The organism is Sphaerisporangium sp. NBC_01403, assembly GCF_045040145.1.
Lineage (GTDB): Bacteria > Actinomycetota > Actinomycetes > Streptosporangiales > Streptosporangiaceae > Sphaerisporangium > Sphaerisporangium viridialbum.
The window spans coordinates 8,004,094-8,060,332 of record NZ_CP109534.1 but is presented as its reverse complement, the minus strand read 5'-3'; the positions used below and the strand labels follow the sequence as shown (position 1 = coordinate 8,060,332).

58 protein-coding genes, 1 tRNA gene and 1 pseudogene (2 of these 60 running past the window's edge) are annotated in these 56,239 nt (G+C 67.7%); 28 read left to right on the top strand and 32 right to left on the bottom strand.

The window, feature by feature from the left end:
* The 4 genes from OG589_RS36305 to OG589_RS36290 form a co-directional block, all read right to left on the bottom strand.
* Positions 1-1,397: the 5' portion of a hypothetical protein gene (locus tag OG589_RS36305; protein WP_405142833.1), read on the bottom strand. Its footprint begins 4 nt before the window's first position; only the first 1,397 of its 1,401 coding nucleotides appear in the window; it begins with the start codon at positions 1,395-1,397; the stop codon falls past the left edge of the window.
* A gap of 147 nt (positions 1,398-1,544) precedes the next feature.
* Complete coding sequence (locus OG589_RS36300; protein WP_405142831.1) at positions 1,545-2,084, bottom strand: hypothetical protein; 540 nt, start codon at positions 2,082-2,084, stop codon at positions 1,545-1,547.
* Positions 2,081-3,463: an ATP-binding protein gene (locus OG589_RS36295; RefSeq protein WP_405142829.1), complete on the bottom strand. Its 1,383-nt coding sequence runs from the start codon at positions 3,461-3,463 to the stop codon at positions 2,081-2,083. The genes OG589_RS36300 and OG589_RS36295 overlap by 4 nt, the downstream gene beginning before the upstream one ends.
* A 59-nt stretch (positions 3,464-3,522) precedes the next feature.
* Positions 3,523-4,206: a response regulator gene (locus OG589_RS36290; RefSeq protein ID WP_405142828.1), complete on the bottom strand. Its 684-nt coding sequence runs from the start codon at positions 4,204-4,206 to the stop codon at positions 3,523-3,525.
* Positions 4,207-4,392: 186 nt separating this feature from the next.
* On the opposite strand from OG589_RS36290, the gene OG589_RS36285 reads away from it, so the two are divergent.
* The 3 genes from OG589_RS36285 (at position 4,393) to OG589_RS36275 (ending at position 6,178) form a co-directional block, all read left to right on the top strand.
* Positions 4,393-4,683, top strand: a complete 291-nt coding sequence (locus tag OG589_RS36285) for a hypothetical protein (protein WP_405142827.1) — start codon at positions 4,393-4,395, stop codon at positions 4,681-4,683.
* A 1-nt stretch (position 4,684) separates the two neighbouring features.
* Complete coding sequence (locus OG589_RS36280; protein ID WP_405142826.1) at positions 4,685-5,329, top strand: class F sortase; 645 nt, start codon at positions 4,685-4,687, stop codon at positions 5,327-5,329.
* Between the two features lie 81 nt (positions 5,330-5,410).
* A complete protein-coding gene (locus tag OG589_RS36275; protein ID WP_405142825.1) occupies positions 5,411-6,178 on the top strand; it encodes an arylamine N-acetyltransferase in 768 nt (255 codons plus the stop codon).
* Positions 6,179-6,182: 4 nt separating this feature from the next.
* On the opposite strand, the gene OG589_RS36270 is transcribed toward OG589_RS36275, so the two are convergent.
* The 3 genes from OG589_RS36270 to OG589_RS36260 all read right to left on the bottom strand — a co-directional run bounded on the left by OG589_RS36270 (position 6,183) and on the right by OG589_RS36260 (position 9,214).
* Positions 6,183-7,106: a DUF72 domain-containing protein gene (locus OG589_RS36270; protein WP_405142823.1), complete on the bottom strand. Its 924-nt coding sequence runs from the start codon at positions 7,104-7,106 to the stop codon at positions 6,183-6,185.
* Between the two features lie 12 nt (positions 7,107-7,118).
* Positions 7,119-7,946, bottom strand: a complete 828-nt coding sequence (locus tag OG589_RS36265; RefSeq protein WP_405142822.1) for an MBL fold metallo-hydrolase — start codon at positions 7,944-7,946, stop codon at positions 7,119-7,121.
* A 95-nt stretch (positions 7,947-8,041) separates the two neighbouring features.
* Positions 8,042-9,214, bottom strand: coding sequence for a 4-hydroxybenzoate 3-monooxygenase (locus tag OG589_RS36260; protein ID WP_405142820.1), 1,173 nt, complete (start codon positions 9,212-9,214; stop codon positions 8,042-8,044).
* Between the two features lie 103 nt (positions 9,215-9,317).
* Between OG589_RS36260 and OG589_RS36255 the strand changes: the two genes are divergently transcribed.
* On the top strand, positions 9,318-10,073 hold the full coding sequence (locus OG589_RS36255) for an IclR family transcriptional regulator (RefSeq protein WP_405142818.1): 756 nt from the start codon (positions 9,318-9,320) through the stop codon (positions 10,071-10,073).
* A gap of 12 nt (positions 10,074-10,085) precedes the next feature.
* On the opposite strand, the gene OG589_RS36250 is transcribed toward OG589_RS36255, so the two are convergent.
* Entirely contained in the window at positions 10,086-11,063 is a 978-nt protein-coding gene (locus tag OG589_RS36250) for an acetylxylan esterase (protein ID WP_405142817.1), read from the bottom strand.
* Positions 11,064-11,244: 181 nt separating this feature from the next.
* Between OG589_RS36250 and OG589_RS36245 the strand changes: the two genes are divergently transcribed.
* Positions 11,245-11,637, top strand: a complete 393-nt coding sequence (locus OG589_RS36245) for a DUF3224 domain-containing protein (protein ID WP_405142816.1) — start codon at positions 11,245-11,247, stop codon at positions 11,635-11,637.
* Between the two features lie 205 nt (positions 11,638-11,842).
* Here the strand turns inward: OG589_RS36245 and OG589_RS36240 are convergent, their stop codons facing one another.
* Complete coding sequence (locus tag OG589_RS36240; protein WP_405142814.1) at positions 11,843-12,211, bottom strand: hypothetical protein; 369 nt, start codon at positions 12,209-12,211, stop codon at positions 11,843-11,845.
* A gap of 254 nt (positions 12,212-12,465) precedes the next feature.
* Positions 12,466-13,443 (bottom strand): helix-turn-helix transcriptional regulator, encoded by a 978-nt coding sequence (locus tag OG589_RS36235; protein ID WP_405142812.1) that lies wholly within the window; start codon positions 13,441-13,443, stop codon positions 12,466-12,468.
* 41 nt (positions 13,444-13,484) lie between these two features.
* On the opposite strand from OG589_RS36235, the gene OG589_RS36230 reads away from it, so the two are divergent.
* The 4 genes from OG589_RS36230 (at position 13,485) to OG589_RS36215 (ending at position 15,231) form a co-directional block, all read left to right on the top strand.
* Positions 13,485-13,961: a hypothetical protein gene (locus OG589_RS36230; protein WP_405142810.1), complete on the top strand. Its 477-nt coding sequence runs from the start codon at positions 13,485-13,487 to the stop codon at positions 13,959-13,961.
* Positions 13,962-14,238: 277 nt separating this feature from the next.
* Complete coding sequence (locus tag OG589_RS36225) at positions 14,239-14,358, top strand: DLW-39 family protein (protein WP_211264163.1); 120 nt, start codon at positions 14,239-14,241, stop codon at positions 14,356-14,358.
* 59 nt (positions 14,359-14,417) lie between these two features.
* A complete protein-coding gene (locus OG589_RS36220; RefSeq protein ID WP_405142809.1) occupies positions 14,418-15,143 on the top strand; it encodes an HAD family hydrolase in 726 nt (241 codons plus the stop codon).
* Between the two features lie 15 nt (positions 15,144-15,158).
* Positions 15,159-15,231 (top strand) — tRNA-Ala (locus OG589_RS36215).
* A 52-nt stretch (positions 15,232-15,283) separates the two neighbouring features.
* Here the strand turns inward: OG589_RS36215 and OG589_RS36210 are convergent.
* The 6 genes from OG589_RS36210 to OG589_RS36185 all read right to left on the bottom strand — a co-directional run bounded on the left by OG589_RS36210 (position 15,284) and on the right by OG589_RS36185 (position 20,461).
* Positions 15,284-15,583, bottom strand: coding sequence for a hypothetical protein (locus OG589_RS36210; protein WP_405152259.1), 300 nt, complete (start codon positions 15,581-15,583; stop codon positions 15,284-15,286).
* Positions 15,583-17,025 carry an FtsK/SpoIIIE domain-containing protein gene (locus OG589_RS36205; RefSeq protein ID WP_405142808.1) on the bottom strand — a complete coding sequence of 481 codons (1,443 nt, stop codon included), beginning with the start codon at positions 17,023-17,025 and terminating at the stop codon, positions 15,583-15,585. Before OG589_RS36205 ends, OG589_RS36210 begins: the two co-directional genes overlap by 1 nt.
* 84 nt (positions 17,026-17,109) lie before the next feature.
* Positions 17,110-17,271 carry a hypothetical protein gene (locus OG589_RS36200; protein ID WP_405142807.1) on the bottom strand — a complete coding sequence of 54 codons (162 nt, stop codon included), beginning with the start codon at positions 17,269-17,271 and terminating at the stop codon, positions 17,110-17,112.
* A gap of 152 nt (positions 17,272-17,423) precedes the next feature.
* Positions 17,424-17,849 (bottom strand): plasmid replication, integration and excision activator, encoded by a 426-nt coding sequence (locus tag OG589_RS36195; protein ID WP_405142806.1) that lies wholly within the window; start codon positions 17,847-17,849, stop codon positions 17,424-17,426.
* A 107-nt stretch (positions 17,850-17,956) separates the two neighbouring features.
* The gene (locus OG589_RS36190) at positions 17,957-18,688 is read right to left on the bottom strand and encodes a GntR family transcriptional regulator (protein ID WP_405142805.1); all 732 of its coding nucleotides are present in this window, start codon (positions 18,686-18,688) and stop codon (positions 17,957-17,959) included.
* A gap of 987 nt (positions 18,689-19,675) precedes the next feature.
* On the bottom strand, positions 19,676-20,461 hold the full coding sequence (locus tag OG589_RS36185; protein WP_405142804.1) for a GntR family transcriptional regulator: 786 nt from the start codon (positions 20,459-20,461) through the stop codon (positions 19,676-19,678).
* Positions 20,462-20,535: 74 nt separating this feature from the next.
* Between OG589_RS36185 and OG589_RS36180 the strand changes: the two genes are divergently transcribed.
* Positions 20,536-20,964 carry an NUDIX hydrolase gene (locus tag OG589_RS36180; protein WP_405142802.1) on the top strand — a complete coding sequence of 143 codons (429 nt, stop codon included), beginning with the start codon at positions 20,536-20,538 and terminating at the stop codon, positions 20,962-20,964.
* 514 nt (positions 20,965-21,478) lie between these two features.
* Here OG589_RS36180 and OG589_RS36175 read toward each other — a convergent pair.
* The 4 genes and pseudogenes from OG589_RS36175 to OG589_RS36160 form a co-directional block, all read right to left on the bottom strand.
* Positions 21,479-21,979: a GNAT family N-acetyltransferase gene (locus OG589_RS36175; protein ID WP_405142800.1), complete on the bottom strand. Its 501-nt coding sequence runs from the start codon at positions 21,977-21,979 to the stop codon at positions 21,479-21,481.
* 901 nt (positions 21,980-22,880) lie between these two features.
* Entirely contained in the window at positions 22,881-23,837 is a 957-nt protein-coding gene (locus OG589_RS36170) for a tyrosine-type recombinase/integrase (protein ID WP_405152199.1), read from the bottom strand.
* A 1,417-nt stretch (positions 23,838-25,254) separates the two neighbouring features.
* On the bottom strand, positions 25,255-25,617 hold the full coding sequence (locus OG589_RS36165) for a hypothetical protein (protein WP_405152198.1): 363 nt from the start codon (positions 25,615-25,617) through the stop codon (positions 25,255-25,257).
* 89 nt (positions 25,618-25,706) lie between these two features.
* Positions 25,707-25,955: pseudogene (locus OG589_RS36160) on the bottom strand (tyrosine-type recombinase/integrase); the annotation flags it as partial.
* 87 nt (positions 25,956-26,042) lie between these two features.
* Between OG589_RS36160 and OG589_RS36155 the strand changes: the two are divergent.
* Positions 26,043-26,219 carry a hypothetical protein gene (locus tag OG589_RS36155; RefSeq protein WP_405142798.1) on the top strand — a complete coding sequence of 59 codons (177 nt, stop codon included), beginning with the start codon at positions 26,043-26,045 and terminating at the stop codon, positions 26,217-26,219.
* A gap of 15 nt (positions 26,220-26,234) precedes the next feature.
* Here OG589_RS36155 and OG589_RS36150 read toward each other — a convergent pair whose 3' ends face one another.
* The gene (locus tag OG589_RS36150; protein WP_405142796.1) at positions 26,235-26,702 is read right to left on the bottom strand and encodes a nuclear transport factor 2 family protein; all 468 of its coding nucleotides are present in this window, start codon (positions 26,700-26,702) and stop codon (positions 26,235-26,237) included.
* 713 nt (positions 26,703-27,415) lie between these two features.
* Positions 27,416-28,399, bottom strand: coding sequence for an aldo/keto reductase (locus tag OG589_RS36145; RefSeq protein WP_405142795.1), 984 nt, complete (start codon positions 28,397-28,399; stop codon positions 27,416-27,418).
* A 100-nt stretch (positions 28,400-28,499) separates the two neighbouring features.
* Here OG589_RS36145 and OG589_RS36140 point away from each other — a divergent pair, with 100 nt between their 5' ends.
* Both OG589_RS36140 and OG589_RS36135 read left to right on the top strand, forming a co-directional pair.
* Positions 28,500-29,093, top strand: coding sequence for a TetR family transcriptional regulator (locus tag OG589_RS36140; RefSeq protein ID WP_405142794.1), 594 nt, complete (start codon positions 28,500-28,502; stop codon positions 29,091-29,093).
* Between the two features lie 153 nt (positions 29,094-29,246).
* Positions 29,247-29,615: a hypothetical protein gene (locus OG589_RS36135; protein WP_405142793.1), complete on the top strand. Its 369-nt coding sequence runs from the start codon at positions 29,247-29,249 to the stop codon at positions 29,613-29,615.
* Between the two features lie 137 nt (positions 29,616-29,752).
* Here OG589_RS36135 and OG589_RS36130 read toward each other — a convergent pair whose 3' ends face one another.
* The gene (locus tag OG589_RS36130; RefSeq protein WP_405142792.1) at positions 29,753-30,571 is read right to left on the bottom strand and encodes a S1 family peptidase; all 819 of its coding nucleotides are present in this window, start codon (positions 30,569-30,571) and stop codon (positions 29,753-29,755) included.
* 454 nt (positions 30,572-31,025) lie between these two features.
* Between OG589_RS36130 and OG589_RS36125 the strand changes: the two genes are divergently transcribed.
* From OG589_RS36125 to OG589_RS36100, 6 genes are all read left to right on the top strand, one after another.
* Positions 31,026-31,559 carry a hypothetical protein gene (locus tag OG589_RS36125; RefSeq protein ID WP_405142791.1) on the top strand — a complete coding sequence of 178 codons (534 nt, stop codon included), beginning with the start codon at positions 31,026-31,028 and terminating at the stop codon, positions 31,557-31,559.
* Between the two features lie 28 nt (positions 31,560-31,587).
* Positions 31,588-32,604 carry a hypothetical protein gene (locus OG589_RS36120; protein WP_405142790.1) on the top strand — a complete coding sequence of 339 codons (1,017 nt, stop codon included), beginning with the start codon at positions 31,588-31,590 and terminating at the stop codon, positions 32,602-32,604.
* A 22-nt stretch (positions 32,605-32,626) separates the two neighbouring features.
* Positions 32,627-33,961, top strand: a complete 1,335-nt coding sequence (locus OG589_RS36115) for a Dyp-type peroxidase (protein WP_405142789.1) — start codon at positions 32,627-32,629, stop codon at positions 33,959-33,961.
* A gap of 46 nt (positions 33,962-34,007) precedes the next feature.
* Positions 34,008-34,880 (top strand): bile acid:sodium symporter family protein, encoded by an 873-nt coding sequence (locus OG589_RS36110; RefSeq protein WP_405142788.1) that lies wholly within the window; start codon positions 34,008-34,010, stop codon positions 34,878-34,880.
* A gap of 599 nt (positions 34,881-35,479) precedes the next feature.
* Positions 35,480-36,532: a sensor histidine kinase gene (locus OG589_RS36105; protein ID WP_405142786.1), complete on the top strand. Its 1,053-nt coding sequence runs from the start codon at positions 35,480-35,482 to the stop codon at positions 36,530-36,532.
* The gene (locus OG589_RS36100) at positions 36,529-37,185 is read left to right on the top strand and encodes a response regulator (RefSeq protein WP_405142785.1); all 657 of its coding nucleotides are present in this window, start codon (positions 36,529-36,531) and stop codon (positions 37,183-37,185) included. Before OG589_RS36105 ends, OG589_RS36100 begins: the two co-directional genes overlap by 4 nt.
* Here the strand turns inward: OG589_RS36100 and OG589_RS36095 are convergent.
* A complete protein-coding gene (locus OG589_RS36095; RefSeq protein WP_405142784.1) occupies positions 37,182-37,853 on the bottom strand; it encodes a DUF2306 domain-containing protein in 672 nt (223 codons plus the stop codon). The genes OG589_RS36100 and OG589_RS36095 overlap by 4 nt on opposite strands.
* 169 nt (positions 37,854-38,022) lie before the next feature.
* Between OG589_RS36095 and OG589_RS36090 the strand changes: the two genes are divergently transcribed.
* On the top strand, positions 38,023-39,009 hold the full coding sequence (locus OG589_RS36090) for an NAD(P)-dependent alcohol dehydrogenase (protein WP_405142783.1): 987 nt from the start codon (positions 38,023-38,025) through the stop codon (positions 39,007-39,009).
* A 685-nt stretch (positions 39,010-39,694) separates the two neighbouring features.
* Here the strand turns inward: OG589_RS36090 and OG589_RS36085 are convergent.
* Positions 39,695-40,048 (bottom strand): VOC family protein, encoded by a 354-nt coding sequence (locus OG589_RS36085; RefSeq protein ID WP_405142781.1) that lies wholly within the window; start codon positions 40,046-40,048, stop codon positions 39,695-39,697.
* Positions 40,049-40,148: 100 nt separating this feature from the next.
* On the bottom strand, positions 40,149-40,373 hold the full coding sequence (locus tag OG589_RS36080; RefSeq protein WP_405142779.1) for a tyrosine-type recombinase/integrase: 225 nt from the start codon (positions 40,371-40,373) through the stop codon (positions 40,149-40,151).
* Positions 40,374-40,627: 254 nt separating this feature from the next.
* On the opposite strand from OG589_RS36080, the gene OG589_RS36075 reads away from it, so the two are divergent.
* The 4 genes from OG589_RS36075 (at position 40,628) to OG589_RS36060 (ending at position 46,312) form a co-directional block, all read left to right on the top strand.
* Complete coding sequence (locus tag OG589_RS36075; protein WP_405142777.1) at positions 40,628-41,455, top strand: cyanophycinase; 828 nt, start codon at positions 40,628-40,630, stop codon at positions 41,453-41,455.
* A gap of 44 nt (positions 41,456-41,499) precedes the next feature.
* A complete protein-coding gene (cphA, locus tag OG589_RS36070) occupies positions 41,500-44,229 on the top strand; it encodes a cyanophycin synthetase (RefSeq protein ID WP_405142776.1) in 2,730 nt (909 codons plus the stop codon).
* A gap of 89 nt (positions 44,230-44,318) precedes the next feature.
* Positions 44,319-44,987: a trimeric intracellular cation channel family protein gene (locus tag OG589_RS36065; RefSeq protein ID WP_405142775.1), complete on the top strand. Its 669-nt coding sequence runs from the start codon at positions 44,319-44,321 to the stop codon at positions 44,985-44,987.
* Between the two features lie 44 nt (positions 44,988-45,031).
* Entirely contained in the window at positions 45,032-46,312 is a 1,281-nt protein-coding gene (locus OG589_RS36060; protein WP_405142774.1) for an amidohydrolase, read from the top strand.
* Positions 46,313-46,879: 567 nt separating this feature from the next.
* On the opposite strand, the gene OG589_RS36055 is transcribed toward OG589_RS36060, so the two are convergent.
* Positions 46,880-47,515: a hypothetical protein gene (locus OG589_RS36055; RefSeq protein ID WP_405142773.1), complete on the bottom strand. Its 636-nt coding sequence runs from the start codon at positions 47,513-47,515 to the stop codon at positions 46,880-46,882.
* Positions 47,516-47,696: 181 nt separating this feature from the next.
* Here OG589_RS36055 and OG589_RS36050 point away from each other — a divergent pair, with 181 nt between their 5' ends.
* A complete protein-coding gene (locus OG589_RS36050) occupies positions 47,697-47,963 on the top strand; it encodes a cellulose binding domain-containing protein (RefSeq protein WP_405152197.1) in 267 nt (88 codons plus the stop codon).
* A 65-nt stretch (positions 47,964-48,028) separates the two neighbouring features.
* Here the strand turns inward: OG589_RS36050 and OG589_RS36045 are convergent, their stop codons facing one another.
* The 5 genes from OG589_RS36045 to OG589_RS36025 form a co-directional block, all read right to left on the bottom strand.
* Positions 48,029-48,517, bottom strand: a complete 489-nt coding sequence (locus OG589_RS36045; protein WP_405142772.1) for a VOC family protein — start codon at positions 48,515-48,517, stop codon at positions 48,029-48,031.
* A 16-nt stretch (positions 48,518-48,533) separates the two neighbouring features.
* Positions 48,534-48,875, bottom strand: a complete 342-nt coding sequence (locus tag OG589_RS36040; protein ID WP_405142771.1) for a zinc-binding dehydrogenase — start codon at positions 48,873-48,875, stop codon at positions 48,534-48,536.
* 163 nt (positions 48,876-49,038) lie between these two features.
* Complete coding sequence (locus OG589_RS36035; protein ID WP_405142769.1) at positions 49,039-50,529, bottom strand: MFS transporter; 1,491 nt, start codon at positions 50,527-50,529, stop codon at positions 49,039-49,041.
* A 51-nt stretch (positions 50,530-50,580) separates the two neighbouring features.
* Positions 50,581-51,489: a class I SAM-dependent methyltransferase gene (locus OG589_RS36030; RefSeq protein ID WP_405142767.1), complete on the bottom strand. Its 909-nt coding sequence runs from the start codon at positions 51,487-51,489 to the stop codon at positions 50,581-50,583.
* Between the two features lie 107 nt (positions 51,490-51,596).
* Entirely contained in the window at positions 51,597-52,454 is an 858-nt protein-coding gene (locus tag OG589_RS36025) for an alpha/beta fold hydrolase (protein WP_405142765.1), read from the bottom strand.
* 552 nt (positions 52,455-53,006) lie between these two features.
* Between OG589_RS36025 and OG589_RS36020 the strand changes: the two genes are divergently transcribed.
* From OG589_RS36020 to OG589_RS36010, 3 genes are all read left to right on the top strand, one after another.
* Positions 53,007-54,536 carry an alpha-L-arabinofuranosidase B gene (locus OG589_RS36020; RefSeq protein ID WP_405142763.1) on the top strand — a complete coding sequence of 510 codons (1,530 nt, stop codon included), beginning with the start codon at positions 53,007-53,009 and terminating at the stop codon, positions 54,534-54,536.
* A gap of 513 nt (positions 54,537-55,049) precedes the next feature.
* Complete coding sequence (locus OG589_RS36015; protein ID WP_405142762.1) at positions 55,050-55,850, top strand: aminoglycoside phosphotransferase family protein; 801 nt, start codon at positions 55,050-55,052, stop codon at positions 55,848-55,850.
* A gap of 129 nt (positions 55,851-55,979) precedes the next feature.
* Positions 55,980-56,239 carry the start of an NAD(P)H-binding protein gene (locus OG589_RS36010; RefSeq protein ID WP_405142761.1) on the top strand. Its footprint extends 562 nt past the window's final position, so 260 of the gene's 822 nt are visible here — the first part of the coding sequence; its start codon is at positions 55,980-55,982; the stop codon falls past the right edge of the window.

The following is a 56,239-nucleotide window of genomic DNA, read 5'->3' as shown; positions in this document are numbered from 1 at the left end:
TTGTAGACGACGGGCTTGTTCGACTTGCCGGGGAAGACCATGATCAGTAGTTGTACGGTGCCGTCTGGGGCATGGAGGTACTGGGTGACGCGCTCGCGGCCTCGCAGGTGGACCCGGACCCGGTAGGACCCCGGGCCGGCGGAGGTGAGACCGGGTAGACGGTCTCCCGAACCGTCGACGAGGCTCAGAGAACCGCTCGGACTGTCGTAGCCCACTTCGACCACCTCCTCCCAGCCCCTGATCTCCATCGGCGGGCGCCTGGTGTAGGACTCGACGGTCACACAGGCGTGCCCGATCTCGTCGGCCGCCCAGATCGTCAGGGCCCCCCGCTCGCTCCCGACCAGGTCCTTCACCATGTCAGGGACGGTGCCCTCGTATCCTTCCTCCCATCCGTTGATCGACCGGAACTCCGTCCACATGGTGGCTCGCCGCTGCCGTACCGGTCTGATCTTCGGCCGATGCCTCGGATGCGCGGCGCAGGACTTCTCCTTCTTGGCGACGTACGCGGTCTCTTCGTCTTCCATCCGCTGGGCCTCCACCTTCTGCGCCTGGGCCACCTCGGGGCACAGGCTTGCCAGCGCCCCCGTCAAGGACGCCTGCGGCGCTTCCCGTACGGCTCGCGCGTTGACATCACCCCCGTGCTGTACGGCCAGGCCGCACAAGTGGCGTCCCTGGGCCAGCACCTCCCGGTCAGGAACGTCAGTCCACCCAGCCACGCCCCCTTCGTCGTAGAAGGAATGGCCGCGGACCGTGCACAGGAAGTTCTTCTCCGCTTTGCTCAGCCCCCTCGCTGTGCCGTTACCGAATCCGGCGCAGTCGAGCTCATACTCGCCGCTCACCCTGCCGGGAGGGGCGGACTCCGCTGCGAGCAGGAAGGTTGCCATGACCGTCAGGACAGCGACCGTCGTGCGGCTGAGGGGTCCTCGTCGCACGAACACCCGCCGGGGAGAGCGTGCGGCGAGCAGCACCAAGAGCGGGGGCGCCTGGAAGTAGAGGTCCATGGCTACGCGCCGGCTCACCATGTCCGGCGGTCCCGGCCAGTCCATGCATTGCGGGCTGAGTGCCGAGTCGAGGTCGACCAGTAGGAGGTCATGGAGCTGGAGGAGAAGTAGTGCCGCTGCGGCGGAGCGGGCGATGATCCTGCCGAGCCCGTCACGCCCGCTCCGGATGCTCAGATACCAGCCTGCGAAGCCCAAGACGATCAGCGGTGCTCCGCCGTACCAGAAGAGGGGGATGTCGACGAGCACATCTTCCGGATATCTGATCAGGTCGTAGAGCCAGTTGCTCGGACACGGGTACCAGAACACTGAGGCGTAGCTCTGGGTGCCGTCGTTCCCGGTCAGGAGCGATTCGATCCAGTAGTAGAAGTCGGGGCCCAGCGCGGTGAGCAAAGCCATCGCCCAGAGAACCCATGATCGTCGAGCCACGACAGCGAAGACTATCTATAACGACATATATGACTGCGAACCCGTACGCCATGGAATCGCACGCGTCGGGCAAGACCGCCATCGTCAGGGGCGTGAGCAAGGGAATCGGGCCGGCGGTCACTCCGAGCCGCGGGGGAACTGCGAGCAGCGGAAGGAGCCGAGGCTCCGGGCGCCTGACTGCGTGATGACCACCGTGATCGCGTCCGGGTCGATGTCCGTACGTGCGGCCAGGGCGCTCGCCGCCGTACACGTGAGCTGCCCGATCCACAGGATCGACCGCGTGGCCATCGGCGTGGCCATCGGCGTGGCCACCGGCTCGGCCACCGGCTTGGGGACGGGCAGGGAGATGCGCACCTTCGCCTGGCCGGCGGTGACCTTGGTCGGCGTGTGGACAGGTTGCAGCTCGCTGACGATGCCTCGTTTACGCTCCGCGTCGGTGGGCCCGTCGAGCAGCAGGTCGAGCGTCTCCTTGAGCGGGGGCCACGGGATGGGACGGGTCACGACCCGCAGATGGGAGCCCGACACGAAATACAGCCGGGTGCTGGGACGGAAGCCGATCGCCGGCTCGCCCCCGTCCGTGACGTCCGTCGGAGTGATGCCGCACCCCGCCAGCAGGAGCACCGCCATCGCCGCCAGTGCCCGGCGCGTTCCGGTCATGTGCCCTCCTCCCCGCCACGAGGCAGGGACAGCGTGAACACCGCTCCGCCGCCCGGCCGGTTGGCCACCTCGATGACGCCGCCGTGCAGGCGGGCGTTCTCGTCGGCGATGGCCAGGCCGAGCCCGCTGCCCTCCGATCTCACCCGCGCCGTGTCCGCCTTGTAGAAACGGTCGAAGACGTGGGGGAGGATCCGCGGGTCCAGCCCTTCGCCTCTGTCCTCGACCTCGACGACGACGCTCTCTCCTGGATCCCTGAGTCGCACCGTGACCGGAGGAGCTCCGTGGTCGAGCGCGTTTCCCACGAGGTTGGCGACGATCACGTCGAAGCGGCGGGGGTCGAGCCTCACCCGGATACCCTGTGGCAGGTCCAGGTCGACCCGGTCGGTCCAGCCACGGGTGCGCAGGCAGGCGCGGACGGCGTCCGCCGCGTCGACGTCGTTGAGGATCAGCGTGGCCGCGCCCGCGTCGAACCGTGAGATCTCCATGAGGTCCTCGACGAGCCGCACCAGCCGTCCGACCTCGAGGTTCATCAGGCGGGCCGCCTTCGCGAGATCGCTTTCGAGGCGACCGGCCTCCTCCTCGAACATGTCCGCCATCACCAGGATGGAGGCCAGGGGAGTGCGGAGCTCGTGGGACACGTCGGCGACGAACCTGCGGGCCTTGACCTCCATGCCGCGCAGTTCCGAGACGTTCGTCTCCAGGGCGGCGGCCGTGGCGTTGAAGGTGTTCACCAGCCGGGCCAGCTCGTCGCTGCCGCTCGCCGCCAGGCGCGTGTCCAGCTCGCCCGTGCCGAGCCTGCGCGCGGCCCGGTCGAGATCGCGTACGGGGCGCAGCACCCCGCGCGCGGCGACCAGGGCGAGCACCACGGCCAGTACCACAACGGGGATCACACCGTGTCGCGCCGCGGTGACCAGCGCCGCCTCGTCCCCCTCCTCCTTGGTGAGCGGCGTCACCAGGTAGACCTCCACGCCGGACGGAGCCGACTTCTTACCCAGCATCACCGGCGTGCCGACCACCAGGTACGGCGTGCCGGACCTGATCACCCGCTGGTAGAAGAGCCGGTTCCGCTCGGCGACGGTGCGGCGCATCTGTGGGGTGACGGCGCCGGTGTCGTCCCGGGAGGCGATCAGTCCCGAGTCGCGGTAGGCCGCGGCGCCGGTCGCCTCCAGGAACGACGGCGCCACCCGGTTGGCCAGCTGTTGCAGGGCCGCGCGGTCGGGCGGATGCTGCATGTTCTCGGTGAGGGTCGCCACGCGCAGCCGGAAGTCGTTGACGACCGACCATTCAGTGCGCGTGAGCATGAGGTCGCGCGCCTGACGGTAGATCAGCCCGGCGGCGGTGAGCGCGCTGAGCCCGGCGAGGAGAACGAAGACGATCACCAGGCGGGCGCGTAGGCCCCGTACCCATATCGGGAGGCGGAGCCGCCGGGGCACCGGGTTCACAGAGGCCCGAACCGGTACCCGAACCCGCGTACGGTCTGCACGTAACGAGGCCTGGCGGGGACGTCTTCGATCTTCGTGCGCAACCGCTGCACGCACGCGTCGACCAGGCGTGAGTCGCCGAGGAAGTCCAGCTCCCACACCGATTCCAGCAACTGCTGGCGGCTGAACACCTGGCTGTACGCCGCGGACAGCTCCAGCAGGAGCCGTAGCTCCATCGGCGGTAGCGTGAGCGGGATCCCGGCCTTGGACACGGTGAGCGAGCCACGATCGATGACCAGGTCGCCGTGGGTCTCCTGGACGGTGACCGCTGAGGCCGCGGGGCCGACGCGGCGCAGGACCGCGCGGATCCTGGCTTCCAGCACGCGCGGGCGCACCGGCTTGACGACGTAGTCGTCGGCCCCCGCCTCAAGCCCGCTCACCACATCGAGATCATCGCCACGGGCTGTGAGCATGACGATGGGGGTTGGGCCGCCCGCCCGGATCCGGCGGCACACCTCGAACCCGTCGAGTCCTGGAAGCATCAGATCGAGCACGACGATGTCGGCCGGAGCCTCCAGCAGCCGCTTCAGGCCGTCCTCGCCGGTGCGGGCCACGTCGACGTCGTGCCCGTGCCGGCCGAGTGAGAGGCGAAGGCCCTCCCGTACGGACGGGTCATCCTCGATCACCATCACTCTGGCCACCGCTCAATTATCCGGCGGAGTCCGACGGCTTACCCGCAATTGGGACAACCATTACAAGCTCATGACATTCCGGTCATGGTCAGCGGACATTCCGCTGCCAGCATCGAGCCCGTTCCCGACCAGTGACGTCTGTGTCCGGTGCGTGTCGGCGGAGCAGTTCCGACCCGTCACCGCTGAGGAGGATGTATGCGATTCGCCCGTACCGCCCTGACCGCGGCCGCTTTCAGCGTCGCCATGCTGACCGCGGCCGGACCCGCCATGGCCGATGACAGCCCCCAGGCCACTCCGAAACCCGTGCCGAGCGAGCGGGCCGCCAGCCCGACTCCCGTGCCGAGCAGGGAGATCCCGAGGGGTGCTCCGGAGACCGGCGGCGGCCCCGGCGCGAACCCCCTGCTTCCGCTCGGTGGAGCCCTTCTCGCCGCGGGGGCCGGGACGGGCGTGCTGGTGCTGCGCCGTCGTGCGAGCGACCAAGCCTGACATGCCGGGAGTAAGACGAGGTGGCCGCCATGCCCTGGGCGTGGCGGCCGCCGCCGCGGTCCTGGCGGGGACCGTACTGGTCGGCCGCGGCCTGCTGCCCCCGGAAGGCCCCCCGTCCCCGGAAGGCCCGCCGTCCTCGGAAGGCCCGCCGCCGCGTCCAGCCTCCATCCCCTCTCACGCCATCGATCCCGTTCTCGTACGGTCCGAACCCGAGCGCCTGGACATACCGAAGATCGGCGTCCACGTGTCCCTCGGCAGGCTCGGCCTCAAGCCGGACGGAACGGTGCAGATCCCGCCGGTCGAGCACCCCGAGCAGGCGGGCTGGTACGAGAACGGGGCCACTCCCGGGGAGCGCGGGGCGGCGGTGATCCTCGGCCACGTCGACGGAGGAGGCCGGAAGGGCGTCTTCTACGACCTCGGACGCCTGCGCGCCGGCAACCCCATGTCCGTGACCCGCATGGACGGCACGGTGGCCCGGTTCGTGGTGGAGTCGGTCGAACTGGTCGCCAAGAACAGGTTCCCCAGCCGGCGCGTGTACGGCCCGCTCGACCACGCGGGCCTCCGCCTGGTGACCTGCGGCGGCACCTTCGACCAGCGGACCGGCCACTACACGAGCAACGTGATCGTCTACGCCCGGCTGACCTGAACCGACCCGCGTGATTGTCGGTGCTCTACGGCAGTATGGCCGGGTGGGACAGTTGCCGGCGCGGTCGATGTGGGGAGTCGCATGAGGGACTCAGAGGTGACGGCCTATCTGGCCCGGATCGGCGCGGCGCGGCCGGAGCGTCCCGACTTCGAGGCGCTGCGGCGGTTGCAGCGCGCGCATCTGCTCGCGGTGCCGTTCGAGAACCTCAGCATCCACCTGGGCGAGCCGATCGTGCTCGACGAGCGGGCGCTCGTCGAGAAGGTCGTCGAGCGCCGCAGGGGCGGGTTCTGCTACGAACTCAACGGCGCGTTCGGCGCGCTGCTCAGTGCGCTCGGTTACGAGGTGACGCTGCTGTCCGCCCGGGTCTTCGACGGCGATCGGGCGGGGCCGCCGTTCGACCATCTCGCCCTGCGGGTCGACCTGGACGAGCCGTGGCTGGTCGACGTCGGTTTCGGGAAGTTCAGCCTGCACCCGCTGCGCCTGGACGTGTGGGACGACCAGCACGATCCCGGCGGAGTGTTCCGGATCACCGAGAACGGCCCGCACGGGGACGTCGACGTCATGCTGGACGGCAGGCCCGAGTACCGGCTGGACCCTCGGCCGTACGAGCTGGGCGACTTCGTCCCGACCTGCTGGTGGCAGCAGACCTCGCCGCTGTCCCACTTCACCCGGTCGCTGACGTGTTCGCTGACCACCGAGTCCGGCCGGGTCACCCTGAGCGGCACCAAGCTGATCAACACCGTCGGCGGCGAGCGCCGCGAGTTCGTACTGGACGGCGACGCCGACGTCCTCGACGCTTATCGCACCTACTTCGGCATCACCCTCGACCGGGTGCCCACCGTGGCCTGAGCGCTCAGGCATCGTCCGGCTGCGCGGGCGGTGGCCGCACCGGGCAGGCGGGCATGGTCCTGAGCAGGTCGGCGAGCTGGCGGGCGTTGGTCTGGGCGTAGTCGCGGTAGCAGTTGTTCATCAGCACATGCGTGCTGGTGGTCTCCCCGGCGAGCTCGCACAGCTTCGGCGTCCATTGCTTCAGCTCCTCCGGGGAGTAGAGGTAACCGAACCGCTGGTAGATGTCCCGGCTCGTCCACTTGTCGCTGCGGCCGTGGAACCGCACGATCGCAAGGTCGGACGTGGCCGCGACGACCGGAGGGATCGAGCACGGGTACCCCTGGGGCATGTCGAGGCAGACGTACGGGATGGCGTACGAGCGCAGGAAATCGAGGGTCTCGGCCTGGTTCTCCTCGGTCATCCACGTACGGTTCCGGAACTCGACCGAGATCCTCAGCGGCTCGCAGCGTCGCTTGCACTCAAGGATGTAGTGCTTGTTGCGCTTGCTGATCGGGAACCAGCGCGGGAACTGGAACAGCACCGCCCCGAACCTGTCCGCCTCCCAGAGGGGCATCAGCGCGGACACGAAGCGCTCCCACACCTGTTCGACCACGGCCGGATCCAGGTCCCGCACGTAGAGGTTCTTCTTGCCGGGCGCCATCTCGACCCGCAGGTCCTTCGGCAGCGCGGCGGGACGGGTCGGATGGCAGGTCAGCAGCGAGAACGCCTTCACGTCGAAGGTGAAGCCCTGAGGTGTCCGGTACGCCCACAGCCGCGCCGTCTCCTCGGCGGGCGTCGCGTAGTAGGTCGAATCGACCTCCACGAGCGGGAAGACGCGCGCGTAGTACCGCAGCCGCTCCTCGGGAGTCGTGACGTCCGGCGGGTACCAGCCGGACCGCAGGAGGGTCTTGTCCGTCCACGACGCCGTGCCGACCAGGATCTCCCCCATCGGTGGCCGCCGTTATCGGGCTCCGTGTCCCGTCCGGCGGCCGAGGATGTGGTAGGTCTCGCCGCGCGTGATGTACCTGACCTGGCCGGACAGCCCCAGGCGGTTGACGTGGTGGCGGAAGTCGTCCAGCCCAGAGGAGAACGCCTCGTAGTCGTCGTAGTGGACGGGCAGGGTGTAGTTCGGGTTGATCAGCTCCACCCAGTGGGCGCCCTGCATGCCGTCCATGGTCACCAGGAGCGCCCCGAGCAGCTTCGTGCCGCCCAGGTGGACGATCGCGAGGTCGATCTCCGGGAACCGCTTGGGGATCGCCGCCAGGCATTCGTCGAGCAGCGTGTCCCCGCTGATGTGGAGACGAAGGTTCACCTCGCCGTCGTGGCCGAACTCCAGCATGCTTCCCATGACGGGAGGCAGCAGCTTCTCGGCGATCCCCGGCGCGTGGCGGCCCGGCAGGGAGGTGATCTTCAGCGTGCTGTCCCCGCGGCGCAGGCGCCGGTCCTGCCAGGTCTCCAGGCTGACCGCGTTGTTGAACCCCTGCCGCCTGAGCCGCTCGGCGGCGTGCGGGGTGGTGATGATCGGCAGGCTCGGGTCCAGCCCCTCGCGCGCCACCCGATCCCAGTGGTCGCCGTGCATGTGGGACAGCACGACGGCGTCGATGTCCGGAAGCTGGCTGATCTCCATCGCCGGGTTGGTGCGACGGCGGGTGCTGATGCCCCAGCCGAGGTAGGCACGCTGGCCGCGATGGAGGAAGTTAGGATCCGTCAGCAGGGTGAAGCCATGAGAGCGAATCAGCGTGGTGGCGTTTCCGATGAAGAAGACACTCGCTTCTGCTGCGTCGGGCATCTCAATCCCCCCGTCTCCTGTTATTTCAGGTTAAGCACACGGGAGTTCACCGCCTCGGCTCGGGGGCGGCCCAGGGCCCGACCTGCGTAAAGGGTTCATTCCGCCGGCCCGTACGGCAGGCCCACGTAGTTCTCCGCCAGCGTCGTCGCCGCGGCCTCCGAGGACGTCACATAGTCAAGGTAGGAGAGCTGCAGCCGGTGACCGTACGCGTCGTCCGACTCCAAGGTGTGCAGAAGGGTCGTCATCCACCAGGAGAAGTGCTGCGCCCGCCACACCCGCTTCAGGCACGCCTCCGAGTAGCCGTCCAGCAGCTCGCCCGACCCGGTCTCGTACCAATGGGCGAGCGCCCTGGTCAGCAGGCGCACGTCCGCCACCGCCAGGTTGAGGCCCTTGGCCCCCGTCGGAGGCACGATGTGGGCGGCGTCCCCGGCCAGGTACAGCCGGCCGTACTGCATGGGCTCGGCCACGAAGCTCCGCATGGGCGTGACTCCCCTGTCGATGATCTCCCCCGTGGCGAGGACGAAGCCGGGGACCGTCTCCAGCCGCGCCTTCAGCTCCGCCCAGATGCGGTCGTCCGGCCAGTCCGCGAGGTCCTCGCCGGCCGCGACCTGCAGGTAGAACCTGCTGATCTCGGGGGAGCGCATGCTGTGCAGGGCGAACCCGCGCTCCGTCCGCGCGTAGATCAGCTCCTCGGCCGACGGCCTGACCCGGGCCAGGATGCCGAGCCACGCGAACGGGTACTCACGCTCGTACTCCGTGAGCACCCCCGCGGGGATCGACGGCCGCGACACGCCGTGGAAGCCGTCGCAGCCCGCGATGAAGTCGCAGTCGAGCCGCTCGCCGCCGAAGGTGATGTACGGCCGCTCGGTGCCGATCGCGTGCAGGGCCACGTCGTCCACCTCGAAGCGGAGATCTCCGCCGTCTGCGAGACGGGCGGCGATCAGGTCCTTGACGACCTCCTGCTGGCCGTAGACCGTTATGGCCCGTCCAGGGACGAGCTTCTCGAAGGCGATGCGGTGCCCGGTGCCGCCGTATCTCAGCTCGATCCCCTGGTGGGGAAGGCCCTCCCGCAGCAGCCTGTCCCCCACGGCCGCCCCGACGAGGGTGTCGACCGTCCCCTGCTCCAGCACGCCGGCCCGTACGCGGCGCTCGGCGTGGTCGCGGCTGCGCAGCTCCAGCACCACCGAGTCGATGCCCCGCAGGTGCAGCAGATGGGACAACAGGAGGCCTGCCGGACCTGCCCCGACGATTCCAACCTGAGTTCGCATAGGAGGAGGATCCTGCGGCAAGGACCCTCTGTACGAGCTTCGCCTTCCACTGAGCGGAAGTCGAGGCACAATATCCACAGCATGTGGACAAGGAGGAGGTGTGGTGGCCGGCGGCTCTCGCGATCCCGGGCGATCAGTGACATCCCGGGTGCTGGCCATCCTCGGCGCCTTCGACACCGATCACCCACGGCTGACCCTGACCGACATCTCCCGCCGCAGCGGCGTCGCGCTCACCACGGCCCACCGGCTGGTGCGCGAGCTCGCGGCCTCGCGGGCGCTGAGCCGCGACGGCGACGGCCGCTTCCACATCGGCCTGCGAATCTGGGAGCTCGGCCAGCTCGCCCCCCGCCGCCTGCTGGAGGTCGCGCATCCTTGGCTGCAGGAGCTGTTCGGCGGCACGGGGGAGAACGTCCACCTGGCCGTCCGCGACGGGCTTGAGGTGCTTTACGTGGACAAGGTGTACGGGCGGCGGGCCGTGCCGATCGTCTCCCGCACAGGCGGCCGGCTGCCGATGCACCCCACCGGGGTGGGCAAGGTGCTCCTGGCGTACGAGACCGAGTGGTTCATCACCTCCTACCTCGCGAGGAAGCTGGAGAGGCCGACCCGGCACACCGTCACCGAGCCGGGAAGGCTCGCGCGCGAGCTCGCGTCCGTACGCGCCCAGGGCTACGCGTTCACCTACGAGGAGATGACGCTCGGGTCGTGCTCGGCCGCCGCGCCGATCATCGTGGACGGCCTGCCGATCGCCGCCCTCGGCGTCGTCCTGTCCTCCCGGCGGGCGCGGGAGCTGCCCCGGCTCGTCGAGCCACTGCTCGCCTGCGCCCAGCAGATCGCCCGCGCGTACGGCCGCACCTCTTGATCTTCGGGAAGATCAGTCGACCGAGAACAGCTCGCGCAGGTGGCGGAGCTGGATCTGGCGCTGGCGGCTCCCGCCGCCCTCATGGCCGTTCCAGGGCCACACCGTGATCTCCTTGGGCCCAGCCCAGTGGTTGTGGGCGGCGAAGACGGTCGACGGCGGGCAGATCCAGTCCATCAGCGCGACCGAGTACAGCGCGGGCACCCGGCCCCGGGCGGCGAAGTTCAGCCCGTCGAAGTACGACAGCGTGCGGAACACCCGCTCCTCGCTGTCGCGCTGGGTGGACAGGAAACGCACGATCTCCTGGTAGGGGTCGCGGTCGGTGATCTCTACTGCCCTGCGGAAGTGCGTCAGGAACGGCACGTCGATCAGCGCGGCCTTGACGTTCGGGTGCAGGGCCGCCGCGGCCTGGGCGATGCCGCCGCCCTGGCTGGCTCCGGAGACCGCGATCCTGTCGGCGTCCACCGCCGGGTGGGCCGCCGCCGCGTCCACCGCGCGGACGGCGTCGGTGAAGACCCGCCGGTAGTAGTACTGCTCGGGGTCGGTGATCCCCCGGGTCATCATGCCCGGCGCCTGGGCGAAGTCGCCGCCGTTCGGGTCGCCGGTGCCACCGGGGCTCCCCGGGTTGGCCCCGCCCTGGCCTCGGGTGTCGACGACGAGCGTCGCGAATCCGGCGGACGGCCAGACCAGGTGGTCGATCGGGACCCCCCGGCCCATGCCGTAGCCGATGTACTGCACCACGCACGGCAGCCCGGTGGCACCCGCGGGGGCCAGCATCCAGGCCCGGATGGGATGCCCTCCCCACCCGGCGAAGGTCGTGTCCTGGACCTGGACCCCGGTCAGCGCGGCGTCGTGGGCGGCGAACTCCGGCGCGACGTCATGGCCGGCCGCCTCGTCGAGGGTCTGCTTCCAGAACGCGTCGAAATCCGCTGGTTCGTCGCGCTCTGGGCGGTAGTCGCGGAGGCTTGCCAGCGGAAGATCGAACAGGGTCATTGACTTCTCCACGCGTGTCGAGGTCACCGGTTTGCTGGACGCGCCGTTCGGTGCGTGCGGGTGCGCCGCGAATCGCATGCTATCGACGGGCTTCCTCCCGGTCGATGGGCGTTCATACCTGACAGGAGACGTCAGCCTTGGGGAGCAGGATGGCACGCGTACACCACCAAGGGAGGCTGCTGTGCCACGCGCGAACGGCGATTTCGACATCGACAGCTGGGAACCGGAGACGTTCGACGAGCGCGAGGGCGCGACGCTCGCCCGCGTACACGTGACCAAGACGTTCCACGGCGACCTGGAAGGCACCAGCACGACCGACATCATCACCGCGATGGCGCAGGTCGAGGACTCTGCGGCGTACGTGGGGTTCGAGCGCTTCACCGGTAGCGTCCAGGGGCGGAAGGGAAGCTTCGTGCTCCACCACACCGCTTCGGGCTCCGGCGGCGAACGCTCGCTGAGCTGGACCATCCTGCCCGACTCCGGCACCGGTGAGCTGGTGGGGATCCACGGCGGGGGACAGATCGTCCCCGAGGACGGCAAGCACTTCTTCCACCTGGACTACGAGCTGGATTGAGCGCTGGACTGGGCGCTGGACTGCGAGCTGGACTGGGCGTGTCAACGTACGGCCGGCTCTGGTCGGGTCGCCAGTCCCACCAGAGCCGGCCGTCCAGCCCGCCCCGACCGCCGGCGCGCGACTCTCCGCCAGCGCGCGCGCCGACCGTCAGGCTCGATCCGTGTGCGGGTTCACGTCAGAAACGCCGCGGGGTACGTCGCCTGCGTCAGCTCGCGTCGGCGCAGATCACGTACACGCTGATCCCGACCGTGGCGTAGTTGTTCTGCCGGCCGAGGCCGACCCAGCCGCCGGCGTCGTCGGTCGGGAAGGAACCGACCAGGATGGCGTCGTTGCCCTGGGCCTCGGCGCCACCGCCGATCGCCCGCTTGCCGCTCGGGCACCGGATCGTGCGCCGGGCGAAGTTGGCGACGTTGGCGTTGGGCAGCTTGAGGACCTGGTAACCGCGGAAGTCCGCGGCGGCACCGGGACCTGCCGGCGTGGAGTCCGCGTACGACGCCGGCACCGCCACCGCCGCCACACCCGCGCCGCTGACCACTGCGGTCAGCGCGAGAGCCGTAAGCCACTTGGCTTGCATCTGTTCTCCTTGGATAGTCCCCCGTCCACCCGAGGCGAGCCCCCGGGCGGGTTCCCGGCAGTCGTTCTACCGGAGCGGGAATTGCTCACTTCGTCACACACAGTAATCATCCACAACTCTGAGTGTCCATTCTGTGGCGCGCGGCCGTGTCGTAGCGCTTAGGAGAGACCCGCCCAAGCCTTTCGGTCATGTCCCCATCTGGGCATGGGCGGTCAGGAGCCCAGGTACAGCCCGGCGAGGCTGGGCATGGCCGGTCAGGAGCGCAGGTACAGCCCGGCGAGCTCGCGTGCCGTCGCCTCCAGGCGTTCGCGCAGCTCGTACGGCTTGAGCACCTCGACCAGCGCGCCCAGTTTCATGAACTCGGTCTGGGCGTGGTCGAGGGACTCGATCGGGACCACGGCCGTCACCCAGCCGTCCTCGTCCGGGGCGGTGGAGGTCTCATGCACGGCGTCCATCACGGCGGTGCTCATCAGCTCGCCCATGCGCCGCAGGCCGGGCGGCGACAGCCGTACGGTCGCCTCGCCCTGGTAGAGCCGGGTGCGGAACTCCGCCAGGAAGGACCGCCAGTAGGCGGCGAGGTCGAAGTCCGCGGGCCGTTCGAAGGTCCTGTCCAGCACGGTCAGATTGAGCACCTGGTGCACGCGGTACGTGCGCACGTGCTCGCCGCCGCGCGCGACGAGGTACCACTTCCCGCCCTTGAGCACGACGGCGTACGGCTCCAGGATCCGCGTGACCTCCGTCGGCTCCTTCCACCGGCGGTAGCACACCTGGATCACGCGCTCGTTCCACACCGCGTCGGCGATCGGGGCGAGATGTGGTGACTGGTCGCCGTCGTAGTACCAGCCGTGGGCGTCGAGGTGGAACCGCTCCTGGATGCGGGCCGCGCGCTCGCGCAACTCGGCCGGGAGCGCCGCCTGGAGCTTGAGCTGGGCCGCGGTCACCACCGCCCCGAGACCGAGCTCGGCCGCGGGCCCCGGCATCCCGGCCAGGAACAGCGCCTCGGCCTCGTCGCTGGTCAGCCCGGTCAGGCGGGTGCGGTAGCCGTTCAGCAGCTGGTAACCGCCCGCCGGACCCGCGTCGCCGTACAGGGGAACGCCCGCCGCGTGCAGGGACTCGACGTCGCGGTAGATGGTCCGCACGGAGACCTCAAGGGTCTCCGCGAGCTGGCGCGCGGTCAGCCGCCCCCGGGTTTGCAGGAGAAGAAGGATGGACAGCAGCCGACTCGCGCGCATATCGCTGACAATACGTGTCAGTGTCCGCATTTTACGGTCCAATGGTGGCTTTCACCGAAAAGTATCTGCGGATACCCGGCCTGATCGAGACGGCCGGAAGGCAGATCAAGCGCTATCACGTCAGCACCCTCGACGCCGAGATCGAGGAGACCATCCAGCGAGCGGCCTACGCGTTCCTGCCCCGGCTGCTGCCCGAGCTCGACGAGACCCCGCCGGTCGCGTTCACCGTCCTGCACCGAGCGAAGGAGGCCGCGTACCTCAACGCCTACACCTGGGTGTGGGACAACGTGCTGGAGTGCCACACGGCCGCTGCCGGCGTGCCGTTCCTGGGCTGTGACGACACCGACCCGGCCAACTTCAAGGAGCTCGCCAAGCCGTGGATCGGGTGTGTCTGGGAGCTTCCACCCCTCGAACACGAACGAGCGGCCTGGGTTCGCCACATGCTCGCACCCGACACTCCTCGCCTTTCCTCCTATCTCACCGACGTGCCGGCCGAGGGCATGGTGGGCGGCGGATGACGGGGGCCGTGTCCGCTCTCGGACGAAACCGCCGTGGTGAGGCGTCCGGTCTCCATACTGAGTAATGCCTGATCAGACCGTTGGTCGGCTCTTACCTGAAGGGCTGAGACTCGTAACGGATGTCGCAAAGAGACTTCCGTATCGGAAGATTGTGGACAACCGCTTCTCGCGCGACCGGGGGAGGAAGCCGATCCCTTGCTAGGCTGCAAGCATCTGTTACGAACCCGGCGTTGTCTCATCCCCGGCTGATGAGACCGTTGAGAAGTGGGGTTACACCGTGAAGAAGCTGCTCGTTCTCGCGCTCGTTGCCCTCGGGGGGCTACTGGTCTGGCGCAAGGTGCAGGCTGACCGCGCCGAGCTCGATCTGTGGACTGAGGCGACCGGCAGCGAGAACTGACCACCTGGGCTGCCGATGCGGGTGCGTGAATGGTTCCGGATCAAGGCGGAGGTGATGGCATGACCAGCGCCTCACCCATCAAACTTGCCTGCCTCGATCTGGCCGGCACCACACTCGGTGACATCGCCATGGTGGAGCGGGCGTTCGCCGAGGCGATCGCGACGCAGGGCATAGTCCCCGGGACCGGGGCATATGCGCGGGCCATGGTGCACGTGCATCGGTCCCGGGGTTGTCCCAAGATCGACGTCTTCCGGGGCATCTTCCCCGGCAACGAGGCCCAGGCGCAGGCGGCCAACCTCACGTTCGAGCGCTCCTACGAGGGTGCGATCGAGCGGTCCGGCCTCGTCCCCGTGCCCGGCACCGTAGAGGCCCTCGAGAAGTTACGGGCCGCCGGGGTGAAGATCTGCGTGATCACCGGCTTCAGCCGCGCGACCCTCGGCCGGGTGCTCAGCGCCGTCGGCTGGATGGACAAGATCGACCTCGCCCTCTGCCCCGAGGACGCCGGGCGTGGGCGCCCCTGGCCCGACATGGTGCTCACCGCGGTGCTCCGGCTCCGCATCGACGACGTCCGTGAGGTCGCGGTGGCGGGCGACTCCGAGAGCGACATGCTGTGCGGGAGCCGCGCGGGCGCCTCCATCGTGGCCGGCGTGCTGACCGGCGTCCACAGCCACGAACGCCTCATCCGCGGCGGCGCGACACAGATCATCGACTCCATCGCAGACTTCCCCAGCCTCATCCTCGACAGCGAGCCGAGCCGGGCAGCAGTAGCCACTTCCTCCCGGTAGGCTGTCCTCCAGCAAGGGGCCTTAGCTCAGTTGGCAGAGCGCCTGCTTTGCAAGCAGGATGTCAGGAGTTCGAATCTCCTAGGCTCCACCGACAAGAAAACCCAGGTCAGGGATGGCTTTCCCTGCCTGGGTTTCTCGCTTTAATCGGTCTCTTTTCGCTTCCGTGCCCGTTGCGTGCCCGATGCCTTCGTGAGCTGGTCTCTGGCGAGGCTGTCGAGCTTGTCAGCGACCTGACGCTGACGCTCGTTGGAGCCGTGTTCGGGCTTGTGCGCCTTGCCCCGGCACTGGCCCGGCATCATGCCCGCTTTGGCGCCCTTGGGCTGGACGCCGTAGCGCAGCCAGTTCGGGCACGTCGGCGAGCATGGTTCGTAGCGCAGCGCCTCGACCATCCGGGCGGCGTGGTCACGGCGCGCGGGAGTGCCCTGAATGATGACCTTCATCAGGCCACCTCCTCAGGCAGGGGCAGGGTGTCAGCGGTGAACGCGGCGACCATGTCGCGGATGTCGGCATCGGAGACGTAGCCAGCCCGCGCCCGGATCGGATCGGGAGAGGTCTCCAACCGGGCGTAGGCGATGCCCGCGCCGAGGTCAGGCCGAGGGGAGATGAGATCAGCCAACGCGCCGCGATCACGGGCGCCGTCGCCGAGCACCATGTCCACCTGTTCCGACTCATCGAGCCGGAGCGCGATCTTGTCGGGGAACAGGTTGCGGATGGTCAGCACGTCCTTGCGCGGGTCCTGGAGTGCGGCAAGAACGCCGACGCCAACCGCACGCCCTTGCGTGGTGAGCGTCGCCAGGGCTGCCGAGATACGGAGCTTGAGGCCCTTGTCCGACTGGTAGGCGGTCAGGAACGCCACCTCGTCGACCACGACGAGGATGAACGGATCATCGACGGTCGGTGTGTGGTTCCGCTGGACTCCTGCGAACCGGTCCGCCCGCTCCTGCATGATGCTCACAGCCGCTTCGAGGAGATCGGCGCAGGTGCTCGGCTCAGCGGCGTATCGATCGCCGAACAGCGCGCGGCCGAAGGACAGTTCCATGCGCTTGGGGTCCAGCGCCCACACCTCGACCAGGCCTGCGCGCACCGCAGGAAGAAGGCCCCGGATCGTTGACCAGATGATCGAGCCTTTGCCCGCACCGGTCGCGCCGGCCACGAGAACGTGTGTGCCATGGACCTTGAGCCGCCACGGTGTGCCGTCCTCGCACTTTCCGATCTCGACCGGCCCCACCGAGACGACCTCAGGCACCGGTACGGCAGGCAGCGGCACGGCGAGCGGATCACGCCGAGGGAAGGCCAGCAGTAATCGGCCCGAACGGGCGACCGTGACGCGGCACGAGGTAGCGCCGAAGCCATGGGCCAGGTGCTCGATCCGATCCGACCAGTCCTTGACGGCCTGACCGCTAAGCATCTTCACTGTCACCAGGTCGGCCCACGATGTGCACGAGATGCGGACCAGGCGGGGCAGGTAGTCACGGCCCTTGAGGTGACGGCCTAGGCCAGAGATGATCATTACCGGTTGCCAGTGCCGCCGGTAGACCCAGATCAACCGCCACCAGGCCAGCAGTCGCCAGCCGACCAGCCGCAGGAACGACGCGCGATCGGCCAGCCGCCAGGAGACAAGGCTGACGAGCATCCAGACGACCAGGGCCACGGCCCAGCGCCAGCCGTACGACCAGCCGAGCGCGAAGGGGACGGCGACGACGGCCGAGGCGATCGGATGACGCCAGACCAACCGCATGGCACCAGCCAGCAGCCGCCACACGAAGATCACAATCGTGACGATCGCCGGAGTCGTGACGACGGCCGGGCGGAACACCACGGCGGTATCTGGAGTAGTGGAGACGAGATTTTTAGCCTCGTCACCAGGAAGCCTTTTGAACATTACGCTTGAGCCCTCTTCCTTGATTTGCAGTCCAGGGAGACCAGGGGGCCGCCGGAATGCCAGTTCCAGCGGCCCCGCTCGATTTCAGGCCGCGACGTCGCCGGCCTGGTCGGAGGAGTCGGCCGACTGTTCGGCGCGCAGCCGTTCGCAGTCGGCGAGGTAGAGAGCGGCGGCGTTGAAGATCGCCCGAGCCAAGGTCACGTCCTGCTCGGTGACCGGCCCGCCGCCCGTCGTCGTGAATGTCACCTGTGCCTCAGGGGTGGACAGGTGAAGGAATGGCCGAACGTCCCTCGCTCGCAACGACTGGACCAACACGTGAGACGTGTGAAAGTCGATGCCGAGTCGGGCGATGCCATCCTGAATGATCGTCGTGACGTAGGTGTACGGCTCGTGGGCGATCACGCCGCCACGTCCTTACCGGCCGGAACCTGCTTGGAGCCCGCACCGGTCCGAGGCGGACGCATCGCGGTCGCCCGGATCGACCAGGCCAGGCGCCCCGTGTTCTGGCCGACGTACGGCGTGACACTCATACCGTCGAACTCGACCGGCGTGAACGGTAAGCCGGACATCGAGGCGGGGGGAACCGGCTGAACCGGCGCCAGGATCTTGACGGAGACCGTCTTCTGCGCGGCCTTGACGGTCGGGTCGGCGTCCATGACCGCGACCTGCCAGACCAGCTCACCCGTGGTCTTGTCCTTGGCGTAGACGGTCCGGCCGTTGGAGGAGGCGTCGAAGTCCTTGACCTGCTCGACCTCTCCGACGATGTAGCAGCCGTGCGGGAAGACCTGCTCGAACCTGATGGGGATGGGACCTTGGATTGCCATGTCGCTCTCCCACTTGTCTTGTCGCTAACTCGTCTTGTCGAGTATATGCCTGCAAAACGGATACTTGACAATACGAGTTTCCGAGACGAGGTGTGATGTACATCACATCAGAGGGCGTATGCCTCTTCCAGTTCGTGCAGAGTCCCCGGCATGACGACCTCGACGAGTAGTGCCGGGCGGCCCGAGCCATCGAAGACGCGAGCCACAACGCTGAGAACGGCCGCGGATTTGCCCAGTTCGAGCAGCTTGGCTTCCGTGGTGGTCGGATGACGGGCGGTCAGTCGCTCCACCACGTGATCCAGCCGAAGGCCCTTCACCTGCTGGAGATGCTGGCGGACATCGACACTCAGGGGCGTGCTACGCCCGAGGTCGGTGCCTTCGGCCAGTTCAGCCGGACACCAGAAGGTCACCAGCTCGACGGGGTCGCCGTCTTCGTCGAAGAGCACTCGCCGCATCATCACCGGGGATCCTTCGGGCAGATCGAGCAGTGCGGTAACCGGCGCGGGCGCTGGATGCGCGCCCGTCTCCACCGGGGTTCCCCTGTCGGTGGCCTCGACGCGATCGAGCACCGCGCGTGCCGGCCGGGAGTTGTCCCGTTCAGAAATCGGCGGGGTTGCTTTGACGAAGGAGCCCTTGCCGTGCTCACGGTCGATCATGCCGCGCAGTTGAAGAACCTGGAGAGCGCGCACAACGGTGGGCCGGCTTACCCCGAACTCGCGGACAAGCTGTGTCTCGGACGGGAGCAGGGATCCAGGGGGATAGGTGCCGTCCGCGATTTTCCGCCGGATCGCCTGCACGATCTGGGCGTACTTCGGCGGAGCGAACTCTTCTGACGACATGACGACAACCTAACTGCTCGACTTGTCATGAGTGTAAGCGCATGATCGCTCTTTGTCAGCTACAAGGGGGTGCGCGACGGCATGGGATGGCGGACTCCCTCCACCCGGAGGAGGGACGTCAACCATGCCGCCGCGCAGCTCAGGGGCGACTAACGCGGGAGCAAACTCCGGACCTGGTCGGGAATCTCGCTGTGTCCCCATCGCGTGCCGCAGTCAGCGCACATCGCGCCCGAGGTCACGGGAAGCATGGGAAAGCCGAAGGTCCAGCGCACACGCTTGTGAGGACAGGCCGCAGGATGCAGCGGATAGGTCTCGGGCCAGAGCACGATGTCATTGCCACCCAGCATCAGACCGGCCAGCCGTTCGGGGGCGGCGAACTGGGTTCAAGCGGGCACAGCGCCTCATAGCGCATGACCACCCGCCGGGCAGCGGTCACCATGTCGGAACATGGCGCGAAGGCGTACCTCGTCCGACCCCGCCGCGACCGGCCCACAGCCCAGCGGAACCAACGGCCGTCACTCCAGACCACCAGCCCGGTACACACCGAGAGCAGGGCCATGCCGTACCCGGCATGTAGGTCAGCTTCGATTCCCCGCTGTGCCAGGTCGTCACGTAGGAGTCCGGCCGCCTGCTCCGGCGAGAGCTGTACGTCCGGAGGCCACACCCGGCGTTGGATCAGGTCCAGCTCTTTCACGGCCGGCCCCCGTCGCCAGAAGCCGCATCCCCGGTCCCCGCGCACATCGAGCAGTCATCCCGCGTGCGGAGCACGTCCGACCCAGCGTCCTCGTCTGTGCTGTGGATGAGTCCACGACGCTGGCTGACGTACTTCCAGCCCCGCCCCGCACAGGACGTGCACTGCTCGGTTGACATGAGACTCCGCCCGGTTGGATTCGCCGCCCGAAACCGATCTCTCCAATAGGCGTCTACTCGCCTAGAGGAGTGCTTTGCTCAGTCATTTATGACTCCTCTAGAGGAGTTCGTCAAGCCCTATCGCGCAGGCAGTTCGTACGACAGCACGTAGGCGTCACTCGACATCACCGTGTCACAGACCTCGACTGCCGTGCCGTCCGTCGTGTACGCAGTCCTCACCAGGTGGAACACCGGAATGCCAGGCGCGAGCTTGAGCGCCCGCATCTCATCCCGCAGCGGCATACGCGACTTGATCTCTTCCACGAAGTGATCCAGCCGGTGCCCCAACTCCTCCAGCCGCGCATAGATCCCGCCCGGTCCGCTGTCCGGCTCCGCGATCCGCGTGCCCCGAGCGATATCAGCAGGGATGTAGGAGACCGCAGTCTCCACCGGCTGCCCGTTGATCAGATACCGGCGAGACCGACGGATCACCGAGTCCGCTTCTGTAAGGCCCAGAAGCGCCGCCACGCTCGCCGAGGGCGCTTCCTCGGTGATCTTGATGGAGTCAACGGACGGCTTGCCGCCGGCACCTTCGGTCTCGGCTATGAAGGCCGCCTTGCCCTGCTCACGATGACGACGAGCGAAGCGATCCGAGGCCAGCCGCCGGACGGGAGGATGCGAGCGGACGAAGACGCCACGCCCATGCTCCGCGACCGTCAGCCCTTCGCCTTGAAGGACCTGGAGAGCGTTGCGGATGGTCATCCTCGCAACGCCGTAATGTTGCATGAGCTGAGCTTCCGAGGGCACTTTCTCACCTTCAGCCAAGATGCCTTGCTCGATCGCATCGCGGATGTGATCGGCGATCTGCCGGAATACCGCCCGATCGCTGGTCGGGTCCAGATCCGGCAAGGGCAGCTCGGCCACGACCCAACTCCTCAACTCGTACATACGTGTACTACGGTCGAGGATAGCGACCCGCACCGCCGGAGGTAATCCCGATGGATCACCAGAACGCCCACTCCGTCAGCGTGGCAGGCGTGATCATCGACGACCAAGGCCGCGCCCTCCTCACCCAACGCCGAGACAACGGCCACTGGGAAGCACCAGGCGGCATCCTCGAACTCGACGAGGACATCACCACCGGCCTGCTCCGCGAGGTCCACGAGGAAACCGGCCTCGACGTCGAGCCCGTCACCCTGACCGGCGTCTACAAGAACATGACCCGCGGCATCGTCGCCCTGGTCTTCCGCTGCAAGGTCATCGGCGGCCACCTCACCGAAACCGACGAGACGAGATCCTTCCGCTGGGTCACCGCTGACGAGGTCCGCTCACTGGCATCCGAAGCATTCGCCGTCCGCGTCCTGGACGCCATGCACCACGACCACACGCCGGCCATCCGCCACCACGACGGCACACATCTGCTCTGAGCGTGTAAGCGGCAAGATCCAGAGCGCGCCGCATCGCGATCATTGCCGAATTGTTCTTATGGGTTATCAAGGCGACGGCGCTCCGCGCCGCCGCACGGCCCGCCGCCCGCTCCGCCCGGCCGGGCGTGCGGCGTGGGCGCCGGTCCCGGCCGGCGGCGGGAACGCGAGCCGCCCGCCGACCACCGCGCCCGCCGTACCAAGCCGCACCCGCCGACCAGGCACACGCCGTCGCCGCACCCATGCAGCACGACGATCGCCATGCTATGGCTGGCCATCACACGGGGCTGGGGGCGATCGAAGGTCCAGGACTTCGTACCTCAGCCCCGGCCCACCGGAAACCCAGGCTGAGCGGACCCGACTGACCAGCTCGCTCGCAGAGTTCGATCAAGTCGAGCGGATTGGTCGGGCGAAGGTGCGAGAGGCGTTGGAGCAGCCTGATGTGATCCGGTTGTCCCGCATGTTCAGCCTTGGCGAGTTGAACCGGGACAGGGCCTGGACAAGGCGACCCGCCAAGCTATGCGGGGGGCGGAAGAGGGACACCGGGCTCCTTGCTGAGCAAGGTCCCATGTGGTCCGAAGCCGGCCGAGGAGTAGAAGTGGACGGCTTCCTTGTTCGGCGCGAAGATTCCGGCATAGAGAATCGAGACACCGCGCTCTGCGGCAGCTTGCTCCGCCGCCACCACCAAGGCAGATCCCACACCTTTACCGCGATGCCCGTCCAGGACGACAGTGTGGATCTCGGCCGCACGGCGGGGATGGATGATTTGGTGGTCCAGGGGATCTGTCAGCAAGACCACCTCCACCATGCCCACCACCTCGCCTGCCACCTCAGCGATCAAAATCACCATCTTGGGCTCGGCCGAAAGCACCTCCTCGAAGTGCCTGCGTACGGCTTCGCTGTCGGGCACGCGGTAGATGACCGGATCGAGTTGGACATGCCTTTCGGCATTCGCGAGACGCAGGTGGACGAGGGATGGCACGTCTCCACGGTCGGCAGTCCTGATGAGAATCGACATGAGTAGAGCCTCCCAACGTGCCCGCACAACCGCAAAGCTTGCTGACCAAGTCAGGATGGGGCGAAGTTGCCTGATGTGCCACTAAGGTTGCGCGGTTGCAGTTTGGGTTGCAGTTCAGGACGGTCCAGAGCCGTGCAGGGTGGATCGGGCATGCCCGTTGACCAGCATTGAACTGTCTGGAACCATGATCGTCCGAGCTTTAATCCGCAAACTTCTAATTGTGACCCCTAAGCCTGGTGACTGATCAGAAGACGACGCCTCCGGCGGGGGCCTCGGCTCCGGGGTGATCTCCCGTGCATGACCTTAGGACCGTAGGTGGCTGAGGTGGGGCCTGATCACCCCCTCTGCCGCGCCCCAGGCAAGCCCAGCAGACCAGCGCCTCCGGCAAAAGCCGCCCGTCTGTGACCGTTGGCGTCCCATTGCCGAGGAACGGCGGCCCGTGGACGTACACGCGAAGACGGGCTTGTGCCTCCGTCGCCGGCCCGCTGCCGCTTCGCGGTGGGTCGAGGCAGACGGGGTGATCAGGCAGGTGGAGCGTGCGCGAGAGACTGCGTGCTACATCAACCGCTACATCAACCCGCCCTCACTCGGCCACACATACCCACACACGAACAGCCGCACCGAGGCCAGCTCAGGTGCCACTCGCGAGATCAACGATCACCGTGCCTACTCCTGAAAAGCGGAAGGTCAGGGCATGATCGCCGTGCCATTAGCGTGCCATTAAGGGCGGTGACCAGGGGGGAGTCACGGGGACTCACGGAGGGGTTACCGTCGAGGTCAGGGGCGTTTGCCCAGGAGATCAGGCCGATTTGCAAGCAGGATGTCAGGAGTTCGAATCTCCTAGGCTCCACCGACAAGAAACCCAGGTCAGGGATGGTTTTCCCTGCCTGGGTTTCTCGCTTTAATCGGCCCTTTTTCGCTTCCGTGCCCGTTGCGTGCCCGATGCCTTCGTGAGCTGGTCTCTGGCGAGGGTGTCGAGCTGTTCCGCTACCTGACGTAGACGCTCGTTTGAGCCGTGTTGGTAGACCATCGCGGCCCGAGTGCTGGAGTGCCCCATCCGGTCCATCAGCTCACGGATCGACGCCCCCGCGTTCGCGGCGAGGGTGTTGCCGGTATGACGCAAGTCGTGAAAGTGGATCTTCGGTAGACCGGCGTCGGCGAGCGCCTTTCCCCAGAACCGCCGATTGAAGTTGCTGTTCCAGATAGGCCCGTCGTCCGGCCCAGCGAAGATCAGCCCCTCGTCGCCGTCCTGCGCGAAGTCCTTGAGGTGCGCTTCCAGGTCGTGGGTGATCAGCCCAGGGATCACGACCGTTCGCTTCCCCGCCGCAGACTTGGGTTCGGTGAACACCAGGCCCTTACCCGTGATGCGGATCAGTTGACGCTCGACCCGCACGGTCCCGGCCTCCAGGTCGAGGTCTCGCCGGCGAAGCCCGGTCAGCTCACCCCATCGCAGACTGCCGAAAGTCGCGAGGAGCACCAGCGCCCGGTATCGCGGTTCGATCGTGTCCGCGAGCTTGTAGACCTGCGCGACCGTGAGCACCGGACGTTCCGCGGACTTCTCCTGCCCAGCACCCTTGATCCGGCAGGGGTTACGCCGGATGAGCTGGTCATCCACAGCCGTAGTGAGAACGGCCTTGAGAAGCCGGTACGCCTTGGCTACGGTGACCGCGCTCACGCCCCTATCGAGCAGGCTCTTGCGCCAACGCCGGACCTGCGGGTCCTTGATGTCACTCAGAGGCTTGTCGCCGAACATCGGCTTGAGATGGACGCGGAACAGGTACTCGTACAGTTCGACCGTGCGGGGGCGAAGGTTCGGCCGCTCACCGATCCAGTCCCCCGCGTACTTCCCGAACTTGATCTTCCCCGCGTCAGGGTCAAGGCGGCGGCGCTGAGCGCCGCCGCACGGCCCGTCGCCCGCCCGCCCGTCGCCCGCCCGCCCGCCGTCCGGGCGTGCGGCGTGGGCGCCGGTCCCGAACGGCGGCGGGACTCAGGGCCGCCCGCCGTACACAGCGCCCGCCGCACCAAGCCTCACCCACCGACCAGGGACGCGCCGCCGCCGACCGCGCCCTCATCGAGGGGCACCTTACGCCCAGCCATGCAGAAGCCGCCGCAGGCTACCGGACTCGAACCGGCTCATCCCCGTGAAGGGAGTCAGCAAGCTGATACGAACTTTCCCATTCGCCTTTGCCTGCGACGGCACATGCAGCCTATGACGGTGCAGAATCGACGTCGACGGATTAATCTCCGACCGTCTCCCGCCGCTGTGGCCGAGTTATGGGCCGGCCATCACACCGGTACAGGTCGACGATCGCGCTGTGGCCGACCACCACACGGGGTTACGGGCGATCGGAGGGCCGGGGCTTCGTGCCTCAGTCCCGGCCCATCGAGCACGGCCGCGCATGACGGCCCTTGCTGTACAGAGGGGCTCACGTCAGGGGCCAAGCGAAATGGGCCTATATGACAGAATCCCCGACATGCTTAATACGGTGAGCAACAATGATCTTGCGGGTGCTCTCTATTTCACTCTCGCCCTGGTCAACGCTGGTTTGGCACAGGGCAAGTGGCGTTCGGGCTTCGGATGGTGGTTGCTTTCTCTCTTTCTCGGGCCACTCGCAACTCTGCTTATCGTGGTTCTCCCACGCCCGAGGCCCTACCGCACAAATGACGAGTGACAGCCCTGGGTCAGGACTTCAGGACATCGGGGGTTGCAGTTTGGGTTGCAGTTCAGGGTGATCCAGAGCCGTTCAGATCAGACCGTGTATACCCGCTGATCTGCATTGAACTGTCTGGAACCATGATCGTCCGAGCTTTTATTCCGCAGGTTTCGAGTTGGCCGGCTCCGTGGTACGCAGGCGTGAGGACGGTCTCCGGTGCTATCCAGCCTCCCGACGTGGTGCCCCATCGCCTACGGCCTGGCGGACCAAGCCGTACCTCTGCGAGGAGGGGCGGCGCAATGCCGGAGACTGTCCCTGACGAGGGTACCGCCGTGCCCGTCGCGTGCCCGACGGAGCGGGGAACAAGGGGGAACAGCGGGGAGGCGCGGGGAACGCGATCAGTGCGCTGATCTGCGTTTTCGCAGGTCGAGCAAGATCGGCGTACGTCTTTGCAAGCAGGATGTCAGGAGTTCGAATCTCCTAGGCTCCACCAGCCAAAACACTCAGTCTGTGATCATGAAAACCGGGCTTGAGTGGCTAATCCGAAAATCGGACAGTAGTTGGGCAGGCGGCAGCGGACCTCGGACGGAGTGGCCTCGTCTGGGTCGTGAGATTGGTTGATCAAGCCGCGGGCTGGAGTGTTACGCGGTAGCCGAGGGCTTCGAGTTGGCGGACGTGGTTGCGTTTCTTGCGTTCGGGGCCGATGCGGTTGTCGTAGAAGTCGGGACCCAGGTCGGTGAAGTGGGCGTTGGGATCGCAGAGAAGATGCCAGACGATGGTGAGGATGGAACGGCCGACCGCGACGACGGCTCGTTGCTTGCCGCGGCGTCGAGCGATGCGTCGGTAGCGTTCCCCGAGGAAGGTCGGGGTCTTGCTGGCGCCAACGGCCGCCTCGCCCAGAATCCTGGCCAGGTAGCGGTTGCCGTGACCGGTGGAGCTTGAGCCCTTCTTCTTACCGGCTGATTCCTTGACCTTGGGGGCCAGACGCGCCCAGGAGGCCAGATGGCCCGATTTTCAGCCCGGAACGGGCATCCCCGCAGGGATATCAGGGACTAACTGGGTGACTAAGCCTTTCACCCACCTCCGAAGAGACCGTCCATCGCCGTCGCGCCTTCCTGCATGACGGGCCGGATCTGGAGACGGTAGACCGTCTCGGTGACCATGGTGTTGGCGTGGCCGACCAGGCGAGAGATGTGCTCGATGGGAACGCCCGAGTCCGAGAGCAGTGACACGAAGCTGTGGCGCATCTCCCTGGGTGTCCATTCCGTGTCGACCAGCCCGGCGTCTTTGAGGATCTTCCGGAAGTCCCGCCGGACGTTGCCAGCACTTAGCGCGGTCTCGCCGCGGCCAGCGCCCTGTCAGCCAGTCGCTTCACCCGGGTCGTCGACACGCTTCAGGCTCGCAGGCAGGTGATCAAGCGGCGTTACGAAGGCGACGGCCGCGGCAATGTGGCCTCGCTGACTCCGGAAGGGCTGAAGCGCCTCCAGGCTGCGTACTCCGTTCATCTGACGAGTGCCCGTGAGCGTGTCCTCGACCAGCTCGACGGCCGGTCCCTGCATGCTCTGGTCAGTTCGAAGCCGTGGTGAAAAAGCTCGACTGAGTCAGGCGACGGAGGGCCGCGTCTCGGTCCAGTCGACCATCAGTCTGCGTTCGGCGAACAGCCACCCGCTGTCCTGCTTGACGAGTTCGTCGAGATAGCGGATAGAGGCGATCATCAGCGTATGCTGTCCGTCCTCACCCACCGACAGGTGATGCGCCAGGCAATAGCTCTCAGCCGTTGCCCGGTCTCCGTCCAGCGAAACCGTGCTCTGCCCGTTGAAGTGAGTGGTGGTCTCGTAAGTGTTCAGATTGTCGAAGACCGGAGCCAGCGAGTCGCGGCCGTGCAGCTCCTGAGTCGGCTCGCTAGCCGTGGCATCCATGAACACGAGGAACCGGGTGTCGGCAGTGAAGAGCGCCATCTGACCCTTCGCGTCGCGGCGGTCCGCACAGTGGGCATAGGCGTCGATCAGTTCACGGATGGCCAGCCGGTCGGCGGCCTCCTGGGGTGAGATAGCGGAATGGGAAGCCATGTCGTTCTCCCTCGGGTAACTATTTGACGGATGTATACATCAGTCGCGTCGGCGCGATGGCAAGACATCGGGAAGGGTGTGGCCGCGCCGCCACACCCACCCGTGGATCACGTGAACGCCCCGGGCGCGAGCCGTTGATCGCGGAACTCGCGGCGCCCCAGGCGTCTCGCGGGGTCAGCGTCAGCGTCTCCGTAGACGTGAGGATCGAGGAGCCGGAGTCACTGGAGCGTTCGGCAGCAAGATCCGCCGGATCGTGGGTTTACGGCACCAGTGAAGCGGCGGTCGATCACCCTGTCTTCGTCGCGGCATCCCCGCTCCCGCCGCCCAGCCGGTTGATTTCCGGGCTGTACAGGATCCGCTGCTCGACCGCTCCGGGCCGGGTGACGGCGAGCATGGTGCGGCCGATGTGTTCGGTGGTTGTGGTGTGACGGGGAGCGAGGCGGTGCAGCAGGGGGTAGAGCCAGGAGACGAGGCCGTCTTGAGCTGCCCGACCTCCAGGTAGCCGGGGCGCGTCGTCCAGTCCGCACCAGGGAACAGGACATCCGGGTTGTGGGCCCCGAACCCATCGGGGAGAAAAGTGATCGACGTATCCCCGATGGCAATACGGGACCGAGTGCCCGGCTGGGGCATGGGGGCCTTTCGAGACGTGTGGGTTTCTGTGTTGCGAGGGTGTTGCCGCCCTGCGAGGAGTGGAGTGGGGCGCTGGTCGGGCCTCAGCCGTTGAGCGCGCCCATGAACTCGGGTGCGTAGCGGTCGCCGGTGACCACGCCGTGCGGGGCGACCGCCTCGATCGCGGCGAGGTCCTCGGCGGAGAGGGTCACCTCGGTCGCAGCGATGTTCTCCTCCAGGTAGCGGCGCCGCTTGGTGCCCGGGATGGCGACCGCGCCCTGGTGCTGGACCCAGGCGAGGGCCAGCTGGGAGGGCGTGACGTCCTTGGCGGAGGCGATGCGGCGCACCTCGCGGACGACGTCGAGGTTGCGGTCGAAGTTCTCGCTCTGGAAGCGGGGGTCCGTCCGGCGCCAGTCGTCCTCGGCGAAGTCGTCGGGGCTGGTGATGGCGCCAGAGAGGAAGCCGCGCCCCAGCGGGGAGTAGGCGACCAGTCCGATCTGCAGTTCCCGCAGGGTGTCGAGCACGCCGTTGTGTTCGATGTCGCGTTCGAAGAGCGAGTACTCGGTCTGGACAGCGGTGAGCGGGTGCACGGCGTGGGCACGCCGGATCGTCTGGGCGGACGCCTCGCATACGCCGATGTGGCGTACCTTGCCCTCGGCAACCAGCTCGGCCAGCGCGCCGACGGTCTCCTCGATCGGCACCTTGGGGTCGATGCGGTGCAGGTAGTACAGGTCGACGTGGTCGGTGCCCAAGTGCCGCAGCGAACGTTCGAGTGCCCGGCGCACGTACTCGGGCCGGCCGTTCAGGTCGAGTAGCCGGCCGTCGTCGGTGATCTCCACGCCGGTCTTGGTAGCAAGGACGGCGGCATCCCGGCGCCCTGCCAGCGCCTGGCCAAGGAGCTGCTCGTTGACGAAGGGGCCGTAGCTCTCGGCGGTGTCCAGCAGGGTGATGCCCAGCTCCAGGGCGCGGTCGATGGTGGCCAGCGACTCGGTCTCGTCGGTGGCGCCGTAGAAGACGCTCATGCCCATGCAGCCGAGACCCTGCACGCTGACGGTCAGCCCCTGGCGGCCCAGTGCGCGGTGTTCCATAGAGGTTCCTCCGATAGGTATCTAACTAGATAGGTATATACGGTAGAGCGACTGCCTGCGGGTGTCAATAACTAGATAGTTACTTGCTACGGTGGCGGACATGCCACGGAACTCCAGCGCCACCAAGGCCAGGCTGCTCGACGCCGCCTTCACTGAATTCGCCACCTACGGCATCGCAGGCGCCCGAGTGGACCGGATCGCCGAGGCGGCAGGTGCGAACAAGCGGCTGATCTACGTCTACTTCGGCAACAAGGAGCAGCTGTTCGACGAGGTGCTGCACCGGGCGATGACAGAGGGCGCCGAGTCGGTCCCGTTCGACGTCGAGGACCTGCCCGGATACGCCGGCGCGATCTTCGACCACCTCGTCGCCCGGCCGGACCTGATGCGCCTGCGACTGTGGAGACTACTGGAACGCCCCTCCGCCACCGGACTCGAACCGGACACCTTCCGGCGCAAAGTCGCGGAAGTGGCCGACGCGCAGCAGCGTGGCGATCTCTCCCCGGAGATACAGCCGGACGATCTCCTGACCATGGTCCTCGCCATGGCCCAGGCGTGGTTCTGGGCCGCCGAGGACGTCGATCCCGGACAGGTCAGCCAGTCCTGGCCGCCAGAGCGACTGGCCCTGCACCGCTCAGCAGTTGTCGAGGCCGCCCGCCGGATCAGTCAGAAAACTGCTGACGCTCAGGGCTCGTAACACGATCCGGCCGTTCACTGAGAACGCCGCCTAGATCTGCACGGCGCCGTAGTCGCCCAGGCCTGCTCACTGGTCTGCCGGCGCCAGCCCGTGTTCGGCCACGGGACGGCGTCAGTGCCCCTGACGCCGGTAGAGGTGGCCCCTGAGGCGGCCTTGGCCAGCCTGCAGGCGGTTGGCCCGTACACCGTGGTCTGGCTCAACGAGGCTCAGCACTACCTGCTCACCGCGGATCCGGATCTCGGAAGGGAGGTTGCCGCAGGGCGGCTCGGACTGCTGCGTTCCCCGGGGCGGGGGCCGGTGCCGGTGCTGGGCACGCTGTGGCGGAACTACTGGGGCATCCTCACCGCCGCCCCTGATCCAGGCAAGCCCGATCCGCATGCCCGGGCCCGGGAACTGCTTAAGAATGCCAGTATCCCCCTCCCCGAGACCTCGCTTCCATCGCTAGGCCGTTCCGTCATTCACCGGCGCCGCGAGGACTTGACCGCCGAGCTCCACCGGAAGGCCACCCTCCACGCCCGGTAGTGGGCGCGCGTGTGGACGTCTGCGGCCAGTCGCGGGCGAGCCGGGGCAGGCCGGCGCCATCGATCGCCGCCCTCCAAGCCGGGACCTGCGTCCTCGCAGGCAGGCCCGGTCCGTCACCGGGCCTGCTGTGCTGCGGCTCAGCTGTTCGCGCGGATGGTCTTGTTGATCCAGTCGCTGTAGGCGGGCACGTTGGTGTAGAGGCCGGGGCCCTGTTCGCAGGAGGGGCTCTTGGCGCCGGGGCCGGAGGTGACGCCGATGAGTTCCCAGCGGCCGCCGCGGCCGCGCTGGATCTGGGGGCCGCCGGAGTCGCCGTTGCAGGCCATGGCCTTGGGCTTCTGGCTGACCGTGCAAAGGCGGGTGTCGTCGGCGTAGCCGGGGCCGCACTCGGAGACCGCTCCGCGGCGGGTGTCGAGCTGGCGCAGCTTCTTGGCCATCTTCCAGTCGGCCGGGTTGGTGCTGAACTTGGTGATGCCGAAGCCGAGGATCCGGGTGGGCGTGCCGGGCTTGCCCGCCTGGTCGGCGATCTTGATGGGCTTGACGCTGACCGGGCGGTCCAGGCGGACCAGCGCGATGTCGTTCTTGTTCGGGGAATTCTGGGCGTAGTCCGGGTGCAGGAACGCCTGCGCGATCTTGCGGACGGTTCCGCCGGACTTGCGGTGGTCGCTGCCGATGCGGACCGTGCCCTTTGGAATCGAGCCGATCTCCATGTCGAGGCAGTGCGCGGCGGTCACGACCCACTGCGGGTTGATCAGGGCCGCGCCGCAGTTGCCGTCCGTCAGGCCCATGAGCGGGGCCGTGGTCGGGATGGTCGCCATGAAGGGGTAGGACTCGGTGGGCTTGGAGCCGTTGATGATCGCTCCGGCGCTCCCGGCGGTGACCGCGAGGCAGGCCGCGCCGGCCAGTGCGACGACGGCGAAGCGGGAGACGATACGGCGGAAGGAGGTGGTGCCAGACACGGGTGAAGCCCTTCATCGGTTGTTTGTGACGTTATGAAGCTATATGTCCGGCTTCGCCGAGGTGATCATGCCAGCAGGCCAACACGCGGTAGGGATAACTACACCCGACCAGGGCAGATGCGCCCAGCGGCGCCCTGGCTACTCGAGTCGATGGGTGGCACCTCTACGAAGCTTTGATGACTGCCCAGAACGCCGAAGCTTGACGACCTTCTCGACTCGCATCGTTCCGACCAGGTTCTCGTGGTCGTGGCTGGTCTATGGGCCGGGCCGGCGTCTCATACGCATGGACGTCGCGATCGCGCTGTGGCTGATGGCCGGACGGGGTAGAGGGCGATCGACGGGCTGGGACTTCCTTCGTCAGCCCCAGCCCACCGAGGGGCCAGGGCTGGCGTGATTTCATTGCAGGTAGGTAGCGATGGTGCGTTCCCCCTGGCCATGTGAGGGAGGGACAGACATGGAGATCACACCCCAGGCGGTCGTCATTCCCAAGGAGACCGACAATCTGGAACAGGGGAAATACGGCCCCATCTTCCCCAAGACCCCGGCGTGCTACGGGTTCACAATCATCGCGAAGGTCAAGCCCGGCCGTGCCGAGGCGATCCGTAACCACGGCTACACGCTGGCCAAGGCGCTGGAAGCAGACCCGTATCTGCTTGCGCCGCTCAAGCTGCACTATCTGCGCTGGGTGCTGTTCGACGACGACACGCGGTTCATGTACCAGGGGATCTTCGACACCGACTTCGACAAGTACACCGAAGACGCCATCGACCTCTTCAGCAGGTCAGGGGTGAGTACGGCTTTCGAGAACCTTGAGGGGTTTCCCGAGGACTGGAAGACCAACCCCGAGGCGTTCGTCCGGTTCGTTCGTGCGCATCACTGCCCGAGCTTCATCGAGTACGGGGAGTATCCGTACGTCACTGCCGACGAGATCAAGAAGGCTCTGCGAATCAAGAGCGCTCTGTCGGAGATGCTCGACCAACTGCAGTGACATCCGCCCGCGTTATCAGGGAGGCAAGATGAACGAGTTCAGGACCGCGCGAACGTACAACCAGCAGCATGTGCCGCGCCAGTACACCCCTGGTCGGCGGCGGTTGAGCATCTATGTCGCGTGGAGCTATCCGGCCGAGGCGGGCAGGAACCCGGCGGAGCTCGACAACCGGTTCTCCACGATGACCGAGGTGCGCCGCGCGGCGTGGCCGGCCTACGAGGACCCGAAGTGGTCGGATCCGCTGCGGTTCCAGCAGGGCATCGCGGGCGGGCTGGAGCTGTTCTTCCGGGGCTGGCTGCCGTTCCAGCAGTTCGTCGAGGAGGCCACCGGACACGCCGTGCCCGTCTATCAACGCGTCGATCAGGCCGGCTTCTCTACCCCGCTGGACGAGCGGGTGCTGGCCGACACCGACACCCTGTTCGTGTGGGGGCTGGATCACATGATCACCGGGCAGGAGGCCGCACCGGAGGAGATCGAGGCGCTGCGGGAGTTCCTCACCCGGGAGGGGGCTTGCCTGGCCTTGGGGCCGCATCACGACGTCGGGGCATCGGACGACCTGGCCGTGCGCGACATGGAGTACTGCCATCACGGTGACCCCCTGGTGCCCCGCCAGCAACGCTTCGGCAGGTACACCAGATCGTTGATGGCAGGTCTTGGAGTGCCCGTGGAAAACCGCTATGGGCTACGGCCTGCGGTGAAGCACCCGAACAAGATCGCCCCACTGTCCATCGCCAGGGATCTTGACACCAAAGGCTGGCTGGAAGGAGTGACCAGCTTCAACTTTCACAAGCACCTCCCGCACTACGCCGTCACCACCGACGACCCGGACATCGTCCAAGTGCTTGGCCGGCAGCCCATCGACACATCAAGACCGCACCCGTTCACCGAGGCGGGCAACACCGAATTCAACATGTTCCTGTGGATGCCGCCCAGCGGCGAGCGGGCCGGTGATGTGATCATGGCCGACAGCACGATCTTCAGCACGTTGTTCGGCGCCGACGAGAGCCTGCGCGCCTTCTGGGGAAACCTCGCCTCGGCGAAGTAGCGCCACAGGAAGGCGAGGTTTCATGAGCGAGCAAACGCAGGTCGCGCTCGAACTCCACGACATCCAGCGCGGTGTGCTCAGCCCCCGTCCGACGCCGTACGCGGCGACGTACATCCTGTTCCGCATCGACGACCGGGCGCACGGGAAGGAACTGATGCGCCGCGTGAGCGCAGTGGTGACCTCGGCCGCCGACTCGGCGAGCCCTCTGGGCGAGACCTGGGTGAGCGTCGCGGTCACCTATTACGGCCTCAGAGCACTCGGCGTGCCACAGGATTCCCTCGACACCTTCGCCTGGGAGTTCCGGCAGGGGATGGCAGCACGGGCCAATGCGCTGGGCGACATCTACGAAAGCAGCCCCGAGAACTGGGAACCACCGCTCGGCACGCCCGATGTTCACGTTGTGCTCGTGGCGCTCGCCCCCGACAGCACACAACTGGAGGCTGCCATCGACCGCGCCAGCCCGGCCTTCGACACCCTTCCCGGCGTGACGGCGATCTGGCGGCAGAACTGCCACGCGCTACCCACCGAGACAGAACCCTTCGGTTACCGCGACGGCATCAGCAACCCCGCCGTCGAGGGCAGCGGCATTCCCGGCACGAACCAGCTAGAGGCGCCCCTCAAGGCCGGCGAATTCGTGCTCGGCTACCGCGACGAGCTCGGCGGGATCCAGACACCACAGCCCCAGGTGCTGGGGCGCAACGGCACCTACATGGCCTTCCGCAAGCTCCACCAACGTGTCGCCCTGTTCCGGCGCTACCTGAAGGACAACTCCACCAGCCCCGAAGACGAAGAACTGCTCGCAGCCAAGATCATGGGACGCTGGCGCAGCGGCGCACCCCTGGCGCTCAGCCCGCTGCACGACGCCCCCGGCCTCGGCGCCGACCGAAGCGGCAACAACACCTTCCTGTACCAGCAGGACGATCCGGCCGGCTTCACCACTCCGGGCGGCTGCCACATCCGCCGAGGCAATCCCCGCGACGCGTCGGTGGCCGGCGCGCCGAGGCTGCACCGCATGATCAGACGCGGCACCGCGTACGGCCCGGCGCTGCCCGAGGGCGTCCTGGAAGACGACGGAGCCGACCGCGGACTGATGTTCGCGTTCATCGGAGCGCACCCGGGGCGGCAGTTCGAGTTCGTCCAGTCCGAATGGATGAACAGCGGCATCTTCTTCGGCGCGGGCAACGAGACCGATCCCATCATCGGCTCCGACCACGGCGCCCGCGACTTCACGATTCCCCGGCGGCCCGTACGGCGGCGCCTGCACGCCCTGCCCCAGTTCGTTGTCACGCGCGGCGGCGAATACTGCTTCATGCCCGGACTGAGCGCCCTGCGCTGGCTCGGCGATCTCCAGGGCTGAAGTACGGCCACGCTGCCGCCTTGGCACGACGACCGGGGGAGGTTACATGGACACGCTGCATCTGCTGTTCAACGCGGTCACCGTGATCTTCATCGCGACCACCATGTTCGGCGCCGGACTCGGAGCCACGCTATCGGCATTGCGCGCCATCTTCGCCGATCTCCCGCTGCTCCTGCTGGCGCTGCTGGCCAACCTGTTAATCATCCCGCTGCTGGGCTGGGGCATCGCTGCGCTGTTCAGCCTGCCCGCGGCGTCATTCATAGCGCTGCTCCTGGTCGCGTCGTCGCCCGGCGGACCGTTCGGGGCGAAACTCGGCATGGTGCAAAACGGCGACGTGGTCGCGGGAGCGGCGATGCAGGTACTGCTTGCCGCCATCGGCAGCATCACCTTCGGCCCGACGGCCAACGTCCTCCTTACGGCGGCTAAGGCCGGCGCCGGAGTCTCCCTCGACGTCGCCGCGCTGGTGCTGACGGTTGCCGTCCTACAGCTCGTACCGTTCGCCGTCGGGCTGATGCTGCGCCACTTCACGCCGCCGACAGCGCAAACGTGGCATCCCGCCGCCATCAAGGTGTCGAACGTGACGTTCCTGATCGTGCTGGCGGGCATGCTCCTGGGCAACTGGCGTCATATCGTCGCGCTGGTCGGCTCACTCTCCCTGCTAGCGGGATTCGTCTTCGCCATTGCCGCATTCGCCCTCGGCACGGTGCTGGCCAGTGGATCGCGGGTGCGCCGCACCACCATGGGAGGCGTCGCATCGGTGCGCAACGCGGGGCCCGCGCTGGCCGCCGTCGGTATCGCTTTCGGCAACCAGCCGGCCATCCTGGGAGCACTTGCCGCAGTACTGCTCAGCGGCCTGGCAGCGGCCCTACCCATCGCCGCGCTGCTTAGCCGCCGACGTGTAGGAGCACCGCCTGAATGAAGGACACGGGGTTGCCTGGGTGGCGAGGCCCCGACCCGGTGACTCGTAGCGCCGTAACGACCGCCGACTCCAGTGCTCTTCGTACGGGGTCGGGCGATCGCTGTGAGCGGGTCGCCGTCGCCGAGGACTGCTGCTGTATACAGCAACGTCGCCATACACGATCACACGCCACCAGATCGCATCTGCCACGTGCCCAGGGCGAGGAGCCCTCTACGTCGTGACCGGCTCCCGTTTGCAAGCAGGATGTCAGGAGTTCGAATCTCCTAGGCTCCACCGAGAACCGATCTTGCCTGAGCCACCGTCTCAGGTCGATCCGCAGGTCAAGCCCCCTGCGACGACTTTTGAGCAGTACAGGCTGAACGGCTACCGCGGCATCCTGGGCTTCGTCACCCTCCTCCGCCAACGAACCGGTTAATCCACATTTGAGACGTCGTCCGCGACGACTACCAGTCCGGTGAGCGAAATGTCTCGTACTTTGGGCTGATTGTGGATGGTGGGGGCTCTCGTACCATGACTTCGTGTACGGCCTTATTCGCTCCGTGTGGTACGAGCCCCGTTCCCCCAACGCACCGCGGCGGGTGTGGCGAGACTGGGTGCTCGTGGGGGTGTTGCTGCCGGTCGCGCTGCTTGAAGGAGTGGTGCGGCCGGACATGCCCTCACGGGTCATTTCGGTGAGCCTCGCGGTCGGGCTGGTGCCCACCTTGTTGTGGCGCCGCACCCAGCCATTGCTGATGGTCATGATCGCGTTCGGCGTGTCGGGTGTGGCCCAGGTGCTGGCGGGTGGCGCCTCGCCCGAGTCCAACACCATGATTTATCTGCTTCTCCTGCCCTATGCGCTGTTCCGGTGGGGGTCCGGGCGAGAGGCGATTATCGGGTTGGCGATCATTCTCGTCAAAGCCACGTTCTCCGTGGTTGTGGACTATCCCGGTCCCGCCGACACCGCCGCCGCCTTCGCCGTCGTGTTCTCGGTGATCGCCGTGGGAGCGGCGTTCCGGTACCGGACGAGGGCGCGAACGCGGGAACTTGACCAGGTCAAACTGCTCGAACGTGAGCAACTGGCCCGAGATCTGCATGACACCGTCGCCCATCACGTCTCGGCGATGGCGATCCGGGCGCAGGCAGGGTTGGCGACGGCGGCGTCGCGGCCGGACGCCGCCACCGAGGCGTTGCAGGTGATCGAGGCCGAGGCGGCCCAGGCGCTCGCCGAGATGCGCGCCATGGTTCACGTCCTCCGCCGGAACGCGCCCGCGGACCTGGCGCCTGGGCGGAGCATCGCCGATCTCTCCCAGCTCGAAAGCCCGGGACAATCCGGCCCGTCCGTCCAGGTGGAGATCGAGGGCGACACCGTCGGCCTCTCCCCTTCCGTCGAGGCCGCGATCTACCGCCTCGCCCAGGAGTCGGTCACCAACGCCCGGCGCCACGCGCGGCACGCCACCCGCGTCCTGGTTCGGGTCAGCGCCGACGACACATCGGTCCGTCTGTACGTGAGCGATGACGGCGATCCCGTTCGCCCCGCAGGGACACCCGGTTACGGGATCACCGGCATGATCGAACGGGCTGATCTCCTCGGGGGGACCTGTGTGGCGGGCCCCAATCCCGACCGGGGATGGAGTGTCACCGCTGTGCTGCCGCGTACCGGAGTGGCCAGGTGAGCATCCGGGTGCTGGTCGCCGATGACCAGGAGATCGTCCGTACCGGACTGGTGATGATCCTCAACGCGCAGCTGGGGATCGAGGTGGTCGGCGAGGCCGCCGACGGGCGGCGAGCGGTCGAACTCGCCCGGCGGCTTCGGCCGGATGTGTGCCTTTTCGACATCCGGATGCCCGTGCTCAACGGCATCGAGGCCACCCGGATGCTCGCCGGGCCCACCGTCGACGACCCACTCGCCGTCGTGGTCATCACCACCTTCGACCTCGACGAGTACGTCTACGCGGCGCTGCGCGCGGGAGCCCGGGGGTTCCTGCTGAAGAACGCCGGCGCCGAGCTGCTCTCCCAGGCCGTTCACGCCGCGGCGGCCGGTGACGCACTCATCGCTCCGAGCGTCACCGCCCGCCTGCTCACCGCCTTCGCGCACGCCGGGCCCGCCGCGCCGCCGGCCCGTCCCATCGAGGCGCTCACCGAGCGTGAGGAGCAGATTCTCGTCACGGTGGCCCGGGGGCGTACCAACAGTGAGATCGCTGACGAACTTCACATCTCACTCAGCACCGTCAAGACCCACATCGCCAGCCTGATGGCCAAGCTTGGCGCCCGGAACCGGGTGGAAATCGCCATGTGGGCGTACGAGACCCATCGGGTCAGGAACTAGGGTCTGCGGATGATCCACTCGGCCACGGCGAGGTTGATGATCCATCCGGCGGCCACGAGCAGGGCTCTGGGGATCTCGCCGAGGGGGCCGACGAGGAGCATCCAGGGGAGCTGGGTGAACGCCTGGGTGCCTGCGGCCATGCCGATCGCGTAGGCGCGGATCATCCAGGCGTGGTGCCGGCGGAAATCTCTCCGCCGGATGGCGGTGAAGCCGAGCACGAGGGAGGCCGCCATCGCCGTGCCGAACACGAGCCGGAACACCTCGAGGAGATCGCCGTCGCCATCCGGGCGAGGATAGAACACGGTCATCCACAGGCCGGAGAGTGCGGCGACAAGTCCGCATGCAACGAGAATCCGTCCTGCCATGCGGTGCCAGCCCGGCCTCCGACGACGGAACCTCTTCGCGAACTGGAAGGCGCCCACAATGCCGTAGAGCGACGCTCCGATGATATGTAACACTACGGGTAGCGGTGTCGCGAAGAATCGCGCGTTAGCTGGGGTGACCGCCGCACCACCTGCCAATTCCCCTAAACGCAGCGCACCGGCGACCACCGGAATCACGCTGAGAATGATCAGGCCGGTGGGCCCCATCCATCCGGGGACTTTGGCGTCCCGTCCGCCGGGCTGTACCTTCTGGGGCTTGGTGGCCCTCACACTGCTTTCGGTCATGAGGGGATCGTGGCTTCTTCCCCCATGTCTGCTCATCACACGAACGGCCCGATTCAGGTCAGCCGATCGTCCAGCGATCAGGCGTACTTTCGGCTGATTCGGTGGTCTGGCCGCGTTTCTTAGCCTTTGGCTGCCTCCGCACCGCATTGACTCGCATAAGGAGATGGCGATGAAGGCGTTCGTCTCACGCTCGTACGGGCCACCCGATGTCCTGACGCTTACCGAAATCCCGGTCCCCGTTCCTCGCGACGACGAGGTCCTGGTCCGGGTACGTGCCAGCTCCGTCAATCCGTACGACTGGCATAACATGCGCGGCGAGCCGTACCTGGCCCGCCTGATGCCCGGCGGCCTCGCGCTCCGCACCCCCAAGGTCACCATCCTGGGCGCCGACATCTCCGGCCAGGTCGAATCCGTCGGCAGAAACGTCACGGAATTCCGCCCCGGCGACGACGTCTTCGCCGTCATCAGCGGTGGCGGCTTCGCCGAATATGTCTGCGTCCGCGAATCCGACCTCGCCCCGAAGCCGGAGAACCTCTCGTACGAGGAGGCCGCCGCGGTTCCCATGGCCGCCAACACCGCCCTACTCGCCCTGCGCGACGAGGGTCATATCCTGCCCGGCCAGCGTGTTCTCATCAACGGCGCGTCCGGTGGGGTCGGCACGTTCGCCGTGCAACTCGCCCGCGCCCTCGGCACCGAGGTCACCGGCGTCTGCAGCGCCCGGAACGTGGACCTGGTCCACTCCCTTGGCGCGACCAAGGTCATCGACTACACCACCCAGGACTTCACCCGCGAGACCCAGCGCTTCGACCTGTTCCTGGACATCGCCGGAAGCCGACCGGTCTCCGTCTCCCGCCGCACCCTGCGCCCCAAGGGGGCCTACGTGGTGGTCGGCGGCCCGCCCGGTCGCTGGATACAACCCATGGGCCATGTCCTCTCCGCCCTGGCGGTAGCCCGCTTCGTCGGCCAGCGGATATCGGTGGCAGACGCCCTCAAGTGCCCCAGCCCCAAACAGAACCTGCAGACGTTGAGCGCATTCCTGAACGACAAACGAGTGATCCCGATCATCGACCGTCACTACCCCTTCGAAGAAATCCCCAGGGCAATCGGCTACCTGGAGGAGGGCCACGCCCCCGGCAAGGTCGTCATCTCCGTCTGAGCGGCGCCCTCACCGGAGGCGTCCCACACGTGACGCGCCACGGCCTACAGCCGGTACGGAGCCGACGAGGGCCCGGCCAAGGCGACACAGGGTGTCAGGTGCAGCTCCCCTTCTTGGTGAGGCGTCCGCCGGTGACCTTGTTGTCGCAGGCGATGGTGTTGCCGCCCATGGTGTCGTTGATGCCGGCCGCGAGCTGATCCGGATAGTCCTGATCCGTGAGTCAGCCGCTGCCTGGAGCTTCTCCAGGTGCAGGCCCTGCGGGACGCAGTCGAGGAAACATGATCGAAGCTGCGCCCAGCCGCAGGTCAGAGCCCCCACTCCAGCAACAAGATCAAACCCACTCCCCTTAATGAGGGTACCGCCGTGCCCGTCGCGTGCCCGATGGGCGGGAAACAAGGGGGAACGGCCGGGAATCGCGGGGAACGCAGCCAGGGCGCTGAGCTGCGTTTCTGCAGGTCGATCAAGATCGGCATCCGTCTTTGCAAGCAGGATGTCAGGAGTTCGAATCTCCTAGGCTCCACCAGCCAGAACACCCCGTCTCCGATCATGGAAACGGGGCGTGAGTGACTAATGACCTCCCCCGTGAACGGGGTCGGGGCACGGAATGGGATATGGCCGCGCGGGCCTGGCCAAGGTTCACACCTCGACAATCTGCTGGCACGTCACCGCCTGCGTGAAGACACGGTCAGGCGGGCTGCCACAGCTCGATCCGATTGCCCTCGGGATCGGTGACCCAGCCGAATCGACCGACACCCTCCATGTCCTGCGTCTCTGCAGCCACGTCCGCTCCCTTGGCGCACAGTTGTGCGAGCATCGCATCCAGGTCGCGGACCCGGAAGTTGATCATAGCCTGCTGGGCGCGGGACCCGAAGTAGTCGGTCTCGGACTCAAACGTCGCGAACACCGTCAGCCCGGCTTCCTGACGCCACAGACCGTTCTCATCGGCGTCCAGGCCTAGGCAATCGCGATACCACGCGCCCAGGGCCACCGGGTCGGCGGCCCGCATGAAGTATCCACCGATTCCAAGCACACGTTCCATGTCGCTATCTTTCCAGGACGGCGATCGGGCGGGCTGGCACTACACCATCGCCCGCTTCACACCCCCATCTCAATCGCGGGGGAACTCGTAAGTCTCTCCGTCACCCCGAAGATGCCGTCCAAGCCATGGCGCCTTCCTGCAAGACAGGGCGATAGACCGTTTCCGTGACCACCGTGTTCGCGTGGTCTACCAGGCGAGAGATGTCCTCGATCGGGACACCAGAGTCTGATAGCAGAGACACGAAGCTGTGCCGCATCTCCCGGGGCGTCCACTCCTGCTCTGCCGGCCCGGCGACCTTGAGCACCTTCCGGAAGTCGCGGCGCACGTTGCCGGCACATCCCGCACGACCGGGATCGGCAGGGCGCCGTCGGGGAGCTGCCAGATGTCACGCACCCCATGCCGGCGGCAGGCCAGCATCCGGGCGCCCATGACCGCGATCAGATCGGCCAGCAGCTCCAGGCACGCCTGCGCTCCGAGTAACGCGAGCACCCGCGCTCCCAAACCGGCACATACGGGCCGAACTAGTTGTTCTCGGTTGATATCCGACCACGAAGGGTAACACCTGGTCGAGGAGGGAGCATGAACGCGGACGAAGGTGATAAACCCGGTGATCCCGGCCGCCTGCTTATCATCGGGGGCGCCGAGTGCCGCGGTTCCGGCCTGCTCGAGCGGTTCGTGGAGCTGTCTGGCGGCGAGGCGGCCCGGATCGTGCTGGTCACTACGGCAACCGGGGTGCCCGAGGAGGTGCACGCCGACTACGAGCGGGTGTTCCGCAATCTCGGCGTGGACCACACCAGGGAACTGCGGCTGCGCGGCCGCTCCGACGCCGACGGCGACGACGCGGCCAAGCTCCTCGACGACGCCTCGGGCGTGTTCTTCTCCGGCGGCGACCAGTCGCGGCTGCGCGCCCTGGTCGGCTCGCGGGCCAACGAGATCCTGCGCGACCGGCTGCGCGCAGGCGGCGTGGTCATCGCCGGGACCAGCGCCGGCGCCACCGCCATGGGCCGCACGATGATCCTTGGCGGCGAGGGCCCCGGCGTGTCCGCCGCCACGGTCCGCACCGGCCCCGGGCTCGGCCTGCTCCCGAAGGCACTCATCATCGACATGCACTTCAGCGAGCGCGACCGGCTCCCCCGGCTGCTCAGCGCCATGGCGCTCGACCTGGAGCACCTGGGCGTCGGCATCGGCGAGAACACCGGGATCCTGGTCGACGGCACCCGCTTCGAGGTGCTCGGCACCGGCGTGGCCACGGTGGCTGACGGGCGGAACGCCACGGTCATCCACGCCGCCGGGGACGAAGACCCGATCACCCTGTTCGGCGTCCGGCTGCACCTGCTGCCCGCCGGGTGCGTCTTCGACATCGCGACCCGCGAGGCCGCCATCGGGCCCGCGCACGACCGGTACTGATCACCGCCAGCCCTCCCATCCGCCCAACCCTTAGGGAGCGTCCCGTGCGCCTCGACGACCTGCGTCACCTGAGCGGACCTAACTCATTCAGCACCCGGCCGGTCACGGTCGCGCGGCTCGAGCTCGAGGAGCTGACCGGCCGGGAGACCACCGAATACCCGGGCTTCGCCGGCCGGCTGACCGCGGCCCTGCCCGGGCTGGCCGAGCACCACTGCGCGGCCGGGCGTCCGGGCGGGTTCCTGGAGGCGATGGCCCGGGGCACCTACTTCGGCCACGTCACCGAGCACGTGGCGCTGGAGCTGTCCAGCCTGGTGGGCCGCGACGTGCACCTGGGCCGGACCATGTGGGCCGGCGCCGACGGCCGCTACGACGTGATGACCGAGTGCCCGCAGGACGAGCCCGCGCAGTCCTCGGTGCCGGCCGAGCTGCTGGAACTGGCCATCACCACGATCAAGCACATTCTTCTTGAACGCATCCCCGACCTGCCGCTCGAACTGGCCAGGATCGCTCGGGTCGTGGAGCGGGAGCGCCTCGGCGTGAGCACGGCCGCGCTCGCGGGCGCGGCCCGCCGCCGGGGGATACCGGTCCGCCGGGTCGGCCAGCTGAGCATGCTGCGGCTCGGCTACGGGCGCTATCGCCGGCTGGTGTGCGCCGCGCTGACCGAGCAGACGTCGGTGATCGGCGTGGACATCGCGGCCGACAAGATGCTGGCCAAGCAGCTGCTGACCGGCGCGGGCATCCCGGTGCCCGAGGGGGTGGTGGCCTGGAGCGCGGCCGACGCCGCCGGGGCGCTGGGCCGGCTCGGCGGGCCGGTCGTGATCAAGCCGCTCCACGGCAACCACGGTGCCAACGTGACCGTCGGCGTGACCACCGCCGCGGCCGCGGCCGCGGCCTACGCCCAGGCGGCGGCCGGCGGCGAGGGCGCGATCGTGGAGAAGTTCGTGCCCGGCACCGACTACCGGGTGCTGGTGGTCGACGGCCAGGTGGTGGCCGCGGCCGAGCTGCGGCCGGCCTCGGTGACCGGCGATGGCGCCTCCGACATCGCCCAACTCGTCGACATGGTGAATGCCGACCCGCGCCGGGGCGAGGGCCACTCCCGAGAGCTGACCAAGATCAAGCTGGACGAGCGCGCGCTCGCGCACCTGGAGGCCCAGGGCCTGGGCCCGGCGTCGGTCCCGGCCCGCGGCCAGCTCGTGACCCTGCGCCGGAACGCGAACCTGTCCACCGGCGGAACCAGCCGCGACGTGACCGACCTGGTGCACGAGGACGTGGCCGACATGTGCCGCCGGGCCGCGGCCGTGGTCGGCCTGGACGTCTGCGGCATCGACGTGCGGCTGGCCGACATCGCGGCACCGATGCGGTGCGGCGGGGCCGGTCACGGCGGGGCTGAGCCCGGGGCCGTGATCGAGATCAACGCGTGCCCGGGGCTGCGGATGCACCTGTCCCCGGCCGAGGGCACGCCGCGGGACGTGGCCGGCGCGGTGATCGACAGCCTGTACCCGCCCGGCGCCCCGTCTCGGGTCCCGGTCGTCGCGGTCACCGGGACCAACGGGAAGACCACGACGGTCCGCATGATCGGCCACATCCTGAGCAAGGCCGGGATGCGGGTGGGGATGTCCACCACGGACGGGGTCTACTCCGGCGGCCGGCTGGTCTACGACGCCGACGCCTCGGGCCCGCGGTCCGCGGGCATGGTGCTCGACGACACCAGCATCGAGGCCGCGGTGCTGGAGACGGCGCGCGGCGGGATCATCCGCGGCGGGCTCGGCTACGACCAGGCCGACGTGGCCGTGGTCACCAACATCACCGCCGACCACCTGGGCGCGGACGGCGTGGACGATCTCGACGAGCTGGTCGGGGTAAAGGCGCTGGTCGCCGAGGAGGTTCGCGAGGGCGGGACCGTGGTGCTGAACGCCGACGACCCGGTGGTCGCCGCGCTCGCCGACCGGCCGCGGGTGCGCAGGCACGCGCCCGTGATCAGGTATTTCAGCCTGGTGAACGGCAACCCGGTCATCGAACGGCACCGGCAGTCGGGCGGCCTGGCCTACGAGCTTCGTAACGGTGCGCTGGTCGAGTTCGATGCGAACCGGGAGCGGGCGCTGCTCAGCGTGGTCGAGCTGCCCGGCGCGTTCGGCGGGCTCGCCCCGCACGTGATCGCGAACGCGCTGGCCGCGGTGGCGGCCTGCCGCGGGCTCGGGGTCGGCGCCAAGGACATCCGGCGCGCGCTGGGCACGTTCACGCCGGGCGAGTCGAACCCGGGGCGCGGCCACGTCTACCTGGCCGGCGGCGGCCCGGTGATCGTGGACTACGGCCACAACGCCGCCGCGCTCGACGTGACCGGCCGCATGATCAGCGATGTCTGGGGCGGCGAGCCCGTGGCCGCGATCACGCTGCCCGGCGACCGCCGCGACGACCTGGTGGGCCGCTCGGCCGAGGCCGTCGCCGCGTGGTTCGGCCGGGTCGTCGTCTACGAGGACGCCGACAAGCGCGGCCGCCAGCCCGGTGAGATGACCGGCCTGATCACCGCGGCCATGCGCCGGGCCCGGCCCGGCATCGGCCTCGCCACCGCCGAAGGACCACAGGCCGCCCTGCGCATCGCGGTCACGATGGCCGCCGGTCACCCGGTCCTGTTCCTCTACGAGAAGCTAGCCATGGCCCGCCAGGCCCTCGAGGCCCTGAACGCCCGCCCCTGGCCCGCCGGCGCAGTCCCGCCCGCACCCGCCGACGCGGTCCCGTCTGCAACCGCGGCATCGGCCCGGGCTCAACCTCGCTGAGCGGAGGCGCGCCGTCCGAGGTGCGTCAGCCTCGGCAGGCAGGTGGCCACTCTGGCTGGTTCGATGGTGGAAGAAGGAGGTGCTGGTCCGTGGCCAGCTGGTTGTCGCCGGGGCACGTGACCGAGGTGACTCGGGTTCTGGACTTGATCGGGGTCTTTGCCAACGGCACGCTCGGCGGGGTGCTGGCGCGGGACCGGGGTCTGGACCTGTTCGGCTTCCTGGTCATCGGCATCGTCTCCGGCCTGGGCGGCGGGATCGTCCGCGACACCTTGTTGCAGCACGGCACCCCCGTTGCCCTGACCGACTACACCTATCTCGCCGCCGCCACCGGCGGAGTCATGCTGGCTTTCGTGGCCGACCTGAGCCGCCAGACCTCTAGTCGGGTCTTCAACCTGCTCGATGCCTCCGCGCTCAGCGTCTGGGCGGTTGCTGGGGCGCAGAAGACCCTCTCCGTCGGTCTGGGCTGGCTGCCGGCCGTGCTGCTGGGCACGATTACGGCGGTTGGCGGCGGTGCCGTCCGGGATCTGATGCTGGGGCGCACTCCCGGCATCTTCGGCGGCACACCCTTGTACGCAACCGTTGCGGTCGTGGTCAGCGCGGTGATGGTGGTCTGCAGTCGGCTCGGCGCACCCACCGTCGGCATCGTGGCCGGTGTGGTGGTCGGCATCTCGCTGCGGCTGGCCGCGCTCAGCCGGGGCTGGAGGCTGCCGGGCAGCCGCGACTGGCGTCCGCGGGCTTTGCGCCGTCGGCGTCGCTGACATGGACGCGCAATCCGATCACCCGTAGAGAGGAGTCCACAGCCATGGCTCTCAGGGATTCCGCGGATGCTGTCGTGGCCGGGCTTGGCGGCATCCGGTCCGATCTGGAGGACTTCTACAAGGACCTGCATGCCCACCCCGAGTTGAGTCACCAGGAGCACCGGACCGCGGCTCGGGTGGCGGAGCGCCTGAAGAGCTGGAACTACCTGGTGCACGAGGGTGTCGGCGGCACTGGCGTGGTCGGCGTGCTGGCCAACGGTGACGGGCCGACGGTGCTGCTGCGTGCCGACATGGATGCCCTGCCGGTCCGCGAGGAGACCGGTCTGCCATACGCCAGCACGGTCACCGCTACGGATGCCTCCGGTCGACAGGTGCCCGTGGCGCACGCCTGCGGTCATGACGTGCACGTCACCTGTCTGCTGGGGGCGGCCCGGCTGATGGCGGCCGCCCGCAAGCCCTGGCAGGGCACGCTCGTCACCTTGTTCCAGCCCGCAGAGGAGCTCGGGGACGGCGCCGACCGGATGCTCGCCGACGGGCTCACTGACCACGTTCCCCGCCCGGATGTCGCATTCGCCCAGCACGTGCTGCCCTATCCCGCCGGGCAGGTGGGCACGCGCGCTGGTTCCTTCCTCTCCGCAGCGGACAATGCGAAGATCACTGTATACGGTAGGGGCGCCCACGGCTCCGCACCGCAGGCCGCTATCGACCCCGTGGTCATGGCCTCGATGATCGTCGTCCGTCTCCAAACGATCGTCTCCCGTGAGCTGGCCGCCAACCAGCCCGCCGTCCTCACGGTGGGCGCCATCCAGGCGGGCACAAGCGGCAATGTGATCCCGGAGTCGGCCGAGCTGCTGGTCAACGTGCGCACATACGACGAGGACACCCGCCGGGCCGTCCTGGCCGCCGTGCGGCGAATCGTCGAAGCCGAGTGCGACGCCTCCGGGGCGATCCGTGAGCCGCGTTTCGACGAAGGCGCCCGCTTCCCGCCGACCGTCAACGACGAAGCGGTGACCCGCGAGGTCTCCGCCGCCTTCGCCACTACCTTCGGGGACCGGGCGGGAACCAGCGAGCTGCAGAGCGCCAGCGAGGACTTCAGCCGGCTCCCGGATGCCTTTGGCAGCCCGTACACCTATTGGGCCATCGGCGGCATCGATCCCGATACCTATCAGACCGCTCAGCAACGCGGCACAGTCGCCCAGGACATCCCGGTCAATCACAGCGCCCGCTTCGCACCAGTCCTCCAACCTACCCTGGATACCGGCGTGCAGGCCCTGGTTGCAGCCGCACTGACCCGGCTCGCGAAGCCGGACCACGCAAGTCCGTAAGGCAACCGGTGCCGTGTCCGGCATCTCATGAAGCGTCAGCCACACGATGAACGGCGAGCTCACGGCACGGGCCAGGCAATGAGCAGCGAAACGATCACCTAGGATGCGGCGCTATGCGACGTAACCTGCTCGTTGGCCTGTTTGTCGGTACGGGGACCTTGCTCATGCTCATGGGCGTAGCCATGGCCATGGTTTACAGACCGCCTGTCTGGTACTCCGATGAAGGAGCCTTCTACCCCATGCATTATGCGTTGGCCGACATGAGTAGACCCGCTTTGCTTGTTATCTCAGGCATCGGCATGATGCTCGGCGGGATCGCAATCGCAATCACCAACCGGAGTGGCACCCCTGGCAGGGATACTCGGGGCCCGGAAGTGACCCCCAACCCTGATCGGGTTTCCTCCTCGACCGTCGTCTAATTAGACAGAGCGACGAGGGGCACCACGGTCACTCACGCCAGCCCAATGTTTCCAACTGACAACCTATGTCCGTTCCCGGCAGCTCTTACGATCACCATGCGGCGGCTGGTCGCTGCAGGTGGTTGGGCTTCTTCCCAGAGCGGGCGATTTACCCGCACCCAACCGGCAGATCGCACACCTTCTTCGCCATGCTCTTCGCCTGGTCGGTGAGCACCTTCCTCCGTCCTCGCTCGTTCAGGGCAACGCCATGGCGGTTGGCGTGGTCGTCGAAGTCGGTGTAGAGGAACAAGGCGCTTCCCCGCCGCGCCACCGCCCACATCACAGGGGAGATCGACCTGTCGATCTTCCGTTTCTTGTAGGAGTAGCCTGCGACGGACATGGCCTGGTCCCCGACCGACAACGGTTTGCCGAAGTACCAGTACGTGGCACGCGGGCAGCGCTTCAGGTCAGCCTGCAGCTTGACGAAGGCCGCCTTGGCCGACTTGGTGTTCCTATACAGCACGAGCTGTTCGCTGCTGAAGGAGGGAGCGCTGGTCCCGTGCGTGATGGTACGCATGGCGACCCGGCCGTCGCGGGGCTTTCCCTTGGTGCGGCAAGGGTTGAGTTCGAGCCGGCGGGACGGGTTGTCGCTGACCGTCCACCACTCCTCGTCCTTGAAGTCCGGATCGACCCCTTTCCTCGCCTTCGCCTCGGTCAGCAGGAACCCCTTGGGGATCTCGGTCGCGCCCGCGTGGGCCACGCCGGTTCCGCCCAGTACCGATCCGATCACCAGTGCCGTTGCCATCGCATGTTTGATCACAACTGTTGAGATGCGGGATCTTCTCGAGAAGTTCGCCCCGGTTTCCGGGCGACGGACCGCTCACAGGTGGAGTGCGCCAGCCTGAACTCAAGGTGCCATGACGGTACGCACCTGCTGTGAGGTGGGCGTTGCTGGGCTCAACCCGCCTCCCCGCTGACACAGGACCATCCCAGGCTTCCAGGCTGAGGTGACGGTACGCGCCGGCAACTCGCCGATCAACGGATGGACCGTCCGGTGGGCCTTCGCCAACGGCCAGACGATTACACAGATCTGGAACGGCACCGCGACCACGAACGGTTCCAACGTCACAGTGAAGAACGTCTCCTACAACGGGTCCGTGCCCGCGAACGGCACTACCACGTTCGGCTTTCTCGGTAGCTGGAACGGCAGTGCCAATGCGGTTCCGGCCTCGGTCACCTGCACCAACCCTTAGGTCGAGTAGCCGGGAGGGGGGCCACCCCTCCCGGCTCTCGCGGATCTGGGCGTAACGGTCTCCCGTCACCCAGCAGCGCGGCCGCTTGTACCGCTTGCGGATCCACCGTGCGAAGTAGACGTTGATGCGGGCGAGGAGCGGAGGGTCTCCTGGAACACCGTGATATGCAGCCCGGCCGGCGCGTCGAGCCGTGCGTTAATGGACCGCCATGGGGTGAGGGTGGGTGGAGCGACCTGCGTGGCGCCACCTGACACCAGTTCGTCCGTGGCGGCCTGAGCGTCATCGACCTCGAACGCGACTCGAATCTTGGGCGCCACTTGACGGCCCACCTCCACCTCGTCGATGAACTCCTTCTGCGCCGCGTTCACGATCTCCAGGGTCGCTCGGCCCGCGTCCAGGATCGCGACCCGGGCATCTTCCCCATTGGAGTACGCCGCCTGTTCGGGGAGTCCGAGCACGTCCCGGTAGAACGAGAGCGCGGCCTCATAGTCCTCGGCCTCAATGACCAGGCGAAGCTGGCGAACGGGTGATGGCCTGCCCTCTGTGGGGGTCATAAGAAGGCTCCTGTCTCTAGGGGAACGGAACGGGCAGGACGATCTTGCCCTGCCGTGGTCCTCGTGCGGCGAACGCGTGAGCTCGCGCCGCCTGTGCCATGGGGAACACCTCCTGCAACGGAATGCGGAACCGTCCTTCTTCGAAGAGCGCGGCCGCCACGGCGAGACCGTGGCGTCCATTCGGCTGGCCGCCGAGATCGCCGAGCGAGAGGCGGACCCCGAGTCGCGGGCCGGTGAAGTCCGCGATCGTGACGACCGACGCTGCCGTGCCGGTGATCGCGATGAGTTCGGGAAGCGAGCCGGCGCCGGCGACATCGAGCGCGAGGTCGATCCGAAACCTCGGACGGATGCCGAGCACAACCGGAAGCACATCGTGGAGGTCGCGCGGGCCGCTGACCGAGTTGCCGCCGAACGCGGCTGGGGCCGGAGCCGGGTTCGTTCTCGTTCGTGGTGGTGGGCTCGGTCAATCTGAATCAATATCCTCTCAGCGCTGCGTGTAGTCGGGCCGGTGGTGGTGGTGATCAGGCGACCTCAGGCTGGACCGCCGCCTCGGCAGGGGGCGCGACCTGGACAGTGGTGTTCGGTTTGGGCTGCCGTAGCACGATGAGGGCGACGGTGAAGGCGGCCACAAGCAGAGCGGCGGCGACGCCGAAGGCCAGGTGGTAGCCGCCCGTAAGCGCGGCCACCTCGCCCTTGCCGGCGGACAGCAGCCCTTCGGTACGCGAGGCGGCCAGCGTGGACAGCACTGCGACGCCGACGGCCATGCCGACCTGCTGGGTGGTGTTGAACAGTCCGGACGCGAGGCCCGCGTCGTCGGCCTTGGCGCCGGACATACCGAGCGTGGTCAGCGCCGGGAGCACCAACCCGCCACCCGCGATGAGCAGCATCACCGGAAGCAGGTCGGTGACGTAGTTCGCGTTCACCGGGACGCGGGTGAGCCAGCCCATCGCCCCGAGCAGGAGCGCCAGGCCCGCCAGTAGTACGGCGCGTTCGCCGAAGCGGGTGTTGAGCCGGGCGGAGACGAACAGGGACACGCCGCCGATGGCCACTGCCGCGGGAAGCATCGCCAGGCCGGTGTCGAGCGCGCCGTAGCCGAGGACCTTTTGCATGTAGAGCGCGACGATGATCTGGAAGGCGAACATGGCCGACAGCGCCAGCATCTGGACGAGGTTGGCGCCCGAGACGTTGCGCGAGCGGAGGATCCGCAGTGGCATCAGTGGGGTCCTGGCGGTCGCCTGACGGACGACGAACGCGGTGAGCAGAGCGAGCGAAACCGCGCCGAGGCCGAGGGTGTGTGCCGTGAGCCAGCCGTACTGCTCGATCTTGACCACGGTGTAGATGCCCAGCATCAGTCCGCTGGTCACCAACACGGCGCCGATGACGTCGGCCCCGGCGGCGAGACCGGCCCCGCGCTCGCCCGGCAGTGCCCTGATCGCCAGCGCGATCGTGGCGAGCCCGATGGGAAGGTTGACGAAGAAGATCCAGTGCCAGCTGAGCGCATCGGTGAGGACTCCGCCCAGAACCTGGCCGATCGAGGCGCCGGCGGCGCCGGTGAAGCTGAAGACGCCGATCGCCTTCGCGCGCTCCTTGGCCTCGGTGAACAACGTCACCAGGATGCCCAGCACGACCGCGGAGGCCATGGCGCTGCCGATGCCCTGCAGGAACCGGGCGGCGATCAGCATGCCGGGCCCGGTGGCCACTCCGGCCAGCAGCGAAGCGGCGGTGAAAACCGCGTTCCCCGCCAGGAACATGGCTTTACGTCCGATGAGGTCGCCGAGTCGGCCGGCCAGGAGTAGTAGCCCGCCGAAGGCGATGAGGTACGCGTTGACGGTCCAGCTGAGCCCGGCGGGCGAGAAGCCCAGATCTCGCTGGATGGCCGGCATGGCCACGGTCACGATGCTGCCGTCCAGGATCGTCATCAGCATCGCGGCGGAAAGCACGGTGAGCGCCAGCCAACGCGACCGGGACGTGCCGGTGCGGGCCGGTTGGGGGGAAGGTGGGGTGTGCGGCATGGCCGTCTCCTGTTCGAAGAGGAACAGAAGCGACCGTAGCAGATAGTTCTGTTACAGACGATCCCTTGTGGATCTATTTTGCATCTTGCCGTGCTCCCCGGAGGGGCGTGCGTCCTTCTCGAGATGCCAGATGACGGCGGCCGGAGTGTTCTCGTACGCCGCATCGGCCGCGCCGGCCGCCCACGCGCGAACGAACGGCCCGCCCGCGTACGGGCTTGGCGGCCAGAGCGGCTCGTGACACCCGCGCACCTGTAGAGCCTCGGGCAGCGCCGCGGCGATGTAGTCGCTGGGCCGGAACCGGCCGGCCGGCATCCGGCTTTCGACACCGTTGTCATCGACGGCGGAGGCGATGCCGCCGAGGTAGAGCGACTGCCAGTGGATGTCGGAGGTGACCAAGCGTCCACCAGGGCGCAGTACTCGCGCGAACTCGGCGAACACTGGTTCCAGGGCCGCCACATGTGCGAGCGCGAGCCCGCACACCACCAGGTCGATGGAGGCATCCGCGACGGGCAACCGACTCAGTTCGCCGAGTTGGAAGGTTGCCGCTGAGACCTTGGAGCGTGCGATCGCGAGCATGTCGGGCGAGCTGTCAACGCCGATGACCTTGTGGCCGGCCTTCGCGAGCATCTCCGCGTAGCGACCCGTGCCGCAGGCGGCGTCGAGCGCACGCCCGGTCGGCAGCCCGGCCAGGATCTGGCGAACCACCGGCTCCTCCACGGCGATGAGCGGGTTCCCTGGCTCGTCGTAAGTTCTCGACCAGGACCGATAGCCCGTCACCGTGTCGATCTCACCGACCTCGTCTCCGGCGCCCAGCTCCCCGCGATCCCACGCGGCGATCATCTCGCGTACCTCGGCGAGCCGGGTCTCGGCGAACGCGGCGTCGAACTCCCCGGCATACGCGCGATGCAGCGCGAGGCCCTCGTAGCCCAGGAGGTAGGCAAGCGGATGCCGATATGTCATCCCGACAACGTAACCACGGCTTCGATGAACCGCGACGCGTTAATCAAGGTCGGTGTTGATCGACCAGGCCTTCGCGGGAGGTTCGACGGCATCACGTTCTCATCGCCTTACTCCCCCGCAGGCACCGTGTCGGCCAGGAACGTCGTGATCCGTTCGGCCACGACACCGGGTGCGTTCAGGTCCGGAGCGTTGTGGTCCAACCCATCGATGATCTCGTGGCGCGCGTTGGGGATGATGTCCGCGAGCTGGGGGAGCACCTCGGTGAGGTACGAGGGGGACCTGCTGCCGCCGAGCAACAGTGTCGGCGAACTGAGTTGCGAGTAGTGGGCCCCGTCGGAATCCGACCGGATGGACTCTTGGAGCTCGGCAGGAGTGGTGTGCATCATGGCGCGGGTCTCGGCGCCGTCGGAACCGTGCAGCAACATGAAGGCCAGCCCACGGAATACGATCACCGGCGCATTCCCGATCGGGACCAGTCTGCTGTGCTTCATGAACGTGGTCATCGCCGCGAGCGGTTTCCCGTCATTCAGCAGGCGGGTGAACGTCGGCACCCAACTGCCGTCGAACGAGCCGCGGATGCTCACCGCCGGCTCATACACGGCCAGTGCAGCGACGCGATGACGCAACCCTAGACGCAAGGCGACCAGCCCTCCGTAGCTGTGCCCGAACACCCGTTCTGACCTGGTCTGCTCTATCACCGCGATCGCGTCGTCCACCTCGCGTTCCACGGAGTAGTCGCTCCCCTGAGGGCCACTGGCCCCACGACCACGACGGTCGATCACATGCACGGTGAATTCACGGGAAAGGTGCCCGGTCATCGCCTCGTAATGATGGGCTCGGCGGTTGTTTCCCGGGATGACAACGAGCCCTGGACCATCCCCGGCGCTCAGGAAACTGATATTGGTACCGTCGCCGCTGGCGACCTGCCCCGTCCGCCATTGCGGCTTAGCATTCTTGCCGCCCATAGTCCGTCTCCCTCGCCCGTCGTCGCGGCTTCTCATTTTCGCGGGTCTTTTCTCTTGACGGAAGGCATTTCGCGATCCCGCTCAATGCTGGTGCCAGTCCAGTGCACCGGCAGGCAGCCCTCCTGTGGGCTCGACCCTCTCTGCGACCGGGCGGCGCTGGTCGTGAAAGTTTCAGGTACTGGTACGGGTGCTTCGGCTCGCCGGCCATGGCCGGACCAGGGCGAAGACGTGCTGTACCCGAGAGTTCGGTGGCACTTCGGCGACATGGCGGTTGTACCTGATTCGCGGCGGGCGTTACCATCGCCGAGATCCGGAGGAGTAGACGATGCTCAATGGTCGGCGAGCTGTGTTAGCGCTAACATCGCCTTGGGCCTCCGGAGCGGCCGTCGGCGACGACCCAGGTCGTTGCCATGGCGGCTGCGTGTTCTCGACCGCACGCGACGGTTGTTCGCGCCTCTGAATTCCCGATCCAAGCCGCGCCCCTCAGCATTCGCGCCATCTCCCCAGGAACGGAAGATGTTGACAATGATCGTTCGGTCACGACTCCGGCGCTTGAGAAAGGCACTACTGTTCGCGGGCGCGACAGTCGCGCTCATCGCCGGCACCCTGGTCGGCTTACCCGGCACCTCGCAGGCCGCGGGGCCACTCCCGTGCGACATCTACGGTGCGGCCAACACGCCGTGCGTCGCCGCGCACAGCACCACGCGAGCGCTTCTCGCCGCTTACGGCGGCAATCTCTACCAGGTGCGGCGCGCCTCGGACGGCGCCACGCAGAACATAGGCCTATTGGCGGCCGGAGGCTACGCGAACGCCGCCGCGCAGGACTCGTTCTGCGCGAACACGTCGTGCGTCATCACGATCATCTACGACCAGACATCCCGCCACAACGACCTGTTCATCGAACCGGCCGGTACGGCGGGGCCGGCGAATTCCGGCGTGCCCGCCGATGCGCTGCCGGTGACCGCCGGCGGTCACACGGTTTACGGTGCGTCGTTCTCGGGTCTCATGGGCTATCGGCACACGGCCGCGTCGGGCGTCGCCGTGAACGGTCAGCCTGAAGGCATGTACATGGTGACGTCGGGCACGCACGTCAACAACAGGTGCTGCTTCGACTACGGCAACGTCGAAGTGCAGATCGCCGACACCGGAAACGGCCACATGGACGCGATCAACTTCGGCACCGAATGCTGGTTCGCGCCATGCTACGGAGCCGGCCCTTGGGTTCAGGCGGACCTTGAGAACGGCCTCTTCCAGTCCAGTGCCGGCCCCAGCCAGAACTCGTCGAACACGGGCAACAGCGCTCCGTTCGTGACGGCGCTGCTGAAGAACAACGGGCAGAACTTCTTCGCGCTCAAGGACGGCAACGCGCAGTCAGGCGGCCTGACGACCCGGTACTCGGGGCCGGAGCCCACGCGCGGCGGCTACTCCCCGATGCACCAGGAGGGATCCATCGTTCTCGGCACCGGTGGCGACAACAGCAACGGGTCCATCGGGTCGTTCTTCGAAGGCGTGATGACGGCGGGGCTGCCGACGGACGCGGCTGACAACTCGGTGCAGGCCAACGTCGTCTCCGTGGGCTACGGCGCGGCGAGCCCGGTCGCGGGCGGCACCTTGAACCCGGGCTCCACCATCTCGCTGCGCGCGACGACGGCGTGCTGTACGACAAACTACATCCGCCACCAGAACAACAACGCGGTCACGTCCGTGATCACGTCAAGCAGTTCGGCGGTCGACAAGAACGACGCGTCGTGGATCGTGCGCCGCGGCCTCGCGAACAACTCGTGTGTGTCGTTCGAGTCCAGGAACTTCCCCGGCGACTTCCTGCGGCATTCGAACTTCCAGCTCTACAGGCAGCCGATGGACGGCACCGCGCTGTTCCGCGCCGACGCGACGTTCTGCCCGCAGGCGGGCCGGAGCGGCCAGGGCACCTCGTTCGCGTCGTACAACTATCCGACCAGGTTCATCCGCCACTACAACAACACGGTGTACATCGCGAGCAACGGCGGCTCGAACGCGTTCGACTCGTCCACCTCATGGGCGGCCGACGTGAGCTGGGCCGTCAGCTCTCCCTGGACGCCGTAGACCCCACCGCCGCAACGCGCCGCCGTCCCCGGCACCTGCCGGGGACGGCGCCTACAGGCGGTTTCACGTGGACTGAGGTGGTGAACTCGGAGACTCGGTCATGGATGTGGTCTTCCTCGTCCTCGCCGCCGTACTTCTCCTGGTCTCACTCGTGCGCAAATCTCGTCAAGAGCCAGGGGAGACGAATGCGCAGGTCATCGGCCCAGAAGAAGCCGGCAGATAATGGATGGCCAGGGCCGGGCGCAGGGCTATAGCCTGGTTCGGCCGATCCTAGGAGGCTGACATGACTTGCATGGTCATCAGCGAGGTGGACGTCACCGCTACGACGCGTGAGCTCGCCGGAAACTGACCTCCTGCCGCCATCCCGGCGGATTCATCGGCAGTAGCCACGAAATACGCGACTCCTCGCCTCGTAGCGGTCCCGCCGGCTGCGGATTCCTCCGCGCCGCGAGCCGCCCGCGCCCGTCTTATGGCGCCGCGGCACCGTTTACCACGCTGACACGAGGAGAATTCGTGGATTCCGCATCATCCTTCGAGCCGCTGACCGCAGCCGAAGGTGGACCCAGTCATGTCGTCCGGTCAGGCCGGACCGTCAGGCGTCCCGCCCGGCCCTGGACGGGCACCGTCCACGCACTGCTGCGCCATCTGGAGGAAGCCGGGTTCACCGGCTCCCCCCGGGTGGTCGGCGAGGGTCTCGACGCCGACGGCAACGAGGTCCTGACCTTCATCGAAGGCACCATCGTCCATCCGCACGCCTCGCCGGAGGAGGGTGTCTGGCAGGTCGGCACGTTGCTCCGCGATCTGCACACCGCCACCGCCGGCTTCCGGCCACCGCCGGGCGCCACGTGGCAGCCCTGGTGGATGCACGACGACCGCCCCGGCTCGGTGATCGGGCACTGCGACGCCGGGCCTTGGCACACCGTTGTCCGTGACGGGCGGCCCGTGGCGTTCATCGACTGGACCCTCGCGGGACCGGTCGACCGTCTCGACGAGGTGGCCGCCGCTTCCTGGTGGCACGCCTACCTGTACGACGACGACGTGGCCGAACGCCACGACCTGCCGGACGCGGCCGCCCGCGCCAGGCGGTTGGGGCTGTTCCTCGACGGCTACGGGCTGCCCGCGGCCGATCGGGAAAGCCTGGTCAGCCGGATGATCGAGTTCGCGATCAGGGACTGTGCCGCGGAGGCGGCGTACGCCCGGATCACTCCGGACTCGACCGACCCCGCGCCTCTGTGGGCGCTCGCCTGGCGGGCACGGGCCGCCGGCTGGATGATCCGTCACCGCACGCTGCTGGAACGAGCAGTACAGGCCTAGGAGGTGAGCAGGCCGGGGTCGCCGGCCTTCGACGTCGGCGGCCCCGGCCGATCCGGGTAATTCAGGTCGGAAACCGTCCGCAATGCTCCCTACCGTTTGCTCGAAGCCCGAACGAGCAGAGGAGCCCAAATGACGATTCTTGTGACCGGAGCGACCGGCACCGTCGGCCGGCACGTGGTCGGCGAACTCATCGAGGCCGGTCAGCGGGTGCGCGCCCTGACCCGCGACCCCGCGAGGGCGAGCTTCCCCGCCGGGGTGGAGGTGGTGGCCGGTGATCTCACCGTGACCGACAGCCTCGTGCCCGTGCTGGTAGGCGTCACCGCGGTTCACCTGATCACCTTCGGGGGAGACGACTACGGGTCGCTGCGGAACGGCCAGGAGATCGTCGA

Excerpts from the sequence above, each read along its gene's own strand:
- OG589_RS36300 (WP_405142831.1), bottom strand. The coding sequence starts at position 2,084 with ATGACCGGAACGCGCCGGGCACTGGCGGCGATGGCGGTGCTCCTGCTG.
- OG589_RS36285 (WP_405142827.1), top strand. The coding sequence starts at position 4,393 with ATGCGATTCGCCCGTACCGCCCTGACCGCGGCCGCTTTCAGCGTCGCC.
- OG589_RS36280 (WP_405142826.1), top strand. The coding sequence starts at position 4,685 with ATGCCGGGAGTAAGACGAGGTGGCCGCCATGCCCTGGGCGTGGCGGCC.
- OG589_RS36275 (WP_405142825.1), top strand. The coding sequence starts at position 5,411 with ATGAGGGACTCAGAGGTGACGGCCTATCTGGCCCGGATCGGCGCGGCG.
- OG589_RS36270 (WP_405142823.1), bottom strand. The coding sequence starts at position 7,106 with ATGGGGGAGATCCTGGTCGGCACGGCGTCGTGGACGGACAAGACCCTC.
- OG589_RS36265 (WP_405142822.1), bottom strand. The coding sequence starts at position 7,946 with ATGCCCGACGCAGCAGAAGCGAGTGTCTTCTTCATCGGAAACGCCACC.
- OG589_RS36260 (WP_405142820.1), bottom strand. The coding sequence starts at position 9,214 with ATGCGAACTCAGGTTGGAATCGTCGGGGCAGGTCCGGCAGGCCTCCTG.
- OG589_RS36250 (WP_405142817.1), bottom strand. The coding sequence starts at position 11,063 with ATGACCCTGTTCGATCTTCCGCTGGCAAGCCTCCGCGACTACCGCCCA.
- OG589_RS36240 (WP_405142814.1), bottom strand. The coding sequence starts at position 12,211 with ATGCAAGCCAAGTGGCTTACGGCTCTCGCGCTGACCGCAGTGGTCAGC.
- OG589_RS36235 (WP_405142812.1), bottom strand. The coding sequence starts at position 13,443 with ATGCGCGCGAGTCGGCTGCTGTCCATCCTTCTTCTCCTGCAAACCCGG.
- OG589_RS36230 (WP_405142810.1), top strand. The coding sequence starts at position 13,485 with ATGGTGGCTTTCACCGAAAAGTATCTGCGGATACCCGGCCTGATCGAG.
- OG589_RS36220 (WP_405142809.1), top strand. The coding sequence starts at position 14,418 with ATGACCAGCGCCTCACCCATCAAACTTGCCTGCCTCGATCTGGCCGGC.
- OG589_RS36210 (WP_405152259.1), bottom strand. The coding sequence starts at position 15,583 with ATGAAGGTCATCATTCAGGGCACTCCCGCGCGCCGTGACCACGCCGCC.
- OG589_RS36205 (WP_405142808.1), bottom strand. The coding sequence starts at position 17,025 with ATGTTCAAAAGGCTTCCTGGTGACGAGGCTAAAAATCTCGTCTCCACT.
- OG589_RS36195 (WP_405142806.1), bottom strand. The coding sequence starts at position 17,849 with ATGGCAATCCAAGGTCCCATCCCCATCAGGTTCGAGCAGGTCTTCCCG.
- OG589_RS36190 (WP_405142805.1), bottom strand. The coding sequence starts at position 18,688 with ATGTCGTCAGAAGAGTTCGCTCCGCCGAAGTACGCCCAGATCGTGCAG.
- OG589_RS36180 (WP_405142802.1), top strand. The coding sequence starts at position 20,536 with ATGGATCACCAGAACGCCCACTCCGTCAGCGTGGCAGGCGTGATCATC.
- OG589_RS36175 (WP_405142800.1), bottom strand. The coding sequence starts at position 21,979 with ATGTCGATTCTCATCAGGACTGCCGACCGTGGAGACGTGCCATCCCTC.
- OG589_RS36150 (WP_405142796.1), bottom strand. The coding sequence starts at position 26,702 with ATGGCTTCCCATTCCGCTATCTCACCCCAGGAGGCCGCCGACCGGCTG.
- OG589_RS36145 (WP_405142795.1), bottom strand. The coding sequence starts at position 28,399 with ATGGAACACCGCGCACTGGGCCGCCAGGGGCTGACCGTCAGCGTGCAG.
- OG589_RS36140 (WP_405142794.1), top strand. The coding sequence starts at position 28,500 with ATGCCACGGAACTCCAGCGCCACCAAGGCCAGGCTGCTCGACGCCGCC.
- OG589_RS36125 (WP_405142791.1), top strand. The coding sequence starts at position 31,026 with ATGGAGATCACACCCCAGGCGGTCGTCATTCCCAAGGAGACCGACAAT.
- OG589_RS36120 (WP_405142790.1), top strand. The coding sequence starts at position 31,588 with ATGAACGAGTTCAGGACCGCGCGAACGTACAACCAGCAGCATGTGCCG.
- OG589_RS36115 (WP_405142789.1), top strand. The coding sequence starts at position 32,627 with ATGAGCGAGCAAACGCAGGTCGCGCTCGAACTCCACGACATCCAGCGC.
- OG589_RS36110 (WP_405142788.1), top strand. The coding sequence starts at position 34,008 with ATGGACACGCTGCATCTGCTGTTCAACGCGGTCACCGTGATCTTCATC.
- OG589_RS36095 (WP_405142784.1), bottom strand. The coding sequence starts at position 37,853 with ATGACCGAAAGCAGTGTGAGGGCCACCAAGCCCCAGAAGGTACAGCCC.
- OG589_RS36090 (WP_405142783.1), top strand. The coding sequence starts at position 38,023 with ATGAAGGCGTTCGTCTCACGCTCGTACGGGCCACCCGATGTCCTGACG.
- OG589_RS36085 (WP_405142781.1), bottom strand. The coding sequence starts at position 40,048 with ATGGAACGTGTGCTTGGAATCGGTGGATACTTCATGCGGGCCGCCGAC.
- OG589_RS36075 (WP_405142777.1), top strand. The coding sequence starts at position 40,628 with ATGAACGCGGACGAAGGTGATAAACCCGGTGATCCCGGCCGCCTGCTT.
- OG589_RS36060 (WP_405142774.1), top strand. The coding sequence starts at position 45,032 with ATGGCTCTCAGGGATTCCGCGGATGCTGTCGTGGCCGGGCTTGGCGGC.
- OG589_RS36055 (WP_405142773.1), bottom strand. The coding sequence starts at position 47,515 with ATGGCAACGGCACTGGTGATCGGATCGGTACTGGGCGGAACCGGCGTG.
- OG589_RS36045 (WP_405142772.1), bottom strand. The coding sequence starts at position 48,517 with ATGACCCCCACAGAGGGCAGGCCATCACCCGTTCGCCAGCTTCGCCTG.
- OG589_RS36035 (WP_405142769.1), bottom strand. The coding sequence starts at position 50,529 with ATGCCGCACACCCCACCTTCCCCCCAACCGGCCCGCACCGGCACGTCC.
- OG589_RS36030 (WP_405142767.1), bottom strand. The coding sequence starts at position 51,489 with ATGACATATCGGCATCCGCTTGCCTACCTCCTGGGCTACGAGGGCCTC.
- OG589_RS36025 (WP_405142765.1), bottom strand. The coding sequence starts at position 52,454 with ATGGGCGGCAAGAATGCTAAGCCGCAATGGCGGACGGGGCAGGTCGCC.